This window comes from Brevibacterium permense, from assembly GCF_025506275.1.
GTDB lineage: Bacteria > Actinomycetota > Actinomycetes > Actinomycetales > Brevibacteriaceae > Brevibacterium > Brevibacterium permense_A.
Window position 1 is genome coordinate 226704 of sequence record NZ_QYCP01000096.1, and the last position, 56007, is coordinate 282710.

At 63.3% G+C, this 56007-nt stretch carries 52 protein-coding genes and 2 pseudogenes (1 of these 54 cut by a window edge); 24 read left to right on the forward strand and 30 right to left on the reverse strand.

Annotated elements, in window-relative coordinates:
- Nucleotides 1-108 carry the 5' end (the start) of a GntR family transcriptional regulator gene (locus tag D3I60_RS18655; protein WP_262778409.1) on the reverse strand. The gene continues 603 nt to the left of window position 1, outside the view, so only the first 108 of its 711 coding nucleotides appear in the window; it begins with the start codon at nucleotides 106-108; its stop codon lies beyond the left edge, outside the window.
- 207 nt (nucleotides 109-315) lie between these two features.
- Here D3I60_RS18655 and D3I60_RS18660 point away from each other — a divergent pair, with 207 nt between their 5' ends.
- Entirely contained in the window at nucleotides 316-1866 is a 1551-nt protein-coding gene (locus D3I60_RS18660) for an SDR family oxidoreductase (RefSeq protein ID WP_262778411.1), read from the forward strand.
- 23 nt (nucleotides 1867-1889) lie between these two features.
- Here the strand turns inward: D3I60_RS18660 and D3I60_RS18665 are convergent, their stop codons facing one another.
- The 7 genes from D3I60_RS18665 to D3I60_RS18695 are packed head-to-tail and all read right to left on the reverse strand — an operon-like array spanning nucleotide 1890 to nucleotide 8351.
- On the reverse strand, nucleotides 1890-2756 hold the full coding sequence (locus D3I60_RS18665) for an NAD-dependent dehydratase (RefSeq protein WP_262778413.1): 867 nt from the start codon (nucleotides 2754-2756) through the stop codon (nucleotides 1890-1892).
- Nucleotides 2753-4213, reverse strand: a complete 1461-nt coding sequence (locus D3I60_RS18670; RefSeq protein ID WP_262778415.1) for a cryptochrome/photolyase family protein — start codon at nucleotides 4211-4213, stop codon at nucleotides 2753-2755. The genes D3I60_RS18665 and D3I60_RS18670 overlap by 4 nt, the downstream gene beginning before the upstream one ends.
- Nucleotides 4213-5793, reverse strand: a complete 1581-nt coding sequence (locus D3I60_RS18675; protein WP_262778417.1) for an FAD-dependent oxidoreductase — start codon at nucleotides 5791-5793, stop codon at nucleotides 4213-4215. Before D3I60_RS18675 ends, D3I60_RS18670 begins: the two co-directional genes overlap by 1 nt.
- Entirely contained in the window at nucleotides 5790-6113 is a 324-nt protein-coding gene (locus D3I60_RS18680; RefSeq protein WP_262778418.1) for a lycopene cyclase domain-containing protein, read from the reverse strand. The genes D3I60_RS18675 and D3I60_RS18680 overlap by 4 nt, the downstream gene beginning before the upstream one ends.
- A complete protein-coding gene (locus tag D3I60_RS18685) occupies nucleotides 6110-6505 on the reverse strand; it encodes a lycopene cyclase domain-containing protein (protein ID WP_276584733.1) in 396 nt (131 codons plus the stop codon). Before D3I60_RS18685 ends, D3I60_RS18680 begins: the two co-directional genes overlap by 4 nt.
- Nucleotides 6502-7776 carry a cytochrome P450 gene (locus tag D3I60_RS18690; protein ID WP_262778419.1) on the reverse strand — a complete coding sequence of 425 codons (1275 nt, stop codon included), beginning with the start codon at nucleotides 7774-7776 and terminating at the stop codon, nucleotides 6502-6504. Before D3I60_RS18690 ends, D3I60_RS18685 begins: the two co-directional genes overlap by 4 nt.
- On the reverse strand, nucleotides 7773-8351 hold the full coding sequence (locus D3I60_RS18695; protein WP_262778421.1) for a MarR family winged helix-turn-helix transcriptional regulator: 579 nt from the start codon (nucleotides 8349-8351) through the stop codon (nucleotides 7773-7775). Before D3I60_RS18695 ends, D3I60_RS18690 begins: the two co-directional genes overlap by 4 nt.
- A gap of 115 nt (nucleotides 8352-8466) precedes the next feature.
- On the opposite strand from D3I60_RS18695, the gene D3I60_RS18700 reads away from it, so the two are divergent.
- The 3 genes from D3I60_RS18700 to crtI are packed head-to-tail and all read left to right on the forward strand — an operon-like array spanning nucleotide 8467 to nucleotide 12115.
- Nucleotides 8467-9630, forward strand: coding sequence for a polyprenyl synthetase family protein (locus D3I60_RS18700; RefSeq protein ID WP_262778423.1), 1164 nt, complete (start codon nucleotides 8467-8469; stop codon nucleotides 9628-9630).
- On the forward strand, nucleotides 9627-10553 hold the full coding sequence (locus D3I60_RS18705) for a phytoene/squalene synthase family protein (RefSeq protein WP_262778425.1): 927 nt from the start codon (nucleotides 9627-9629) through the stop codon (nucleotides 10551-10553). The genes D3I60_RS18700 and D3I60_RS18705 overlap by 4 nt, the downstream gene beginning before the upstream one ends.
- Entirely contained in the window at nucleotides 10550-12115 is a 1566-nt protein-coding gene (gene crtI / locus D3I60_RS18710) for a phytoene desaturase family protein (protein WP_262778427.1), read from the forward strand. Before D3I60_RS18705 ends, crtI begins: the two co-directional genes overlap by 4 nt.
- Nucleotides 12116-12138: 23 nt before the next feature.
- Here the strand turns inward: crtI and D3I60_RS18715 are convergent, their stop codons facing one another.
- Both D3I60_RS18715 and D3I60_RS18720 read right to left on the reverse strand, forming a co-directional pair.
- On the reverse strand, nucleotides 12139-13947 hold the full coding sequence (locus tag D3I60_RS18715) for a DEAD/DEAH box helicase (RefSeq protein ID WP_262778429.1): 1809 nt from the start codon (nucleotides 13945-13947) through the stop codon (nucleotides 12139-12141).
- 195 nt (nucleotides 13948-14142) lie between these two features.
- A complete protein-coding gene (locus D3I60_RS18720; protein ID WP_262778431.1) occupies nucleotides 14143-15333 on the reverse strand; it encodes a phosphatase PAP2 family protein in 1191 nt (396 codons plus the stop codon).
- A gap of 142 nt (nucleotides 15334-15475) precedes the next feature.
- On the opposite strand from D3I60_RS18720, the gene D3I60_RS18725 reads away from it, so the two are divergent.
- The 3 genes from D3I60_RS18725 to D3I60_RS18735 are packed head-to-tail and all read left to right on the forward strand — an operon-like array spanning nucleotide 15476 to nucleotide 17529.
- Entirely contained in the window at nucleotides 15476-16561 is a 1086-nt protein-coding gene (locus D3I60_RS18725) for an AI-2E family transporter (protein WP_262778433.1), read from the forward strand.
- Between the two features lie 26 nt (nucleotides 16562-16587).
- Nucleotides 16588-16782 (forward strand): hypothetical protein, encoded by a 195-nt coding sequence (locus D3I60_RS18730; protein ID WP_262778435.1) that lies wholly within the window; start codon nucleotides 16588-16590, stop codon nucleotides 16780-16782.
- A 9-nt stretch (nucleotides 16783-16791) separates the two neighbouring features.
- The gene (locus tag D3I60_RS18735) at nucleotides 16792-17529 is read left to right on the forward strand and encodes a YihY/virulence factor BrkB family protein (protein WP_262778436.1); all 738 of its coding nucleotides are present in this window, start codon (nucleotides 16792-16794) and stop codon (nucleotides 17527-17529) included.
- 15 nt (nucleotides 17530-17544) lie between these two features.
- On the opposite strand, the pseudogene D3I60_RS19545 reads toward D3I60_RS18735, so the two are convergent.
- Together D3I60_RS19545 and D3I60_RS18740 are read right to left on the reverse strand one after the other, a co-directional pair.
- Nucleotides 17545-18069 (reverse strand): annotated as a pseudogene (locus tag D3I60_RS19545) (cache domain-containing protein); the annotation flags it as partial.
- Nucleotides 18035-18796, reverse strand: a complete 762-nt coding sequence (locus D3I60_RS18740) for a FadR/GntR family transcriptional regulator (protein ID WP_262778438.1) — start codon at nucleotides 18794-18796, stop codon at nucleotides 18035-18037. The pseudogene D3I60_RS19545 and the gene D3I60_RS18740, both read right to left, overlap by 35 nt.
- A gap of 97 nt (nucleotides 18797-18893) precedes the next feature.
- Between D3I60_RS18740 and D3I60_RS18745 the strand changes: the two genes are divergently transcribed.
- Genes D3I60_RS18745 through D3I60_RS18760 form a run of 4 tightly spaced genes read left to right on the forward strand, consistent with a single transcriptional unit; the run spans nucleotide 18894 to nucleotide 22853 of the window.
- Nucleotides 18894-19922 (forward strand): ABC transporter ATP-binding protein, encoded by a 1029-nt coding sequence (locus D3I60_RS18745; protein ID WP_262778440.1) that lies wholly within the window; start codon nucleotides 18894-18896, stop codon nucleotides 19920-19922.
- Between the two features lie 28 nt (nucleotides 19923-19950).
- The gene (locus D3I60_RS18750; protein ID WP_262778497.1) at nucleotides 19951-21135 is read left to right on the forward strand and encodes an ABC transporter substrate-binding protein; all 1185 of its coding nucleotides are present in this window, start codon (nucleotides 19951-19953) and stop codon (nucleotides 21133-21135) included.
- 51 nt (nucleotides 21136-21186) lie between these two features.
- Nucleotides 21187-22041: an ABC transporter permease gene (locus D3I60_RS18755; RefSeq protein ID WP_262778442.1), complete on the forward strand. Its 855-nt coding sequence runs from the start codon at nucleotides 21187-21189 to the stop codon at nucleotides 22039-22041.
- Between the two features lie 8 nt (nucleotides 22042-22049).
- Nucleotides 22050-22853, forward strand: a complete 804-nt coding sequence (locus D3I60_RS18760) for an ABC transporter permease (RefSeq protein ID WP_262778444.1) — start codon at nucleotides 22050-22052, stop codon at nucleotides 22851-22853.
- 18 nt (nucleotides 22854-22871) lie between these two features.
- Here the strand turns inward: D3I60_RS18760 and D3I60_RS18765 are convergent, their stop codons facing one another.
- Nucleotides 22872-23933 carry an alpha/beta hydrolase fold domain-containing protein gene (locus D3I60_RS18765; RefSeq protein ID WP_262778445.1) on the reverse strand — a complete coding sequence of 354 codons (1062 nt, stop codon included), beginning with the start codon at nucleotides 23931-23933 and terminating at the stop codon, nucleotides 22872-22874.
- 242 nt (nucleotides 23934-24175) lie between these two features.
- Here D3I60_RS18765 and D3I60_RS18770 point away from each other — a divergent pair, with 242 nt between their 5' ends.
- On the forward strand, nucleotides 24176-24925 hold the full coding sequence (locus D3I60_RS18770) for a peptidyl-tRNA hydrolase (RefSeq protein WP_346659581.1): 750 nt from the start codon (nucleotides 24176-24178) through the stop codon (nucleotides 24923-24925).
- A gap of 9 nt (nucleotides 24926-24934) precedes the next feature.
- Here the strand turns inward: D3I60_RS18770 and D3I60_RS18775 are convergent, their stop codons facing one another.
- Nucleotides 24935-25114, reverse strand: a complete 180-nt coding sequence (locus D3I60_RS18775; RefSeq protein ID WP_262778447.1) for a hypothetical protein — start codon at nucleotides 25112-25114, stop codon at nucleotides 24935-24937.
- A gap of 165 nt (nucleotides 25115-25279) precedes the next feature.
- Between D3I60_RS18775 and D3I60_RS18780 the strand changes: the two genes are divergently transcribed.
- Nucleotides 25280-26809: a deoxyguanosinetriphosphate triphosphohydrolase family protein gene (locus D3I60_RS18780; RefSeq protein WP_262778449.1), complete on the forward strand. Its 1530-nt coding sequence runs from the start codon at nucleotides 25280-25282 to the stop codon at nucleotides 26807-26809.
- Nucleotides 26810-26932: 123 nt separating this feature from the next.
- Here D3I60_RS18780 and D3I60_RS18785 read toward each other — a convergent pair whose 3' ends face one another.
- Together D3I60_RS18785 and D3I60_RS18790 are read right to left on the reverse strand one after the other, a co-directional pair.
- Nucleotides 26933-29149 carry a choice-of-anchor G family protein gene (locus tag D3I60_RS18785; RefSeq protein ID WP_262778451.1) on the reverse strand — a complete coding sequence of 739 codons (2217 nt, stop codon included), beginning with the start codon at nucleotides 29147-29149 and terminating at the stop codon, nucleotides 26933-26935.
- 566 nt (nucleotides 29150-29715) lie between these two features.
- Nucleotides 29716-32856 carry a choice-of-anchor G family protein gene (locus D3I60_RS18790; RefSeq protein WP_262778453.1) on the reverse strand — a complete coding sequence of 1047 codons (3141 nt, stop codon included), beginning with the start codon at nucleotides 32854-32856 and terminating at the stop codon, nucleotides 29716-29718.
- Nucleotides 32857-33354: 498 nt separating this feature from the next.
- On the opposite strand from D3I60_RS18790, the pseudogene lhgO reads away from it, so the two are divergent.
- Nucleotides 33355-34437 (forward strand): annotated as a pseudogene (gene lhgO / locus D3I60_RS18795) (L-2-hydroxyglutarate oxidase); the annotation flags it as partial.
- Between the two features lie 96 nt (nucleotides 34438-34533).
- On the opposite strand, the gene D3I60_RS18800 reads toward lhgO, so the two are convergent.
- Nucleotides 34534-35058: a Dps family protein gene (locus D3I60_RS18800; RefSeq protein WP_262778454.1), complete on the reverse strand. Its 525-nt coding sequence runs from the start codon at nucleotides 35056-35058 to the stop codon at nucleotides 34534-34536.
- A gap of 86 nt (nucleotides 35059-35144) precedes the next feature.
- Nucleotides 35145-36200, reverse strand: a complete 1056-nt coding sequence (locus tag D3I60_RS18805; RefSeq protein WP_262778456.1) for a hypothetical protein — start codon at nucleotides 36198-36200, stop codon at nucleotides 35145-35147.
- Nucleotides 36201-36352: 152 nt separating this feature from the next.
- Between D3I60_RS18805 and galE the strand changes: the two genes are divergently transcribed.
- Nucleotides 36353-37345 (forward strand): UDP-glucose 4-epimerase GalE, encoded by a 993-nt coding sequence (gene galE / locus D3I60_RS18810; RefSeq protein ID WP_262778458.1) that lies wholly within the window; start codon nucleotides 36353-36355, stop codon nucleotides 37343-37345.
- Between the two features lie 6 nt (nucleotides 37346-37351).
- Here the strand turns inward: galE and D3I60_RS18815 are convergent, their stop codons facing one another.
- On the reverse strand, nucleotides 37352-37993 hold the full coding sequence (locus tag D3I60_RS18815) for a YdhK family protein (protein WP_262778460.1): 642 nt from the start codon (nucleotides 37991-37993) through the stop codon (nucleotides 37352-37354).
- Nucleotides 37994-38297: 304 nt separating this feature from the next.
- Here D3I60_RS18815 and D3I60_RS18820 point away from each other — a divergent pair, with 304 nt between their 5' ends.
- On the forward strand, nucleotides 38298-39443 hold the full coding sequence (locus tag D3I60_RS18820; protein WP_262778462.1) for an FAD-dependent oxidoreductase: 1146 nt from the start codon (nucleotides 38298-38300) through the stop codon (nucleotides 39441-39443).
- Nucleotides 39444-39459: 16 nt separating this feature from the next.
- Here D3I60_RS18820 and D3I60_RS18825 read toward each other — a convergent pair whose 3' ends face one another.
- Both D3I60_RS18825 and D3I60_RS18830 read right to left on the reverse strand, forming a co-directional pair.
- A complete protein-coding gene (locus D3I60_RS18825; RefSeq protein WP_262778464.1) occupies nucleotides 39460-40209 on the reverse strand; it encodes a class I SAM-dependent methyltransferase in 750 nt (249 codons plus the stop codon).
- Nucleotides 40210-40234: 25 nt separating this feature from the next.
- On the reverse strand, nucleotides 40235-40648 hold the full coding sequence (locus tag D3I60_RS18830) for an alpha/beta fold hydrolase (protein WP_262778466.1): 414 nt from the start codon (nucleotides 40646-40648) through the stop codon (nucleotides 40235-40237).
- 54 nt (nucleotides 40649-40702) lie between these two features.
- Here D3I60_RS18830 and D3I60_RS19430 point away from each other — a divergent pair, with 54 nt between their 5' ends.
- Both D3I60_RS19430 and D3I60_RS18835 read left to right on the forward strand, forming a co-directional pair.
- Nucleotides 40703-41065 carry a helix-turn-helix domain-containing protein gene (locus tag D3I60_RS19430; protein ID WP_369415588.1) on the forward strand — a complete coding sequence of 121 codons (363 nt, stop codon included), beginning with the start codon at nucleotides 40703-40705 and terminating at the stop codon, nucleotides 41063-41065.
- Nucleotides 41066-41676: 611 nt separating this feature from the next.
- The gene (locus D3I60_RS18835) at nucleotides 41677-42177 is read left to right on the forward strand and encodes a TetR/AcrR family transcriptional regulator (protein WP_262778467.1); all 501 of its coding nucleotides are present in this window, start codon (nucleotides 41677-41679) and stop codon (nucleotides 42175-42177) included.
- 100 nt (nucleotides 42178-42277) lie between these two features.
- On the opposite strand, the gene D3I60_RS18840 is transcribed toward D3I60_RS18835, so the two are convergent.
- Both D3I60_RS18840 and D3I60_RS18845 read right to left on the reverse strand, forming a co-directional pair.
- Nucleotides 42278-43531, reverse strand: a complete 1254-nt coding sequence (locus D3I60_RS18840) for a dicarboxylate/amino acid:cation symporter (protein WP_262778468.1) — start codon at nucleotides 43529-43531, stop codon at nucleotides 42278-42280.
- A gap of 43 nt (nucleotides 43532-43574) precedes the next feature.
- Nucleotides 43575-44219: an RraA family protein gene (locus D3I60_RS18845; protein WP_262778469.1), complete on the reverse strand. Its 645-nt coding sequence runs from the start codon at nucleotides 44217-44219 to the stop codon at nucleotides 43575-43577.
- Nucleotides 44220-44307: 88 nt separating this feature from the next.
- Between D3I60_RS18845 and D3I60_RS18850 the strand changes: the two genes are divergently transcribed.
- Both D3I60_RS18850 and D3I60_RS18855 read left to right on the forward strand, forming a co-directional pair.
- Nucleotides 44308-45498, forward strand: coding sequence for a pyridoxal phosphate-dependent aminotransferase (locus D3I60_RS18850; RefSeq protein ID WP_262778470.1), 1191 nt, complete (start codon nucleotides 44308-44310; stop codon nucleotides 45496-45498).
- Nucleotides 45499-45642: 144 nt separating this feature from the next.
- Nucleotides 45643-47445 (forward strand): formate--tetrahydrofolate ligase, encoded by a 1803-nt coding sequence (locus D3I60_RS18855; protein WP_262778471.1) that lies wholly within the window; start codon nucleotides 45643-45645, stop codon nucleotides 47443-47445.
- Nucleotides 47446-47534: 89 nt separating this feature from the next.
- Here the strand turns inward: D3I60_RS18855 and D3I60_RS18860 are convergent, their stop codons facing one another.
- The 3 genes from D3I60_RS18860 to D3I60_RS18870 form a co-directional block, all read right to left on the reverse strand.
- Nucleotides 47535-48095, reverse strand: coding sequence for an antibiotic biosynthesis monooxygenase (locus D3I60_RS18860; RefSeq protein ID WP_262778472.1), 561 nt, complete (start codon nucleotides 48093-48095; stop codon nucleotides 47535-47537).
- A 48-nt stretch (nucleotides 48096-48143) separates the two neighbouring features.
- Nucleotides 48144-48611, reverse strand: coding sequence for an SRPBCC family protein (locus D3I60_RS18865; protein WP_262778473.1), 468 nt, complete (start codon nucleotides 48609-48611; stop codon nucleotides 48144-48146).
- A 73-nt stretch (nucleotides 48612-48684) separates the two neighbouring features.
- The gene (locus tag D3I60_RS18870; RefSeq protein WP_262778474.1) at nucleotides 48685-49473 is read right to left on the reverse strand and encodes an NAD(P)-binding domain-containing protein; all 789 of its coding nucleotides are present in this window, start codon (nucleotides 49471-49473) and stop codon (nucleotides 48685-48687) included.
- Nucleotides 49474-49572: 99 nt separating this feature from the next.
- Between D3I60_RS18870 and D3I60_RS18875 the strand changes: the two genes are divergently transcribed.
- Both D3I60_RS18875 and D3I60_RS18880 read left to right on the forward strand, forming a co-directional pair.
- Nucleotides 49573-49848 carry an SDR family NAD(P)-dependent oxidoreductase gene (locus tag D3I60_RS18875; protein ID WP_262778475.1) on the forward strand — a complete coding sequence of 92 codons (276 nt, stop codon included), beginning with the start codon at nucleotides 49573-49575 and terminating at the stop codon, nucleotides 49846-49848.
- Between the two features lie 40 nt (nucleotides 49849-49888).
- On the forward strand, nucleotides 49889-50236 hold the full coding sequence (locus D3I60_RS18880; protein ID WP_262778476.1) for an SDR family oxidoreductase: 348 nt from the start codon (nucleotides 49889-49891) through the stop codon (nucleotides 50234-50236).
- Between the two features lie 21 nt (nucleotides 50237-50257).
- Here D3I60_RS18880 and bla read toward each other — a convergent pair whose 3' ends face one another.
- On the reverse strand, nucleotides 50258-51190 hold the full coding sequence (gene bla, locus D3I60_RS18885; RefSeq protein ID WP_262778477.1) for a class A beta-lactamase: 933 nt from the start codon (nucleotides 51188-51190) through the stop codon (nucleotides 50258-50260).
- A gap of 176 nt (nucleotides 51191-51366) precedes the next feature.
- Here bla and D3I60_RS18890 point away from each other — a divergent pair, with 176 nt between their 5' ends.
- Together D3I60_RS18890 and D3I60_RS18895 are read left to right on the forward strand one after the other, a co-directional pair.
- The gene (locus tag D3I60_RS18890) at nucleotides 51367-52362 is read left to right on the forward strand and encodes a LysR family transcriptional regulator (RefSeq protein WP_262778478.1); all 996 of its coding nucleotides are present in this window, start codon (nucleotides 51367-51369) and stop codon (nucleotides 52360-52362) included.
- Nucleotides 52359-53258 carry a serine hydrolase gene (locus tag D3I60_RS18895; protein ID WP_262778479.1) on the forward strand — a complete coding sequence of 300 codons (900 nt, stop codon included), beginning with the start codon at nucleotides 52359-52361 and terminating at the stop codon, nucleotides 53256-53258. The genes D3I60_RS18890 and D3I60_RS18895 overlap by 4 nt, the downstream gene beginning before the upstream one ends.
- A 103-nt stretch (nucleotides 53259-53361) precedes the next feature.
- On the opposite strand, the gene D3I60_RS18900 is transcribed toward D3I60_RS18895, so the two are convergent.
- From D3I60_RS18900 to D3I60_RS18910, 3 genes are all read right to left on the reverse strand, one after another.
- Nucleotides 53362-54198, reverse strand: coding sequence for a MetQ/NlpA family ABC transporter substrate-binding protein (locus tag D3I60_RS18900; RefSeq protein WP_262778480.1), 837 nt, complete (start codon nucleotides 54196-54198; stop codon nucleotides 53362-53364).
- Nucleotides 54199-54263: 65 nt separating this feature from the next.
- The gene (locus tag D3I60_RS18905) at nucleotides 54264-54938 is read right to left on the reverse strand and encodes a methionine ABC transporter permease (RefSeq protein ID WP_262778481.1); all 675 of its coding nucleotides are present in this window, start codon (nucleotides 54936-54938) and stop codon (nucleotides 54264-54266) included.
- A complete protein-coding gene (locus D3I60_RS18910; RefSeq protein ID WP_262778482.1) occupies nucleotides 54938-55906 on the reverse strand; it encodes a methionine ABC transporter ATP-binding protein in 969 nt (322 codons plus the stop codon). Before D3I60_RS18910 ends, D3I60_RS18905 begins: the two co-directional genes overlap by 1 nt.
- Nucleotides 55907-56007 lie beyond the last annotated feature (101 nt).

Consider the following 56007-nt stretch of genomic DNA (forward strand, 5'->3'; position numbering starts at 1 on the left):
GGTGGCCGAGTGGAGGCTTCCGGGAGGCAATTCGCCGTCGATTATGGCCTGACGCAGCCGTTCCGTGGTCTGTTGGGTCAGGGTCGGCCCCCGGTTGACAATCGACATGCTTCGATTCTGCCACGTCGGCCCCGCGGGGTTGACCGGTCGGGGGCGAAAGGAATTTCGCAGCAGTCGGGTGGACTGGAGCGCGCGTCAGGGTACCCGTTTGGTTCGTCGAGCGATTATCTCAAAGTAGATAATATCTAATTGGTTAATAAAATGTGTAGGGTTGGTTCGTGACAGCCGATCTCGGCAGGCCGGAAGGATCCTCTGATGAACCGCCCGATGAAATGCTCGACCCCGCCCGACTCGAAGTCGCCCGACGACGAAGTCATCCGACAGACCCGGACCCCGCGCCGCGTCCTCGTGCTCGGGGCGACCGGCTACATCGGTGGTCGCCTTGTGCCGCGACTGCTGCAGGCCGGCCACGAGGTCCGTGTCGGGGTGCGCCGACCGGAGAAGCTCAAACAGGTTCCGTGGGCGGCCGACGTCGACGTGAGAACCCTCGACCTCGACACCGGTCACGGCCTCGAGGGCAGCCTCAGCGGCATCGATACGGTCTACTACCTGGTGCATTCCATGGGGAGTGATGGAGACTTCGAGGCGGCCGAGGCCCGCGCCGCCAAGCGCTTCGTTCGCGCGGCGGCAACTGCGGGCATTCGCCGCATCGTCTACCTCGGGGGGCTCCATCCGGAGGGACGCGAGCTGTCGAAGCACATGCGTTCACGGGCGAACGTCGGACGGATTCTGCTCGACTCCGAGGTCGACGCGATCGTCTTCAACGCCGGCATCATCATCGGCTCCGGCTCGGCTTCGTTCGAGATGATTCGCCATCTCGCCCTGACGTTGAGGTGGATGCCGGCACCGGACTGGGTGGCCAACAGAGTTGAGCCGCTGTCGGTTCGCGACGCTCTCTACTATCTTCTCTCCGCGGTCGATGTGGAGGAAGCGGTCAATTGCTCGTTCGACATCGGTTCGCGTCAGATCCTCACCTATGCCGATGTGATGCGCACCTTCGCTGCCGTCGCTGGGCTCAAGCCCCGCCACGTCATCGCGTTACCTCTTCCCGCCCCGACCCTGTCCGGCATCTGGGTCGGACTGGTCACTCCGCTGCCGTTCAGTCTCACTCTCCCGCTCGTCCAGTCTCTGCAGGAAGACGCGGTGGCCTCATCGCATGAGGTCGATGAGGTCATTCAGCCGCCCGAATCCGGGCTCATCGGGTTCGCCGACGCTGTCCGACTCGCCCTGCGACGCGAAGTAGAAGGCGCTGTGGATACGAATTGGGATGCGGATGCAGGTGGACTCGACGAGGCTGCCCAGCCGTTGCCCACCGATCCACAGTGGTCGGGCAGACGCATCTTCACCGATGAGCAGTCGGCGACGATCGGCGGCCTCTCGCCCGCGGACGTGTGGCCTGTGCTCGAGGGCATCGGTGGAACCAACGGGTGGTACTCCTGGCCGCTGGCGTGGAAGGCGCGGGGGATCTGGGACAAGGCCGTCGGAGGTGCCGGCCTCAACCGGGGTCGCCGCCTGCCGGATACGCTGCGCATCGGCGATCCCGTCGACTGGTGGAGGGTCGAACAACTCAAACGCAACTCCCGCCTCATGCTCCACGCCGAGATGAAGGTCTCCGGCCACGCGTGGCTCGAGTTCACACTGGCCGACTCAGACGAGGGCTGCGAGTACCAGCAGACAGCGACCTTCATCCCCACCGGCCTGCGCGGTCGCGTCTACTGGGCCCTCGTCGCACCCTTCCACCGTTTCATCTTCCCCGCCATGGCGAAGAACATCGCCGCCGAGGCGCGCCGCCGGGTGCGATCGTGACCGCTCCCCGGTCTCTTTCATGATCAGGAGCGGTCTGTCAGCATCGCTGCGAAGCCGTCCCGGTAGGTGGGGAACGTCAAGTCACCCACGAGCGAGCCGAAGCGAGCCCCATCGATCCGTTTGCCGCCCGGCATCTCGCCGTCGATATGGCCGGGAACGGACACGCCGAGGCGGTCGGCGATGAAGGCGGCGACGACGCCCATCTGAGCAGGCAGGGAATCGACAGCGTGGACGAGGTCCGGCGGTTCCGGGTCAAGGGCCAAACGTTCGAGGCCGTGAACGAGGTCGTCTCGGTGAACGCGGTTCGTCCACCGCTGATGATTGAGCGGCCGTCCCCGCCTGACAGCATTGATCAGCCGGTTTCGGCCGGGACCGTAGATCCCTGCCGGGCGTACGATCGTGAGACAGTCGAAGAGCTCGGCCGCCTCGGACTCGGCGGCAGCGAGGACCTCACCCGGCCCGGACTCCGGGGCGATCGGAGAATCTTCGGCGATCACTCGCGTCGGGTCCTCAGCAAGGACACGCGTGGAGGACACAAGGACGACTCGGCCAGGCTGCGACTCGAGAACACTGGCAAGCCCCCGCAGTCCGTCGAGGTAGGACCGTTCGTATCCGGCCCGACTCGGCTCGTCAGGAGTGAGGGTGATGATGACGGCGTCGAGATCGGCCAATCGCGAATCGCTGCGGGCGGGATGGTCCGCACGACTGCGGGCGGGAGCACCGAAACGGGTGAGATCCATGCCGATGGTCTCGAAGGCATCGGGCAGTTCGGCGACGCGGCGGCGCAGTCCGATCACCTCGTGCCCCTGGTCGACCAGCCGCAGGCCCAGCCGCGTGCCCAGGTCGCCGCACCCGGCCAGGAGAACCCTTCGTGCCGTCATCGTGCTCATTCCGCCTCGCTCTTCATCCGGTCATAGGCCGCCAATGCCGCCTGGCGCGATGCCTTGAGGTCGACGATCGGCTCGCGATCGCCGTGCGAACGCTCCGCCTTGGTGAGAACGCCCGGTCCGTGGCCCAGCCACTTGCCGACGTACTCGTTGTTCGGGTCGAAGCGCTCGCGTTGGCGTTCGGGATTGAAGATCCGAAAATACGGCGCCGCATCGGCTCCGCATCCGGCCACCCATTGCCACGACACCGGGTTGTTGGCTTCATCGGCGTCGACGAGCGTGTCCCAGAACCACTGTTCGCCGTGCCACCAGTGAATGAGCAGATTCTTCGTGAGAAGGCTCGCCGTGGCCATCCGGACCCGGTTATGCATCCACCCGGTCTGCCACAGTTGGGCCATGCCGGCGTCGACAAGGGGGATCCCGGTCGTCCCGTTCTGCCAATGGTCGAGCGCCTCGGGGTCGTCCTCGTATGGAAAGCGCGCGAACTCCGGCCGCATCGGCTCGGACTCGACGTTCGGCAGATGGTAGGTCAGGTGCCAGGAGAACTCGCGCCAGTAGAGCTGGCGGATCCATGCGTGCCGATCATCGTCGCTGACCTCCGGCAGATCCAGGGCCGCAGCCAGCAGCTGCCGCGGGGAGAGTTCGCCGAAGCGCAGTCGCGGTGACAGGCCTGACGTGCTGTCGGGGTCAGCCGGGACATCATGCGAATCAGTGTAGTCCTCGACTCCGTCGCTGAGGTCCGCCAGCTGTCGGGCTGCCTCTCGGCATCCGGGGCTCCAGTGCTCGGCCACAGTCGTCTTCCACCATCGAGGGGTCCTCGCCGAGGCGAAGGCGCCCGAACCCGTGCCGGTTCCGTCGAGGAGACCGAGGCCGTCAAGATCGCGCACCCAGGAGTGCCCGTCGACGGTCTGTCGGTCGACCTTGCTCAGAGAGTTCTGTTTCTGCGGTGCCGGGAGGACGTCGCCGACGGTGCGATCGCGTACGGCGTTGAAGTACGGAGTGAACACCTTGTAGAAGTCTCCGCTCTGCGGGCTGACCGTCCAGGGTTCGACGAGCAGCGCGCCGGTGTGGGAGTGCACTGCACGCCCGGCATCAGCCAGGTCCGTCTTGATCTGCTCGTCGAGGCGACGTGCGGCCGGGGCATAGCGGCGCGACCAGCGAACGGCATCGACCTTCAGGTCGGCCGCCGCCTGCGGGACGATGTCGGCAGCGGAGCCTGCTGCGAAGAGCAGCGGGATACCGAGCCGTGCGAGTTCGGTCTCCAGGACGCGCAGCGACTCGTGCGCCCACCAGCGGGCCGCCCCGCCCAGCGGGCGTGGGCCGCGACCATCATCGTCTCGGCACTCCCTGATCCAGAGGCCGATCACCTGACCGTCGGCGCGGGCCGCAGCCAGGGCCTCGTGGTCATCGACGCGCAGGTCGTCACGGAACCAGACGAGGGTGAGATGCTCGTTGCTCATCAGTTCGTCCCCTTCTTCGCTTGGCGCAGCCGACCGAGTAGGCCGCGCCGCAGCAGCCCCTGTGGCGGCGGAGACCAGATCGGGGTGCCTGCGACCCGCCAGGTGCCCAACAGTTCATTGGCGGCGAGATACCCGGTGGTCGCCGCACGCTCCATCAGAGCCACCGGCAGCTCGCACCGAACATGGTCGCCTGCTAAGACCAGGCCGGGCAGCGGAGTGGAGACGCCCGGCCGACCGGCCCACGCTCGGGTGTCGGTCAGTCCGCAATCGGATTCGGTGAGGAGTTCGCGGTGGAGGATCTCGATGTTTCTGGTCTCCGGATACACCTCGTGCAGATCTGCCAGGAGTCTCTCCTCCACGTCGTTCTCGGCGAGGTGGTCGGCAAGGGCATAGGCGTGGAGTTCGACGACGGATCCTGAGTGCGCCTCGGCCCACCGGGTGGCGCCTGCTTCGAAGCGTTCGAGCACGGAGATGTTGTCGAGCAGCTCAAAACCGCTGGTGCCCAGGAACGCGGGCCGGTCCGGCGAGACCGCCTCGGCGAACCAGAGCCGGAGCACCGCAAACGGCGGAGCATTGCGTTGTGCGGCGATTCGGGCGAACCAGTCATGCAGCTCCTGCCGACCGGTCGATGCTCCTCGGTCGGGCCGATGGGCCTCCGAAGACCCGGTTACGGTGTGCTTTTCGACGGAGGCGATCAGCTGTCGAGTGCTCTCCGGATCGGCAGCGATGACGAGGGAATCCGAGCCGAATGTTCCGGCCGTGGTCTCGACGCTCCAGCCACCAGGGGTTCGGTTGATCGTGTGGGCTGCAGTGATGGTCTCGATGCGCACTCCGAGGTCCTCCAAGTACCGTCCCAGCGGTGACCACAGGGCGGTGTCGTAGTCGTCATCGGGGACGTCGAAGAGCAGCCCCTCAGCCGAACCTGCGAAGTAGGTGTGGAACATGGCGACGAGTTCCCCGGCGGAGAAGTCACTCGGGTGCGCGAAGAATGAGCGGGCGAAGACCTCGAGGGCGAGGTGACGTGCCTCGGTGGGGAAGCGGAGGCGATCGAGAAACGCTGCCGCCGACTCCCCGTCATAGTGGGAGAACGAGTCCGGGAAGTCGACATCGATGAGTTCCAGAGCGGTGCGGAGGTCGACACGCGTCAGGCCCAGCAGCGGGAAGGTCGGGCTGCTCAGCACGAAACCGAGGAGATTGAAAGGGGGAGTCCGCGGGATCGAGGCGAAGGAATCGGTGGGACCGCCTCGGCGGGTGAGCGGATAATCGGGAATCGGTCGGAGACGATCGAGATCGGGGTCGGTGCGGCTGAGCAGATCGCGCAGATTGTAGTACTGCCGGAAGAATGCGTGGAATCCCCGGCTCATCGTCCGTCCGTCTGCTACCGGCCAGGAGCTGACCCGCCCACCGAGGCGGGGACTCGATTCGACGATGGTGACGTCGACTCCCCGTTCGGCCAGAATCGTCGCGGCCGATAGGCCCGCGATTCCGGCGCCGATGACCGTGACGGTCTTCGGGCGCAGCAGGCTGCGTCGCCCGGGGGCGGCCGGCAGTCGTCGAGCATGTGGATCGTGCGGGGTCATTCCGCCTCCTCGGGGTTTCGATTGAGGTTCCACTGCCAGAGCATGAGCACTGCGGTGATCATGGCGAAGCCGAACCCGAAGTCCTCAATGGGGATGTCGAACGGGAAGCGGATGCCGAGGAACATGTCCGGGTTATAGATGACGATCGGGTCGGACAGTTTCGTCAGCCAGCCGTCGACGAGGCATTGGAATCCCAGGCAGATGGCCAGCGCCGCCCAGTACTTCGCGCGGCGGAAGATGCCGCTGCGGAAGACGAGGAGTTCGAGTCCCACGACCACGATCATGCCGAGGGCGGTCATCACGGAGTACTCGGGGATCATCGGATCTCGCCGTCGATCGGTGGGCGGCGATCGGGCTCTCTGGGGTGGGCGACGTTCGTCCGGCTGCCTGTGCGTCGTCGGGTCCACCCGATCACGGTGCCGACCGCCTCATAGCTCAGCAGCGCGCAGACGGGGATGACGAGGAAGAACACGAGTTCTTCGAGCGGGAGGATCCCGAGGTCGATGCCCGTGACGAAACGCGGATCGTAGGACCAGTGGTCGCGGGCGATGGCGATGATGTCCCAGACGGCGAAGACGACGACCACCGGGACCAGGGCCTTAAGCAGAACCTGCCAGCGACGGTAGACGCGGGCGGCGAACACGAGCTCGAGCGGCAGAGTGATGAGCAGGCAGGCGGCCATGAGGCCGAGGTAGTCCCAGTGTCCGATCATGGATGACTCCGCCGTGCGGGATCGCTGCTGCCAGGTATGCGCGCGGGGCGGGCGGGTACGTGGAGGCCGAGATCGAGGTTGCGGATCCGATAGCCCTCGATGAGGTCGTCCCAGCCGACGGTGGGCTCCGTGAGCAGCCGCGGACCGCAGGAGAGAAGCCGGTGGACGAGCGCATCGGTTTCGTACAGGGCCAGGAACTGTCCCGGGCAGCTGTGGGCGCCGTCGCTGAAACTCAGCCCCGCGGCCGGAGCGGCACCCTGCCGAGCTGGGCAGAGAGCCTCGGCGTCGTGACCGTAGTGATCGGTGTCGATGTTGGTCTCACGGACGCAGACATCGATGAGGTCGCCGGTGGCAATGGTCGTCGTTGTGTGATCGTCGCTGATGTCGATAGGGGAGGTGGCGCGACGGTAGAGGTGGCCGACGACGGGTTCGAGACGGATGATCTCCTCGAGGATGGACAGCCGCCGAGGCTGCTCGGCTGCGAGGTATTCACCTCGCAGCTCCTCGTGATCGAGCAGATGCCAGCAGGCCATCGAGATGAACTCGCGGGTCGTGACCATCCCTGCGGTGCCGTAGGTGAGGCACTCGACGAGGATGTCACCGGTGCTGTGCCCGGAATCGAGGAGGTGGGAGATGACGTCGCCGCGGTGTCGACGCCGGTGGGCGCGGACGGCGGGGAGGACATCGTGGATGAAGAAGGTGATGAGCGGCATGATGCCGTTGACCGCCGCCTGCGCCCATTGGCGGTTCGTGCGTCCCCAATCCTCTGCAGCGAGGTCGACCGGGGGCTGACGGAAGAACGCGGTCAGCCGCGTGGCCATGCTGTCGGTGTCGGATTCGGTGAGCCCAACCACCCGCGACGTCACGTCGACCGTGAAGTGCAGCGCCGCCTCGTCGAGTCGACAGCGGCCCGAGACGGCCGCCTCGTCGACGATCGCCTGCGCGGAGGCGGCGATGTGCTCACCGTAGCGGTCGGCGATGACCGCCGGTGCGAAGAATCGGGCGACCTCGCGGCGCTGTCGGTCGTGTGCCGGTCCGTCGGAGATGAGGATCGGATGGGAGCGGAAGAGGCCGCGGGGGATCTTCTCCGCAGTGAAGCCTGCTTGAGCCGTCGACGAGCGGGCGCGCAGCACCTGCCGGGCCGCGGTGATCGAGCGGATCCTCCACATCCCCCGGTGCGTCTCGACGGCGGGGGAGGTGGTCTCATCCGCGCGACGGGCCTTACGCAAACCTGCCCCGGAGAGTCGGCCCATCGGGGCGGTCGCGGTCACGGCTGTTGCGTCCAGTCGGCATTGTTCAGGGACAATTCTTCGGTCATCCCGTTGAGAAAGCGGATGACGGCATCGCGTTCGCGGCTGGAGAGGTCGGCTGCGGCGTGGATTCGTCGGGCCTGCGTGCGCCCGACGGTCTCGCGGGCCGAGCGGGTTGTCTCTGCCGTGACTTCAAGGGCGTATGCCCGGCGATCACTGGGATGGAGCTTCCTGATCACGTGCCCTTCGCGTTCCAGGCGATTGATGAGCTTAGTCACCGAGGCCGCCGACATGGACATATGGACTGACAGCATCTTCGGGGTCACGACCGCGTTCTGCCGCTTCGCGGCGATGAGGTAGTGCAGCGCACGCATGTCCTGCTCGCTGAGCTTCATGAACCTGCGTGAGGCTTCGGAGAGGGCGCGTTCGGCCTCGCGCAGTCGGGCGAGCGCGTTCATGACGGCTGCGATCTGCTCGCGGTCGGCAGCGGAGAAGTCGGAGGAGTCGATGAGGTCACCAGGAAAGCCGGACTGCGATCCGGTGTACATGTTCTCTGTGATCGGGTCGTGAACGCCCGCGGCCTCCGATGACTCCATAGCGGCATCTTACTGACTTTCGACCCTTGAACGCATAAGAATAACTCCATGCATATAGTAACCTGAAGTGTAGTATATCGTTCAGGTTACTACAGATCGACCGAAGGACTCAGCTATGACCACTGCCGAGGGTGTCGGGTTCGGGTCCCCCGTCACAGCCGACATCGAGTCAGAGGTTCGGCGTGTGCTTGATGCCCGGGCAGACCGAGTAGCGGCCCTGGGGCCCTCGATCGTCGAGGTGTGGGACCGTCTCTCCAGCTGTCTGCTCGGGGGAAAGCTGCTGCGCCCGCGACTGCTCGTAGGAGCCTTCGACGCGCTCGCCCCCGATCCCTTCTCGGATTTCGTCACCGAGGCGGGCCCGCTTCGATCGGGCACGGCCGTCGACGGCTCGCCTGCGGGGAGAGGGCGGGCCCTGCGCATTGCGGCGGCTGTAGAGCTGCTGCACTTCGCTTTTCTTCTTCACGACGACGTCATCGACGGTGACCTCATGCGCCGTGGGCGCCCGAACTTCATCGGCCTCCTGCTCGAGGAGTGGCAGGCTGCCGATGGTCCCGCCGCCGAGTCGACGTCGGGCCCCTCGCAGCTGCAGGCTGCACGCAGCACGGCGATGCTGGTCGGAGACCTGCTGCTCTCTTCTGCCCAACAGATCGTCTTCAGCCAGGTGCCTCCCGGGGACGTGGGTGCGCGACTTCTCGAACAGTTCGACCGAGCCGTGATCGAATCGGTGGCCGGTGAGCTGACCGATGTGGCGCTCAGCGCCGGACTCATCGGCGCGGACCTCGCCGGCGTGGTGGAGATGAGTCGTCAGAAGACCGCGACCTACTCCTTCGAACTGCCGCTGCGTTCGGCTGCGATCCTCGCCGGTCACAGCCCGGAAGTCGAGGACGTCCTCGGCCGGGTCGGTGCCATGATCGGGTTGTCCTACCAGCTCCAGGATGATCTGCTCTCGACCTTCGGACACCCTGCCGACCACGGCAAGGACGCCTATTCCGATCTGCGGGAGGGCAAGGAGACAGCTCTCATCGCCGTCGCCAGGCGGACGGCCGACTGGCCGCTCATCGAACCGCACTTCGGCACCGGGGATCTCAGTGAAGGCGACGGAGCGAAGGTGAGGTCGCTGCTGTCCGAGTGCGGGGCCGAACGTGAGATTCGCGTGCTCATCGACGAGCTCGCCGATAATGCGCGGGAACTCATGGCGACCGCACCGTCCGGCTTGGGGCCGGACATGATCGTGCTCATCGACGACCTCATCGCGACGCTTGACGGGAGACGATCATGAAACGCAACGTGGACCGCTTAGGCCCCCTCGGGCGCTATTCCTTCGTGTCGACCCGGATCTCGCGGTCGGTCATCGGCGCCTACTCGACGTCCTTCGGCCTGGCGGCACGACTGCTCGGGCACCGCCACCGCGATCACGTGCGCAATATCTACGCCCTGGTCAGGGTCGCAGACGAACTCGTCGACGGGGTCGCTGCCGAAGCGGGCATCGACATCGACGAACAGCATCGGATGCTCGACCGGCTCGAGGCCGAGACCGAAAGCGGGATGAGCCTCGGCTACAGCAGCAACCCCATCATTCATGCCTTCTCCCGCACCGCCCGTACGGCCGGATTCGGAGACGAGCTGACCCGGCCGTTCTTCGCCTCCATGCGGACAGACCTGCAGACAACGTCATCGGGCGATTCGACCGCTGCCGCCCAGGGGCGGGTCGGCTTCGGTCGGAGGGAGCATGCCGATTATGTCTACGGGTCTGCCGAGGTCGTGGGGCTGATGTGCCTGAGGGTCTTCGCCCGCGACGAGGCGTACTCGAACGAGGAAGAACGACTTCTGGACCACGGTGCCCGCAGCTTGGGTGCGGCCTTCCAGAACGTCAACTTCCTTCGCGACCTCGGCGATGACACGCAGCGCCTGGGGCGAAGCTACCTCACCGAAGAAGCCACGGTCGATGGCCGAACGCAGGAGCGATGGATCATTGCCATCCGCGAACAGATCGCTGCCGCCGCGCAGACGATTCCGCTTCTGCCCGGTGACGCCCGCCTGGCAGTCCTGTCCGCATTGCGTCTGTTCTCCGCGCTGACCGACCGATTGGCCGAAGTGCCGGCCGCAGAGCTTCCACGTCGACGGGTCCGAGTGACGGGCCCGGACAAGGCGGCGCTCGTCCTCCGGGCGATGTACGAGGTGCGGACGGGGGCGAAGCGATGAGTCGGGTGATCGTCATCGGTGGGGGAATCGCCGGACTCGCCACCTCGGCGCTTCTGGCCCGCGACGGACACGAGGTCACCCTTCTCGAACGCAACAGCCGCCTCGGCGGGCGTGCGGGCAGCGTTGAGGATCAGGGCTTCAGGTTTGACACCGGGCCCTCGTGGTTCCTCATGCGGGAGGTCTACGACCACTTCTTCGAACTGCTGGGCACGAGCACGGATGAGCAGCTGGATCTGCGGCTCCTCGACCCCGGGTATCGGGTCTTCTCGGAGCCTGATGACGTCACCGGTCTGCGCGGCGTGGAAGTGCCGCACGGTATCGAAGCGGTGGCCGACCTGTTCGAGTGCATCGAACCGGGAGGGGGTGCCGCGGTGCGGAAGTACGTGAGGTCCGCGGGGCTGACGGCCGAAGTCGCCCGCAATCGGTTCCTCTACAACCCCTTCACGAAGCTGAGACCAGCCATCGGCCGAGATGTTCTCAGGTCCTTGCCGCAGCTGACCCGACTGCTGCTGCGGCCGCTCGCGACATTCGTGGAGCGGCGGTTCGAGGCATCGATCCTGCGCCGGATTCTGACGTATCCGGCAGTATTCCTCGGCACCGACCCCAATCGTGCTCCCGCGATCTATCACCTATTGAGCGCATTCGACCTGGATCAGGGTGTCTTCTATCCGATGGGTGGGTTCTGGGCTGTCGTCGAACGTCTGGAAGCGCTGGCTCGCCGAGCCGGGGTCACGGTGACCACCTCGGCGGAGGCGACGGAAGTGATGACGCAGGACAGAGGTGGTCGAACAGTCGTCAGCGGAGTCCGCTGGACCGATTCCGACGGTCGATCGCATGTCGAACCGGCCGAACTCATCGTGTCTGCCGCCGACCTGCACCATACGGAGACCGAGCTGCTTCCGCCACGGCTGCGCAGCTACCCCGAGTCGGTCTGGTCAAAGGTGGAGAGTGGTCCGGGAGCGATCATCGCAATGCTCGGCGTCGACGGAACCCTGCCCGAACTCGATCATCACTCGCTGTTCTTCACCGATGAGTGGGAGGAGAACCTGCAGGCGATCTTCGGTGCCGAGCAGAAGATACCCGAGCCGGCATCGCTCTATGTGTGCAGACCCAGTGCTACGGATCCCACGGTGGCACCGGCTGGGTATGAGAATCTCTTCGTTCTCATTCCGATTCCGGCGGACGTGGAGATCGGCAGTGGGGGTTCGGACGGGAAAGGAAGTCCCGTCCTCGAAGCGGCAGTCGATGCCGCGCTCGAGCGCATCGGACTGTGGGCAGGAATCGAGGACCTGCGCAGTCGGATCAGACTGCGCAGGACCCTCGGCCCGGCCGATTTCGCCCGGGACTTCCACTCGTGGAAGGGAGGAATGCTCGGGCCATCGCACATCCTCCGACAGAGCGCATTCCTGCGGATGCAGAATCAGTCACGACGCGTGGACGGACTCTTCTACGCCGGAGCAACGACCGCGCCGGGGATCGGTGTGCCGATGTGCCTCATCAGCGCCGAAGTCGTCGCCAAACGCATCCGCGGAGATCACTCGGCAGGGCCGACTCCCGTGTGACGTGCGCCGGTGCTCTGCTGGACTCAGCTGGTGGTCGAATAGACCTGCTCGGAGCCTCCGGTGCGCACCCGATTGCGGCGGCGGGTCTCCGGGCTCGTGCCGCGCGAACCCGATGATCGGCGGTTGGTCGGCTGACCGGATCGCGATGCCGAACCCTGACCGCCGGAACGGCTACCACGAGCCGACACGCGACGGCCGCTGCCTTCGCCGCTGCGACCGGAACCATCGTTTCGACCGGCCTGGCCGGACCCGGTGCCACGGTTGTTCTGGCGGGAGGCGTTGCCGTTGCGCTCTCCGCCGTTGCCACGTGAGTTCTCACGGTTGCGACCCGACTCATTGGCGGTGCCATCGCGACCCACGCTTCCACCGCGTCCGCCACGGCCGCCTCGGCGACGGGACGACCGGCCACCGGACTTCGCCGGTTCGGTCTTCTTGCGCGGCTGGACGGGTTCCTTCGGCTGCGGGGCGACGAACTCGGCGATCTCGCCGACGAGCTCGGTCACCTCGGGGGACTCTGCGGTGACCTTCTGCGGGGTCGCCTTGATGGCGGCCTTGCGCAGGAGGATCTGGGTGTCCTTGCGCTCTTCGGCGGTCATCACCGTGACGACGTCACCGGCGCTGCCGGCACGTGCGGTGCGGCCGGAACGGTGCAGGTATGCCTTGTGCTCGGTTGGAGGATCGACATGGACGACGAGCTCGACGGAGTCGACGTGGACGCCGCGGGCGGCGATGTCTGTGGCCACGAGTACCTTCGCCTCACCACTGGTGAACGCGGCGAGGTTGCGATCGCGGGCACCCTGAGACAGGTTTCCGTGCAGGTCGACGGCGGGGACGCCCGCTGCCGTGAGCTGGCGGGCGAAGCGCTTGGCCCGGTGCTTCGTTCGGGTGAAGAGGATGCGGCGGCCCGTGCCGGAGGCGAGCTTGTGTACGAGTTCGTTCTTGTCGTCGACTGACACCTCGAACACGTGGTGGGTCATGGCCGACACGTGGGAGGTCGCCTCGTCGACGGAGTGGAGGACCTCGTTGTGGAGGAAGCGACGGACGAGTTTGTTGACGTCGTTGTCCAAGGTGGCGGAGAAGAACATCCGCTGTCCCTCGGTCGGGGTCTGGTTGAGGATGCGGGTAACTCCGGGCAGGAACCCGAGGTCAGCCATGTGGTCGGCTTCGTCGAGGATGGTGACCTCGATGTTCTCGAGCGTGAGGATGTCCTGCTGGAGCAGGTCCTTGAGGCGGCCCGGGCAGGCCACGACGATGTCGACGCCGGCCTTCAGCGCGACCTCCTGTCGACGCTGCTTGACGCCGCCGAAGATCGTCGTCGTCCGCAAGCCCACGGCCTTAGCCAACGGGTCGATGACCTCGGTGATCTGCGTGGCGAGCTCACGGGTGGGAGCAAGGACGAGCCCGCGTGGATGGCGGAACTTCTGCGAACCCTTGCCGGATTCGGCCAGGCGCGCGACGAGGGGAATGGAGAATGCCAGGGTCTTGCCGGACCCGGTCTTTCCGCGGCCGAGCACATCGCGGCCGGCCAGCGTGTCGGGCAGAGTGTCCTGCTGGATCGGGAAGGCCTGGGTCTTGCCCTCACGGTCGAGGGAGTCGACAAGTTTGGCGGGAACACCGAGTTCGGCGAACGAGGTGGGCGCTGGGGAGGCCTTCTTCGTGCGATTGCTGGTGGTGCTTGTGGTGGTTGTGGTGGTGTTTCTGTTGCTGCCTCCGCGGGTGCGGGTGCTGCGGGGATTGGTGTGAGTCTGTGACGTAGTGATGGGGTGGCCCTTCGACGTGCCGGAGGGCGTGCCGGTGCCGTGCATAGGTGGCAGGCAGCCGCTTCCGGTCATGGAATGAGCGCTGTCGGCGCTCTCGATCGCCGAGAGAAAACGGCTTCGGAAATGCGCGGGTGCTTTCACCCAGCTGCAGAGACGAGGCGTCCTGACGACGCAGGGAACCCGAAATCGGGTTCGCAAGTACCTTCAGTATACCGCCGGCAGAGCTGAGAGCAGAATCCGCCGGCGCGCAGCCTGGCTCCGACCGGTCTAAGCCGGGCGCCCGAGGCGCTCAGTTTCAGGCGACAGGTTGGGATCACTATCGGGCGCGACGCTGAGGGCCGGGGCCGGTTCGGGTTCGGCGGCCGATGCGGGCTCGGCGACAGGTTCGGGCCTCACGGTGGGTTCCGGACCGGCGACGTGGAGAGCGGAATCCATCTGTTCCAGGGCGGGCGCGACCGGCCGCGAGCGGTTTCCGCGATGTCCGGTCACACGTGCGGCGAGCACCACCGAAGCCCAGCCGATGCCGATTCCCGCGATGTCGTCGAGGATGTAATGCCATCCGAAGTAGAGAGTGGCCACGACCGTCACACCGAAGAAGATCCAGGTGAACACCTGGACGGCGCGATGTTGTTTGGTCAGCGTCATGAACAGAGCGGCTGCGAAGGTGACGGAGACGTGCAGAGATGCGAACGCGGCGACCCCCTGGATGGAGTCACTGCCGATCGGGTTGCTGAGGTAGTCGAGGCGAGTGTCGATGAGGGATTCCTGGAGCTCACTGACTCCGGTGTCGGGCAGCGCCCGGAAGACCTCCGGGTGGCTGAACACACGGCCGACCGCTGGCAGGAGATAGTAGCTGACGGTGCCGAGTACCCAATTGAGGCTCAACATCGTCGTATACCAAGCGCCGACGGCGAGTCTTCGATTGAGCACGAGGACCGCGCCGAGGCTGATCGGAATGAGCGGCAGGTAAGCGAGGTAGGCGATAGACAGCAGGTTCGCCGCGATGCCGGTGCCCAGGACTTCGTGCAGGAGCACGGCCGGAGTGTTTCCGCCCATGAGCCAATGGTCGAGGCGGAACAGCTGCTGATCGAAGAGGGTGCCCTCGCGGAACACCGGCAGCACGCTCTTGAGATTGCGGTAGGCGACGTAGCAGACGTAGAAACTCAGCAGCCCTGCACCGATGCACAGCAGACGGTGTGTGTTCCACTCCTTCTTCGCGACGTCCACGACAGACGCCGGCAGATTTCGCCACCCGCTTCGCCTCACCGTTTCCACGATCAGCCCGCCGCCGATGAATCCGAGAACCAGCAGTGGCAGCCGGATGTATGAGGGGCCGAGGAATCCGTCGGGGTCCCGCAGCGGGAGATCGAGGAAGAGGGAGGAGAACACGGCGGCCGCTCCGACGAGGAGAGCGAGCACCATGGCAAAGGTGTAGGGCCAACGTCGCAATCTGGTCATCGGGACACCGTAGTAATTCACTTTTAGTACATCTTCGGATTTCCCTCGGAGGCGGCTGACCGGAACCCCGTTCTCGCCCGCGCCGGCGGGGCAGAACAGAATGGTCCACCCACTGTGCGGCTCGCGGCATTAGTGTTGGTTCATGACAGAAGGTCCAATGAACGCGCCTCCGAATCGCGATGACCCGATACCCGAGGGGCTCAGACTCGGTGCCCGCTTCACCGGATACCTGCTGGTGATCATCGCGGGAATCACAGTCGCGATCTTCGTAGCACTGCAGGTCGCACAGATCGTCGTTCCATTCCTGGCCGGGCTCGTCCTCTCTGCCCTCCTGGTCCCCATGTCGACGTTCCTGCAGCGGCATCGGTGGCCGAAGTGGTTGGCAGTAGTCACAGTCTGGGTCGTCGTCCTCGGCCTGTTGGCCGGACTCGTCCTTCTCATCACCTTTCAGATCAGAAGTGAGATACCTGAGATCCAGAAGCAGGTGGCGACGACCCTGGACGAGGCGAAGCAGCTCTTGGCCACGCAGCCGTTCGGAATCACCGAAGCCAAACTCAACGACCTCGTCGATTCCTCGGGGAAGTGGCTGCAGGACAACGCCGCCGGTCTCGGCTCCGGTGCCGCCGAGGTGGGCACGACGGCGGCTCATGTCATCGAAGGCGTCATCATCATCCTGTTCGTCACCCTCTTCGCGCTCATCGACGGACGCGGCATCTGGACCTGGGTCGTCAACATCTGGCCGAAGAAGGCGCATGCGCGGATCTCCGCGGCCGGTGAGGCCGGTTGGAAGACGCTGACGAATTTCATTCGGATCCAGCTCGTCGTCGCGGCCAGCGATGCGATCGGAATCGGAGTGGGTGCACTGATCCTCGGCGTCCCCTTGGCGGTGCCGATCGCCATGGTGGTCTTCCTCGGTGCCTTCGTGCCGTTCGTCGGAGCGATCGTGGGCGGAGCGGCCGCGGTGGGCTTGGCGCTGCTCTTCAACGGCTGGGTGCACGGCCTGATCATGCTCGGGATCGTCATCGTCGTCCAGCAGCTCGAAAGCCACGTTCTGCAGCCGTGGCTGACAGGACCCACAGTGAAGATCCACCCCTTGGCGGTGATCCTCGGAGTGACAGCGGGAGCAGCGGTGGCGGGCATCGCCGGTGCCTTCTTCTCCGTGCCGGTCATCGCGACTCTCAATGCGATGATCCACGCGGCCAAAGACTACAGAGTGGGACAGCGTTGAGACGGGCCGGTTCACGGTTGAACCGAGTGCGGATCGTCAAGGGCGCTCTTCGGCGTCTGCTCGACGACGAGTTCCTCGACAGAGCAGCCGGGCTGAGCTTCTACGCTCTGCTCTCTGCTGCCCCGGCGATCCTCGCCATGGTGTCGCTGCTCGGTGTGGTCGGGGAAGCCGAGTCGACCACGACGGCGGTGCTCTCCCTGGTCCACGGAGTCTCGGCCTAGGCGGCCACGGTGATCCGTCCGTTCATCGTCGAACTCACCGAGTCGTCCTCGGCCGGAGCCACCCTCATTGGCAGCCTGCTGCTGGCGATCTGGTCGTCGTCGAAATACATCGGCGCATTCGGCCGTGCCCTGAACGCTGTCTACCGGGTCGAGGAGACTCGGCCGTACTGGAAGCTCAAGCCGCTCATGCTCCTGATGACCGTGGTCACATGGCCGGTCTTCGTCTTCTTCGTCATGCTGCTCATCGCCCTGCTCTACTACGTGATCCCGAACGTCAGGCAGCCGAAGTTCCGGTGGGTCAGCCTCGGTGCGTTCGTCGCGCTGCTCGTGCTGCTTGCCGTGTCGGCCTGCTTCGTTCTCTACATCAACAACTTCAGCAGCTACAACGTCACCTATGGGTCGATCGGGGGAGTGACCGTCGGGCTCGCCTGGGTGTGGATGGTCAACCTCTCGCTGCTCCTCGGTGCCGAGTTCGACGCTGAGATCGAACGCCGCGAACCCTGCAGCATTGTGCAGCACCGTCGCCCTGGCGTCGAGGAAGCGCCACCCGTCGTGCCGATGAAGTCAGTGTGGAAGTGCGACAGACAACGATGTACCCGCCATTTCGGTGATGACACATTGCTCCAGCTGGTGTGGTTTGAGCTTGCTTCCAGTCGCGTATTGAGGATCAAGACTGATAGCGACGAGGTCGCCATTTGCAAGGAGGATCGCGTTTTCATTGAGCTCTTCGAGAATCGATTCGACTGATCGCTCGAGGCTCTGGACGGTCATGTCGATACCAGCAACTCCGAAGAACTCTCCCGATACCACCAGGGGAGACGTGAAAGTGAACGCGAACTGATCGGTGCACATGTAGTCGACGAATGGTCCTGTCATGTGGCTGCGTCCTGTTGCGGACGGAACGCGGTACCACTCGATCTCTTCGAGTCCAGACTGATAGGTGCCGAGTTCTGTGAGATCGGCATCCAGCGGGGTGGGTTCGGAACGACCGTCATTCTCCCGGGACACCCACCACAATAGGGAGCGAGACCGCGCAACTACGCTGGGATGGACGCTTACGATCCCGGCACCCGCAAATCTGTCTGCCAAAGTCAGCACTTCGGTTGCTACGACCTCGATGCGTCGTTCAAGTGTTCGTGGCTCTGACGTGATTGCTTCGATCGCCGAGGCGGCCAGCCGATCAATGGTTTCGGGGACATCCTTCTGCCAAGCGGAGATGGACGCCGCCAACCTCGTCAGTGCAGAATTCTCATCAATTGTTCTCACGTTCTTGCCTCTGTGCTTCATTGCGTCGGGACAGCAACCACCTCAGAGAGATGTTAACAGCAGCCTCGCGGGCTTCAATCGCGGAGCGTGTGCCGCCGGAAATCATCTCGTCCAGCATAGTTTCGTGATGATCGAAGACCGATCTGCGCAGATCAGGATCATCGAGGCCCATCCATAGCAGTGCACCGAACTCATTCTGTATTCGGATCTGCTCATGGACCAGGCGGACGGATTGGGCTTCACCTGCCAGGCGTAAGTCCAACCCGCCCTGGACCGAACGGGCCGCCGCTCCGTCTTCGGGAACAGCACGCATAAATGCGTCCCGGATGCCTGTGAGGTTTTGTTCGAGGCCCATCTGGGCGATGGTGTTGAGAACTGCGTCCGTGATGGCGCGGTAGTACACGGCGAAGTCATTGATCTCTGAACGGGAGAGTGATCGAATCCTGTTGTCGAGCAATGACTGAATGTGGCGACTGTCGGCAGCGACGAAGCTTCCTCCGCCTCGACCTTGACGGGTGTGGAGCAGGTCAGTCGCACGGAGCTGTTGGAGCGCCTCTCTGACCGTGACCAGGGATACTCGAAACCGTGAAGCGAGTATCGATTCGCCAGGGAGGCGGTCGCCGGGGGCCAAGACACCGGTGGCGATGGCGTCTTCAAGTCTTTGCCGTATCCGCGGAACAAGGGCCTTGTCGCCGATCGGGGCATAGATGGCTGCGGTGACTGACGAATCCGTGCGGCGGTCATCCATATTGTCCATTGTCCGAAAGCAGGCTGAGAAAACATTGAAACATATGGTTTCATGTGTTTATATGATCTGCAACACATTCATCAACAAGGAGTGCGTGATGTCAGAGTCATCTGGAGCCGCAATTTCGCTCCGTGGAGTCGAGCGGATGTTCGGCGAAGTCGCAGCGGTCGCCGGCGTCGATCTGGAAATTGCTGAAGGGGAGTTCTTTTCCATGCTCGGTCCTTCAGGGTCGGGAAAGACGACAGTGCTTCGACTGATCGCCGGATTCGACGAGCCGACTGCGGGCGCCATTGAACTGGCCGGCAAACCGGTTCAACACCTGGCGTCGTACGACCGTGACGTCAACACTGTGTTTCAGGACTACGCATTGTTCCCCCATCTCAATGTGATTGAGAACGTCGAGTTCGGGTTGCGGGTTCGTCGTATACCCAAGGCTCGTCGTCGCCAGTTGGCGCGTGAGGCATTGGAGCGAATGCGTCTGGCTTCATTTGAGAATCGGCGGCCTGGTGAGCTTTCGGGCGGCCAGCGTCAGCGGGTGGCATTGGCCCGTGCGATTGTTGTCGACCCTAAAGTTCTGCTGCTCGATGAGCCTCTGGGTGCATTGGACAAGAAGCTGCGAGAACAGATGCAGATTGAACTGAAGGACCTGCAGAGGAATCTGGGAATCACATTTGTCTTCGTCACGCACGACCAGGAAGAAGCACTGACGCTCTCGGACCGAATTGCGGTATTCAGCGACGGACAGATTCAGCAGGTCGATACACCTGAGAATCTCTACAGTGCCCCGGCAACGGAGTTTGTTGCTTCATTTGTGGGTACTTCCAACCTCTTCGATGAACAAGCGGCTCTACGGCACCTTGGCCTAACTGGCAGATATACCATCCGGCCTGAAAATCTGCGTTTCGTTGCTACAGATTCTGCTGAACCCGGACGGCTGTCTGGCACTGTCCGGAACCGAATGTTCATCGGGGCGAGCCACCGAACGATCGTCGAGGTTGATGATCTCGAGATTTCTGTGCTCGAACCGGCAGGATCGCCCAACCGCGAAATCGGTGAGGCGGTTGCGATCGATTTCAATGACTCGGATGTTCGGAAGCTTCGGACAACCGAATCGATTGCGGCTTGAGCCGCAGGCAAAAAGGAGAACGGTGAAAATGAAACTGAGAACACGGCCCAGGGTGGGCGCTGCCGTTGCTGCGGCCTTGGCATTGGCGCTGGGGCTGAGCGCATGTGGGACGGCCTCGGGAGGAGGCTCGGACGCGGAGACCGAAGAACTCAAGGAGCTAGGGGACCCAGAAGGTGAAGTCTCACTGCTGGCGTGGCCGGGATATGTCGAAGACGGCTCAAACGACCCTGAAGCAGACTGGGTGACACCCTTCGAAAAGGAGACGGGCTGTAAGGTCAACGCGCAGACCTACGGCACCAGCGATGAGGCCTTCAACCTGATGAAGCAGGGCGGCATTGACGTCGTTGCGGCTTCTGGTGATCTTTCACTGCGCCTTATCGCTGCCGGCGATGTCCAGCCGATCAACAATGATCTCGTTCCGAACTACGAAAACGTCTATGACTTCCTTAAGAACAGGGATTGGAACTCCAAGGACGGCAAGAACTACGGCGTACCTCACGGCTATGGCGCAAACCTGTTGATGTACAACAAGAAGGAGTTCGACAAAGCTCCGACCTCATGGGACGTCGTCTTCGACAAATCTGATGAGCACAAAGGTAAGATCACGGCCTACGACTCGCCGATCTATATCGCAGATGCAGCGGTCTACCTTATGAAGCACCAACCCGACCTTGGCATCAAGAATCCCTACTCTCTTGACGAGAAGCAGCTGGATGCCGCGGTTGAACTTCTCAAGAAGCAGAAGCCGAACGTCGCGGAGTACTGGTCAGATTACCTGAAGTCCTTGCAGGGATTTGAAAACGGTTCGGTCGTCGCTGGCACCGGTTGGCAAGTGACGATGAATGAGCTCGATCCGAAGAAGTTCGGCGCGGTTGTCCCTGATGAGGGTACGACTGGATGGAGCGACACGTGGATGGTGTCATCGGATTCAGAACACCCGACCTGTTCGTACAAGTGGCTTGACTACATGGCCAGTCCCAAGGGTTCGGCTGCCGCCACGGAGTACTTCGGTGAGGCTCCGAACAACCCGGGTGCGTGCGAAGAGGCAAAGGACCCCAAGTTCTGCGACACCTACCATGCGGGAGACGAGAAGTACGCCGAGGGCATCTGGTATTGGACCACACCGGTGACTGAATGCCTGGACGGTCGATCCGACGTCAAATGCACCGACTATTCCGCCTGGACTAAAGCCTGGCAGCAGATCAAGGGATGACTGAAGATGAGTCATGCCAGCAGAACTAAAGTTCGCCTGCCAGCTCCGCCTGTGACAGCTTCGCGTCGTCTGTCGAGTTTCTTCGGAAAACATCGGCGACTGTCGCTGACCGCTCTATTGGCAGCACCGCTGGCTTGGCTCGTCCTCATCTACATCATTTCGCTCCTGCTGTTGCTCGTGACCGCGTTCTGGTCGACAGACAGCTTCACAGGGCAAGTGGTTCAGGAATGGACGCTGGGCAATTTCGGCGCGGTGTTCACCGAAGCGCTGTATCGAGCGGTGACTGTGAGGACACTCATCATCGCAGTCTCTGTGACTGTCATCGACGTGGTCATAGCACTGCCAGTCGGCTATTTCATGTCAAAGGTAGCCGGTCCACGGCTGCGCGGGGCTCTTGTCGTGGCGTTCCTGATGCCGTTGTGGGCCGCCTATCTGGTCAAGGCCTATGCATGGCGGACCATCGTATCTCCCCACGGACTCCTTGACTCCCTGGGAATCTCGCCGGGGTTGGGGCTGGTCGCGACGATCATTACGATGTCGTACATTTGGCTGCCATACGTTGTGATGCCCGTCTACACGGGTTTTGAGCGGATCCCCGACAACCTCATTGAGGCCGCAGGAGATCTCGGTGCAAAAGGTTGGAAAACCTTCACCGCCGTAATCATCCCGCTGGTTTGGCCCTCGGTCATCGCCGGCTCGATCTTTTCCTTCTCTCTGACCTTGGGCGACTATATTGCCGTGCAGATCGTCGGTGGATCTCAGCAGCTTCTCGGCACTCTGATCTATGCCAATGTCGGCACGGGAGGAAATATGCCGTTGGCAGCCGCTACGGCATTCATACCGATTGCTGTCATCGTCATCTACCTCACTGCAGTCCGCCGAACAGGCGCGCTGAAGAACCTTTAGGACTACTCATGCGAATCCCTACTCCGGTCAAGGCCGTGCTCAGTGTGATCGTCTGTGCCGTCCTGGCGTTCGTATATATTCCATTGATCATCGTCGTGATCAGTTCGTTCAATGCCAGTCAGTCGCTCGGGTGGCCGCCTCAATCCTTTACCTTCGAATGGTGGGTCAGAGCTTTCAGTGACAAAGGGGCGTTATCCGCGCTCGGGACCAGTTTGATAGTGGCGGCATGTGCGACGCTCATCGCTTTGGTGCTCGGCACGCTTGCTTCGCTTGCTTTGGATCGGTTCGAGTTCTTTGGCAAAGAGGCAGTCAACCTCCTGATCGTCCTGCCGATCGCCTTGCCTGGAATCATCACCGGTATTGCTTTGAACAATGCGTTCACGACGATGCTTGGTTGGCGGCTGGGCCTGCTGACTGTAATCACCGCGCACGCCACGTTCTGCATCGTCACGATCTACAACAATGTGTTTGCTCGCATGCGTCGAATGTCGGGCAATCTCAGGGATGCAGCAATGGATTTGGGGGCAGACTCCTTCACCACCTTCAGGCTGGTGACGTTCCCTCAGTTGCGGAGCGCCCTGCTGGCGGGTGGCCTTCTCGCCTTCGGGCTGTCTTTCGACGAAATCATCGTTACGCAGTTCACCGCTGGCACCGGGGTCCAAACTCTGCCGATTTGGATCTTTGACAATATGTTCAGACCGAATCAAGCTCCGATCGTCAACGTCATTGCGACATTCCTCGTAATCGTCTCGATCATTCCGATAACTTTGGCAAACCGTATTGGCGGCAAAGCAGCGACCGGTGTGGCGTAGAAACCGTGCCGTGACTCCTCAGTTCAGCCGGGCTGCCGCGAACTCCGCGGCGTTGTGCAGCACCGTCTTCGTGTCGTCGAGGATGCGCCCGAAGTGGAGGAACGAATGGAGCACATGCGGATACTCCTCGAAGCGGACGTCATTGCCTGCCCGCTGCAGGGTACTGGCCAGCGCTCGGCTGTCATCGCGCAGCGGGTCGAGGCCGGCGGCCGCGACGAACACGGGTGGCAGACCGGAGAGGTCGGCGGTCAGATGCGCGACCAGAGGTGAGCGTTCGTCCTCTGGGTTCGGCAGATAGTCGCCGAGGAGGTTGCTGAGGTCGTGTATTCCCATGCCGTCCCAGTCACCGCCGTAGAGTCTGCGACTGGCCGAGTCGACGAGACCATGGCTGCCGTAGATCGGCAGGAGGGCACGCAGAACCGAGAAGCTTGAGGCGTTCGCACCGATGGACTCGGGCTCATCGCGCAGCAGCAGACCGGCACCGACGGTCAGGACCGCCCCGGCGGAATCTCCGGCAATGGCCAGGCGTGCTCCGTCGATGCCGACCTCGTCACCGTGACTGGCGAGGTGGTCGACGATTCCGGCGCATTCGTGCAGTGCCTGCGGGAACTTCACTTCCGGAGACAGCGAATAGTCGACGCCGATCACGGCGAAGCCGCCGGCAGCGGCGAGCACGCGCATGATCCGGTCGTGTGTATCGAGGTCGCCGAGGCTGAACCCACCGCCGTGGAGGAACACGAGGCCGGGCAGGACCGCCTCGGTGGTGGGGCGATGGATGCGGATCGGAACGTCGACCCCGGCGGTGCGGATGTGGTGATCATCCGTGCGGGCCATGGTCGGGCCGCCTTCGTTCCACAGCGCGCGTTCGGCGCGATATTCGGCGCGTTTCGCGGCCCAGGATCGAGCGGCAGGGGAGAGGCCGTGGACAGAAGCGGCGAGATCCTCGCCGGCTTGGCGGCACTCGTCGGCACGGGTGGCCTGAATGGCCATGACCTCGCGCATCTGGGGCGACATCGACGCCACGATGTCGGCAGGAATGGTGGCCAAAAGCGCATCGGTGAGCGCGGGATCGACGGTCACGCCGGAAATCATTGTCCTCATTCTCAGTCGGCGGCAATGCTTCCAAGCTTAGCGAGGCGACCTGGTCAGCGTGCTTGGGGACCGGATCTGTTTTCGGGCACAACTATGAGAATGCACGGTATTCGTCGCCTGTGTCGCGGAATATCCGTCGGTCACGACTGTTATGTCTGTGGGGTGGCCATCGACGCCCCGCACTCCGAGGGATGACCCCTCACAGACACTGACATCGCAGGAGCGAAACCTTGACCGACAGCACGGAACCCGGGCCGTCGCAGCCCGACGATGCGCCGACTGAGAATCCGCGCACCGAACACATGCGCCGACACGAGACTGATCACGATATTCCGTGGTCGCTGCCGATCGTCGTGCGTCGGTCCAAGACCGCCATCGCCCGCCATATCGACGTCCTCGAGGCTACTGCTCGCGCCGTTGTGACCTTCCTCGACGATCCGCGCTCGAAGCCGGGCGGGGAATGGAACGAGGCCGTCGAGTACTGGCGTGACGGAGCCATCCGCAAGGTCGTGCGCCGCGGTGACGGAAAGAAGCTCGAGGACGCACGCGCCCTCGGGAGCGTGAGCGTGACCTTCGGTGGCACGGATGATTTCGCCCCTGCAGAGGCGCTGGTGTTCGAGCCTGGTCCGGTCGAGCCCCTCCCGTCTGAGCTGAAGAAGCTCCAGGTCGGAGGCACCGAGTTCCCGGATGAGGGGGAGAGTTCGGTCCCCGCTGCCGAGGCGGTCGTGACGATCGAACTCTCACCTGAACTCACGCTCACGACTGGGAAGGCCGCCGCACAATGCGGTCATGCCGCGCAGCTGGCGTTCGAGCAGGTGCCCGATGACGTGCGGGACCGTTGGCGGGAATCCGGTTTCAGCTTGCGCGTGACTACCGCGAGCCGGGAATCCTGGGCCGCGAACAACCAGCAGATCAGCGTCGTCGACGCGGGTTTCACCGAAGTCGACGGGCCCACCGAAACCGTCCGAGCCCGTTGGTGACCGGGGCGCTCAGGCCTCGTCGAGGTCTTTGAGTTCTTCTTCGGTCAGCGGCCGCGTCTTCGTGCCGTTGCCGAACTCATCGAGGTAGATCATGTGCTTGACCATCTCACCGGTCTCTTCGTCCTCGACTTCGATGATGTCACCAGGTTGGGTCGCTGGCTGGTAGAAATCCTCATTGACTCCGGTCATCGTGACCACCTCCTACAGGTATCTTCACCATACGATGCTGTGATCTGAGTCTCAAGGGATCCCCTTACTACCTGACGGGGGCCCAGCAACCTGGCGCCAGGTTGCTGGGCCCCCGTCAGGTAGCAATTGGGGATCTGCGGGGTTCGGTATCGGTAGTCTGAGTTCATGGAACGACAGAGATTTCACACCACCGGAGGTCGCGATCGCAATGTCGCCGAGGAGGCCCGCCCCGGAGAGGACGAGTTCCGCGTCGATATCGAACGGATCCGGTTCTCCCCGTTCTTCTCCCGCCTGGCCTCGGTCACCCAGGTCATTCCGCAAGCCGGGTCCGGCACCGTCATCCACAACCGGCTGACGCATTCGCTCAAGGTCTCCGCGGTGGCCCGGTCGATCGCGATCACGTTGAACAACGCGGACTATGGGACCCGGGAAACGGTCAACCGTCTCGGGGGATGTGATCCTGTCGTTGTGCAGGCGGCCGCCGCCGCGCACGATCTGGGGCACCCGCCGTTCGGCCACCTCGGCGAGAAGGAACTCGACCGGGTGTCGCGGCAGGCGCTGCGCCTCGACGACGGGTTCGAGGGGAATGCGCAGACCTTTCGGATTCTCACCGCCCTCGACAGCTGCGAGGCCACGGCGCGGGGTCTCAACCTCACCCGGGCGATTCGGGCCGCGGTGCTCAAGTATCCGTGGGAGCGCGGGGAGTGGACGGGCGATCGGGCGTCGTCGGCGGCGCGGATGCCGCGTGGGGTCGGTGATGATGTCAGCGAGGGAGCGATGAAGTTCTCCGCCTACGCCACCGAGGTCGAAGAGATGGCGGACGTCCTCTCGGCGTTCCCGGCGATTGGAAAATACCAGCAGACGCTTGAGTGCGCGGTCATGGACGTCGCCGACGATATTGCGTACGCGGTGCACGACCTGGACGATTTCTACCGGTCGAACGTGCTGCAGTACACGGCAGTGTCCGCCGAGCTCGGGCGGTGGCTGCGCGATCATCGGGAGTTGGCAGCGCTCGATTCGTCCGAGCTGGATCGGCGGCGGCCGGGCCATGCGCTCGAGGCGATCCGGCGGCACACGCGGGAGAAAGATCCGTGGATCGCCTCGGAGGACGCGTTCCGGGAGTCGGTGGAGCGGGTCAACCGGGATCTCGTCGAGGGACTGCTCGGGGTTCCCTACGACGGGGGACTGGAAGCCGACCGGGCGGTCACGGGGTTCACCCGGCGGTGGATCGACCGGTTGCAGGCCTCGATCGTCGTCGACCCGGACCCCCATATCCGCAGCGGTCATGTGCGACTGAGCCAGGAGGCGTGGCACGACGTCGTGGTGCTCAAATTCGTGCATTCGCGTTTCGTGCTCGAACGCTCTGACCTGGCCGTGTATCAGCGTGGGCAGACGCGGATCATCGCGTCTCTCGTCGAAGGGTTCCACGAGTGGCTGCTCGATCCGGATGAGGCGACGCGGATTCCCCGGCGTCTGGTCGATTCCGTCGAGGCGGCCACGCAGGAGTATTCGGACCTGTACGCGCGTAACCCCGCAGCTTTGGGGGAGGAAGGCGCGGCCGGGATCGTAAGGCGTGGTCGGGCACGTGCAGTGGTCGATTACGTCGCCTCGTTCACCGATGCGCAGGCCATGTCGGTCAACGCCCTGATCACCGGAGCCTCCGACGAACCGTGGGAGGCCGGGCGCGGGTTGTAGGGCGCGAACGTCTTTGGCCACCTTCGACGCGAAGTCGACGGTAATGCCAACGGCAGGCATGCAAACGGCGGGGCCGGAGTTCTCACTCCGACCCCGCCGTTTCGGCGTTCACACGGTCAGGTCTCAGAGACCTGCACGGTGACGTCGCGTCAGGTAGATCGCAACTGCGCCACCGGCGATGAGGAGCGCGGCAAGCCCTCCGATCGCCAAGGTGCCGTTGGCACCGGTGCGAGGCAGGTCGCCGCCCGCGTCAGCGGCAGCTCCGGCATCGGCTGTGCTGTCAGCCTGTGCATTGTTGCTGGCATTCGCGCTCGTGCTGGCATTCGCCGAGGCGGATGCCTCGTCGTTGCTGGCAGCGGAGGCGTCGGCGTCGTTCGTCGCAGATGCCGAGTCGTCGGCATCAGCGGTCACCGAAGCGGAATCGTCGGCGTCGGCGGTCGCGTTGGCCGCGTCGTTGGCCGAAGCCGAGTCATCAGCATCGGCCGTTGCGGACGCGGCATCTTCGGCATCGGCGGTTGCGGACGCCGCGTCGTTGGCATCAGCCGTCGTCGAGGCGGAATCGTTCGCGTCTGCGGTGGCTGATGCCGAATCGTCGGCATCGGCGGTAGCCGTGGCCGAGTCGTCAGCGTCGGCCGTTGCGGAAGCGGAGTCGTCAGCATCAGCGGACGCTGAGTCGTCGCCGGGAGCTTCGTCCGCGGCAGTCGCCCGGACGGAGGAAGAGGCCAGGTTGATATCGGCAACGCCATTCGAGGCCTGTGCCTGCGCACCACCGGCATTCGGGAGGAGCTCGAGGCTGACCGCGTTGACGGTGAAGCCGTCGGCGTCGGTTCCCTTGACATTGCCGTCCTCAGCGGGGTCCTTCTTCGTCGGCTGCTCATTGATTGTCAGATCGACAACCTGGTTGAGTCCGGCGAAGACCGGGTCAAGGTTGGACAGCAGGGGATCGACGATCTTGGTGACGCTGCCGGAGACCTCGTCCGCCGTGGCGTCGAGGATCGGGCCGATCAGGGGCTTGGTCACTCCTGTGAGCTGCTCGAGCAGGGGCCCGGTGATGGAGTTCAGGAGATCTCCGACGTCGATTCCAGCGAGTTTGAGGTCGGTGCTGACCTTCGGGTCGCCCTCGCCGGTGCCGGCGAGCTGACCCAGGGTGGCGTCGATGTTGACCTTGCCGTCAGCTGCGGGAACTCCGACCGCGGTGGCCTTGGCCGGCAGCGAGACCTCGACGCGGACATCGTTCAGCGCATCCTTTAGCGTCTCGTTGAGCTTGCCGGAGAGGCTGCCGAGAGCGTCGGCAACTGCGTCAGTGATCTTTCCGATGGTCTCGGAGGTCAGTACCTGGGTGTTGGGATCGAGGCTGTTGAGGTCTTCGCCGTTCTCGCCCTTGACGACCTTGGCGAGATCAATCTTGATGTCACCGTTCTTGAGGTCGATCGAGACGAGGCCCGACTCGTCTTCGAGCTTCTCATTGACGATATTCTCGACAACGCTGTTGAGAGCGTCCTGACCTTCGACATTGACGGTGGTGTTCTCGCCGCCGAGTTCGATGTCGGCGAGGCCGGTCTTGACGTTGATGCCGGCCTTACCCAACTTGTCGGCCAGGCCTTCCTTGGCGATGACGTCTTCGAGCGTTCCGCCGGTGCCGTCGACAACTTCGTTGAGGGAGTCGGAGAGGTCACCAACTGCAGGACTGGAAACGGTCAGAATGCCGTCAGCCACGGCGTATTCGGACGTCGGTTCGTCGGAGCCCTTGGCTTCTGCGGTTGAGGCGACAGCGCCGAGCTCGAGCGAGAGCTCGTCTACGATCTTATCGGTGGCGCCGTCGATTCCGGCCTGCGAGAGGACCTGAGTGAGGTCGACGTTGGCATTGCCGTAAGCACCGTTGTTGATGTCATCGAGGTTGAGAGCGCCATCCTCTCCGACGGCACCCGCGCTGGCCTTTGCGCTGTCCGCGGATGGGGCATAGCCGTACGAGTTGAGGGCGCCTGCTTCGCCGAGCTCCAAGAGACCTTCGCCGCCTGGCTGGCTGACGACAGGCAGCGATACGCCATTGCCGAGGTCGAGGTCGATAGCGTTGAGGGCCTCGGCGTTGAGCGGAGTCTTCGCCTCTTCAGGATTGCTGGGGAAGCTGCTGTATGCTCCCGCTGCATCGACCAGCTGTTCGTCGAGGAGATCAGACTGGACGAGCTGGCCCAATGCCTCGGCATCTTCATTCGGGTCGGGGTTGACTGCTGCGGCACCGGGCGCTGTTGCCATGACGGTCAGTCCCAGCGCGGTTACTGCTGCGGCGGTGCCGGCAGCGGCTCTGCGCACGGGAACGTGCCCTTTGCGGAGCTTATTCATACTTCTCAACTTTCGTTCGTGAATGTCGACTGTTCGATTCGCACAGCAAGTACCCATGCTGTTTTGGCCGAACGTCACACACCCTACAAAGTCATGAACGAATAATGCGAGAGTAATCAGAAAGATAACGGAAAGGTAACGACGTCTCTTTTGCTGGTGGAGGGTGAACTGTGAGTGAACTGCGGTTCATGCGAACGACGGGAAGCGGATCGCTAGTTTCCGCTTGCCGTAGCGGAAGTTCCGTGATCTGGGAGTTCGTGTCGAATGGCCGTGGTCTCAGCATGCGGAAGACTGTGCGTGGCCGTTCCGGAGGCTTCAGCAAAATGTGAGACTCGTCACATCGATAAATATGACAAAAATGTAACAAGGTAGCTTTGATTCATTACCGATAGGTAACGAATGTCTGAGGAGCACATTCGATAGCGGGCAGTGCTGTCGGTAGCGAGAGCGTCCGATGGCCTTCAGCGCACTGTCGTAGGCTGAGTGAATGACGAATGGCGGGGCCGGAGTTCTCACTCCGACCCCGCCATTCGTGGTTTCAGCTCACTGACTGAGCTGGGTCACCTTCAGTGCTTGCCGGCGCGGTAGCGGCGGGTTGCCCACACCGCTGCGGCACCTCCGGCGAGGAGCAGCGCGGCGAATCCGACCATGGCCGGGAGGCCATCGGTACCCGTCCGCGGCAGGTCTCCACCGGCATTGCCCGAGGCATTCGTGTTCGAACCGGCCGAGGCGTTGGCCGTGGATCCGGCGTTGGCTGATGCGGCCTGATCCGAATCAGCTGATGCCTCGTTCGCATCGTCTGCCGACGAAGCGTCAGCCTCAGCGCCGTCGGCTGCTGCTGCAGCGGAAGCCTCGGAGGAGGAGTCCGCCGTCGACGCTGCAGAAGCGGCGGCACCGGCGTTGGCGTTGGCTGCGGCAGATGCCTGTGCATTGCTGTCATCCGAGTTGTCGGCGTTCGCGGCTGCGTTGGCTGCCTTTTGTGCCGAGGCGTTCGGATCCGATGTAGCGTCAGCCGAGGTCTCCGAGGAGGCCTCTTCGTTGGCTGCCGATTCGGCGGCTGCTTCGGCGTTCTCGTCAGCTGCTGCCGATGCCGTGTTGTTGGCATCGTTGTCGGCTGCTGCTACTGCTGCTGCCTCGGCGACTGCGTTGCTGTTGTCATCGGCGTTGGCCGAAGCCGAGGCCGATGCGGCAGCGTTCACATTGGCATTCGCATCGGAATCGTCCGAAGCGGTGGCCGCGGCTCCGTCATCAGCACCGTCGGCGTCAGCAGCTGCGTTGGCAGAAGCCTCCGAGGAGGAATCAGCGGTAGAAGCTGCGGACGCAGCAGCTGCCGGATTCGCATCAGCGGCGGCTGAAGCATCGGCGTTCGTCGAGTCCGAGTTGTCGGCGTTCGCGGCTGCGTTGGCTGCCTGCTGTGCCGAAGCATTCGGATCCGATGTAGCGTCAGCCGAGGTCTCCGAGGAGGCCTCTTCGTTGGCTGCCGATTCGGCGGCTGCTTCGGCGTTCTCGTCAGCTGCTGCCGATGCCGTGTTGTTGGCATCGTTGTCGGCTGCTGCTACTGCTGCTGCCTCGGCTGCCGCGTTGTTGTCGTCATCGGCGTTGGCCGAGGCCGACGCCGAAGCGGCTGCGTTGACGTTGGCGTTCGCGTCTGCCTCATTGGCGGCATCAGGATCTGCTGCTGCGCTGGCGTCAGACTCGGCTGCTGCCTCTGCGGATGCCTCGTTCGAGGAGTCAGCGGTGGAAGCAGCCTCAGAAGCGGCTGCGGAGTTGGCATCCGAAGCAGTCGATGCTTCGGCGTTCGTGTCATCGGAGTTGTCAGCCTGTGCGGCGGCCTGCGAAGCTGCCGTCGAAGAAGCGTTCTCATCCGTCGTCGAATCGGCTGAAGCCTCGGACGAAGCGTCCTCGGTCGCTGCCGATTCCGCGGCTGCTTCGGCGTTCTCGTCAGCTGCTGCCGATGCCGTGTTGTTGGCATCGTTGTCAGCGGCGGCTTCCGAGGCTGCCTGGGCGGCGGGGTTGTTATCGCCGTCGGCGTCGGCCGAAGCCGATGCCGAGGCCGCTGCGTTCGCGTTTGCGTCCGGATCCGCTTCGTCTGGCTCGGCGATTGCACGGACCGAAGACGAGGCCAGGTTGATGTCGATGGCATCGGCGGCCGGGAGCAGTTCCAGGCTCACCGCGCTGACGGTGAAGCCGGGTCCGTTGTTGCCCTTGACCTGGCTCTCCTCTGCCGGATCCTTCGCGGTCGGCTGCTCATTGATCGTGAGATCGACGACCTGGTTGAGCGCTTCGAAGACGGGATCCAGAGTATCGAGTACCGGATCGACGATACCGGTCACAGCGCCAGCGACTTCATCGGCCGTGGAATCAAGGATTCCGCCGATGAGAGGTTCGGTGATGCCAAGCAGTTCGCTGACCAGCGGATTAGTGAGGTCGGAGATGAGATCCCCGACTGGGAGCCCAGCGATATCTAGATCAGTGGTGATTGTCGGATCGGAGGAGTCCGTGCCGGCGAGCTGGCCCAGCGTTGCGTCGACGTTCACCGACCCACGGGCGACGGTTACTGGGCCCAAGGTTGCCACTGCAGGCAGGTCAATGACGAGGTGCACGTCGTTGAGCGCATCGGACAAAGTCTCGTTGACCTTGCCGGAGAGTGCGCCGAGGGCATCGGCCACGGCATCGGTGATCTTCGAGATCGTGTCCGAGGTGAGTACCTGGGTGTTCGGGTCGAGACCGTTGAGGTCAGAGGCGTCCCCGCCCTTGACGATCTTCGCGAGGTCGATCTTGATGTCGCCATTGGCGAGATCGATCGAGACAATCCCAGCTTCATCTTCGAGCGCCTCATTGACGACGTTTTCGACGACGCTGTTCAGCGCATCTCGGACTTCCACCGACACGGTGGCATCGTCACCTGCGACGGCTACGCGTGCGATTCCGGGAATGTTGACATCGACGCCGAGGCCGGCAAGTTCATTGACCAGGCCCTCTTTGCCGATGACCTCTTCGAGAGTGCCACCGGCACCATCTACGACTTCGTTGAGGTCGTCGGACAGGCCGCCGACAGCAGGGCTGGAGACCGTGAGGATGCCATCGGCGACGGCGTACTCGGAGTCATCGGCTTCGCCGTTGCTGTTGGCAGTCGAGGCGATCGCGCCGAGTTCGAGGCTGAGCTCATCGACGATCTGATCGGTGACGCCGTCGAGGTCGAGCTGGCCGAGCACCGAGGTCAGGTCGACCTTGGCGTTGCCGTACTCACCATTGTTGATGTCATCGAGGTTGAGACCGCCGTCCGTCCCGACTGCGCCGGCACTGGCCGTGGCATCATTGTAGGCAGGAGCGTGCCCATAGGCATTGAGCGCTCCTGCTTCGCCGAGTTCGAGCAGACCGTCGCCGCCCTCGTTGCTGATGAGCGGGATGCCGATTCCGGGGAGTTCGACTCCGATGGCTTGGAGCACCTCAGCGTTGATCGGAGTGCTGTCCGCGTCCGTACTGGACGGAGAACTGCTGTACGCCGAGAGAGCGTCGACAGCGTCTGCGGTCAAAATGTCGGCATCGATCAGTTGCCCGAAGGCTTCTGAGTCTTCGTTCGGATTCTGTTCATCGGCGGCACCGGGCGAGGTCGTCAGCAGGGTCAGACCCACTGCTGTCGCCGCGGCGACAGACCCCACCGCGATTTTCCGACCGGCTCCGGGCCGGCCTCTCAGTATTCTCATGGTTCTCCACATCGTTCAGACCCTGATCAGGTCCAGGCGACGCCTGGACGGAAACAGGCAGTTTCCTGACAGGACGCTCACAACGTTACGGAGTAATCAAAAAGTAATCAGCAAATCACAGGAAAAGTTACCTCGTCGTTATAGTTACGCCAAGGTAGGCCCTGATGGCTGCTGCTGATGTCTGCGGCGGCAAGTCCCGTTTCTGCGCGATTCTATGAATCTGCAGGTGAAACGCTTGCTACGAAGAGTGCAGTCTGACGAACTGAAATTTGCCACAGTCATAGTCAAGTCACTGGGTACTACCTTTTATGTCATGGTTTGAGACACGGACGGTCGGCTGCGAAATCCGTCTGTGACCGTATGGTGACCGACAAGGTCACGACTCCCGCGGTGTGGACGGGACGCGCAAGACACCCCGCCGTCGCCTAACGTCGGCTCAACCGCCACGACTCCGCCGATGTCACTCTCTTCGAAAAAGAAGACCACCCTGCCGCCCACCAGACCGGTCACAACTCCGGAGTCGTCCTCGCCGGCCTCTACTACGAACCCGGCAGCCTCAAAGCCACCCTCTGCCGCAGAGGCGTCTCCCTCCTGACCGACTTCGCCGCCGAACACAACGTCCCCTTCGACGAATGCGGCAAGGTCGTCGTCGCCACCGACGAAATCGAAGTGGAACGCCTCCACGCCATCCACGATCGTGCCCTCGCCAACGGAGTCCCCGACATCGCCTTGGTCGACTGCGACGGCCTGCGCGAGATCGAACAGAACGCCGAGGGCCTCGCAGCCCTCCACTCACCCCACACCGCGATCATCGACTACCCCGGCCTCACCGACGCTCTCGTCGCCGACTTCCGCGCCCACGGCGGCCGCGTCCGCTTCTCGACCCCGATCAAAAGCATCGATCACCGAGGCGGCCCCACCTCCCGCGGTTCCGCCATCGTCCACACCCCGGTCGACGCTCAGGAAATCGACCACGTCATCGTCTGTGCCGGCCTCCAGCCCGACCGCCTCGCCGCCCGCTCCGGACAGAAGCGCACCCCCACCGTGGTGCCCTTCTTCGGGCAGTACTTCATCCTCGACGAGGTGCACAGCAATACGGTCAACGGACTCATCTATCCCGTCCCGGACCCGAAGTATCCCTCCCTCGGCGTCCACGTCACCCGACGCATCGACGGCGGACTGATGATCGGGCCCAACGCCGTCCTCTCCTTCTCCCGCGAAGGCTACCGAGGGCTAGGCCTCAACATCCCCGATTCCCTGGCCGTGGCCGCCGACCCTGGATTCTGGCGCTTCGCCGCAGGCAATATGGCCACCGCTGCGCGTGAGCTGCCCGGGGTGCTCTCGATCGAGAGATTCGTCGCCGAGGCGGCCCGCTATGTCCCCTCCCTTGCGGGACCCGGCGGCCACCGCGCCACCCGCGGAATCCGCGCCCAGGCCATGAAACGGGACGGAACACTCGTCGATGATTTCGTCATCGATCGGGCGGGAGCCACGATGTTCGTCAGGAATGCGCCGTCCCCGGGAGCCACCTCGGCGCTGGCCATTGCCGAACACCTCATCGGCATCATCGACGGGCGATGATGCCGGTGCCCGGCGTCGACGACGAAGGGCCGCCTGCCCGACCGTGAGGACGGGGAGGCGGCCCGACGATCAGAGTGGCTGCTCAGTCGCACCGACTCACTTGGGTGTGCGGGTCTCTGCGCTGATGAACCAGGCCTGCTGCTCGAGTTGGGCGATGTAGCCGTGGAAGATATCGGCGGTCGTCGGATCCGCCGAGTCGACCTCGTCATGGGTGCTGCGCATCGACGCCACGGTTGCCTCGATCGACGCGACCATGTGGTCGATGGCGTCGTGGGTGCTGATCTCTCCGTTCGGGAACTCCGGCAACCCTGTCTGTTCGGCGATCACCGCGGGGCGACCGTCCGGGGAGGCGTGGAGGGCACGCATGCGTTCAGCGATCTCATCGCTGCCTGCACGAGCGATGTCCGTGACTTCGTCGAGATTGAGGTGGAGGTCGCGGAAGTTCGTGCCCACGATATTCCAATGCGCTTGCTTGGCAGTCAGGCTCAGAGCGATGAAGTCGACCAGAACCGTTTGGAGGTTCTTGGTCAGGGCGTCGGAGGCGACGAAGCCGCGTTCGGCGTTCTCGCGAGTGGTCTTCTCTGAGCCATGGGGGTCGGGAACTGTCACTGACTGTGTCATGATTCTTGCTCCTATTCTCTCCGGTTTCGCGTTGACCCGGAGTCTGTGGCCACCATAACGCTGCCGCAGACGGCACGTAACCCCCGTCAGGATCTGCCGGTCTCGTCGTCCTGGGCGACGTAGACGCGGGAACGCAGCCGCTGGGCGTGAGTGAGATTCTTCAGGTCGATGTCGCTGTCGAAACTTGAGCCGAGTGCGCCGGCGACGACGCCCATCGCTGCGCTCAACCACGCGATGTCGAGGTAGTTCGTCAGCCGGACTTCGGGCCGGTGGATCGTCTGGGCCATGAACTCGGGGTCGATGACGAGGAGCCCTCCGGCGAGGATGCCGATGACCAGCAAAGCGTAGAGGCCCGTCACGCAGATGATGAGTGTGAGTACAGTGGACAGGTTGTAGTAGAAGACGACCTGAGCCAGGCGTTCATTGACCGGGCGATCCCAGAGGCGATTGATCGTGATCAGCCAGCCGACCATGACTGCGATGGCGATGGCGCCGATCGAGATGAGGCGGGCGGTAGACAGATGTTGGGACATCTGCCAGATGGAGCTGTAGAAGATGCCGTATGCTCCTGTGGCAGCGGCTGCGGCCATGGCTCGTGAGAGCCTGCGGACCATCCGCAGCGGCTCATTGGCCATGGTCATGCCCAGGACGAGGCGGGGCCCGCCGGTGAACGTATGAGCGTGAAGGGTGCGGCGGCCCGACTTGGAGCGGCTCGACCATCGGCCCCAGCGCGGCAGGCGATGCGTCTTCGCCGGCAGATGACCGTCGGGCAGGAGCTGATTGACGCAGCTCATATAGATCTTCAGCAGACGACGCTTCGTCGTCAGTGCGCCGAGGGTAGGGCAGGAGATCACGGCGATGTTGCGTGCCGGCAGCACCTCGGCGATCAGTGGTTTGCCCTGGGTGTGGCGCGGAATGTCCGTGAGCATGATGACGAGGTCCGCTGCGGCATAGCGGTCGACGATCGCGTCGAGAGTCGACAGCTCCAGTCGGTGGTCGGCCTGGACCCGGAGCGCCTCTGTGCACACATCGACAGTCACATCCGACTCGAAATCCTGCCGGGGGAGTTCGACAAACTCGTCCTTGAACGAGGCCAAACGGCGGCTCGGAGGCCCGGGATCGCAGATAAGGAGGATGTGCATTTTCCCACTGTGGCAGGGCCGTCTGCTCCCGGCCAGGGCGACGGCGAATTCCGAAGCTTTCCTCACGGGGCTTTCAGACCGAATCTGAACTCGGACACCTGAACGCGTATTCTGATACCGACGTGTCGAAGAGACGAAGGAGGACGCGGTCAATGGCAGTTCTGGTGACCGGAGGGGCAGGCTACATCGGTTCGCACGTGGTGCGACTGCTCACCGAGCGCGGCGACGACGTGCTCGTCGTCGATGACTTCTCCACCGGCATCGACGCTCGCGTCGAAGGCCTGCCCGTGGTCAACCTCGACCTCGCCGCCGCCGACGCCGAGGAACGCCTGGTGTCCGCGATCAGGGAACACGGTGTGGACTCGATTATCCACTTCGCTGCGAAGAAGCAGGTCGGAGAGTCCGTCGAAGAACCGGTCATGTACTACCGGCAGAATATCGGCGCACTGACGAACATCCTCGCTGCCGTCGAAGCGACCGGTATCGAGTCGCTCGTCTTCTCCTCCTCAGCGGCGACCTACGGTATGCCCGATGTCGACATGGTGCCCGAGGATCTCGACTGCCGTCCCATCAATCCCTACGGTCAGACCAAGCTCATCGGCGAGTGGATGATCGACAACCAGATCACCGCCTCGCAGATGCGGGGAACGACGTTCAACGCCGTGAAGCTGCGCTACTTCAACGTCGCCGGTGCCGGCTGGAACGAACTCGCCGACACTGCCGTCATGAACCTCATCCCGATCGTGCTCGGACGGCTGAGGGACGGCAAGGCGCCGATCATCTTCGGCGACGACTACGACACCCCCGACGGCACGTGCATCCGCGACTACGTCCACGTCAAGGACCTCGCAGAGGCACATATCGCCGCCCTCGACTACATGAAGGCCGGTGGCACCACGGAGACCGTGTTCAACGTCGGGACAGGAACCGGCGCCTCGGTGAAGGAGGTCATCGACACCATCGCCGAGGTGACCGGCCGTGACATCGTCCCCGAAATGGGAGAGCGTCGTGCCGGTGACCCGCCGGCGCTGGTCGCCGACGTCACCCGGATCTCGGCCCTGCTGAGCTGGAAGGCCGAGTTCGGTCTCGAAGAGATCGTCCGCAGCGCCGTCGAAGCCGCGGGGATGCTGCCCGAGCAGAACTAGGGCGCGTCACTCCGCAGCCTTCAACTCGCTTTCGGTCATCCACTTGTGGTTCTTCATCTTCATGTCGCCGGATTCGACGTCGACCATGTAGACGGTCTCGTCCGTCGATGAGTCGATAGTCGCCTCGGCGCCCTTCATCCCGGGCATGTGCTCGGCTTCGACGGTCGCCTCGGCGCCGTTCTTCAACGGGGCCTTGCCAGGGTCCTTGAGTTCTTCATGGACGACCCACTTGTGATTCGTCACGGGGTCGCCGCCGTCGGTGGGGGTGTAGCTGATTGCATAGGCGGTGGTGTCGAAGGCGCCGACCACCGTGGCCTCGGCATTCTTCATTCCCGGCATGTGCCCGGCGGTGAGCACGACGTCGTCGCCGACGGCGAACTTCGGGTCAGCGGCCCTCTCGATGCCCGCAGGCGGGGCGCCACCATCCATCGAGTGGCCTTCATGACCGCCGGACTCCATTCCCGAACCGCTGTCGCTGTGCTCCATATCGTTGTGGCCGCCGTCTTCATGAGATGACGACTCGAGGCTGCTGTGAGTGTCTCCGCCGTCGGACCCCTGGGCGTCATTCGTGGTCGAACAGCCTGCCAGCGCCAGTCCGAGTGCCGCAGTGACCGCAACGAGGCGGGCGGATGGATTGAGCTTCTTCATGAGTGGTCTCCTGACTCTGTGAGACGGTCGCGTCGGATTCGTTGGGCGGCTGATGGGCGCATCTCAGGGCACCCCATCCCTTGGGTCCGCCACGCACACCCTATACCCCTCATGGGTATGAATGCCAAGACGTCATACGTGCTCTGCACCCGTAGTGACGTGGGGATATAGTGAAATCGGCGCGTTTCGACCGACGTCGCGCCGAAGAGCGACGAACCTACCTGCGTGATCGACCTCCATAGGCGATAGATACGCGCGAGAATGGGAGGCGGGCCCTCGTCGCCATCTCTTGAGGAGAACAGCAGTGACTCACCACATCGTCATCGGAGCAGGGTTGGCCGGTGCCGCGGCCGCGTATTCGCTGACCGCGCGCGGCGAGGACGTCACCGTGCTCGAACGGCATACCCCGGCCAACGACCGTGGCAGCTCCCATGGTTCGGCCCGTATCTTCCGCTACGCCTACCCCGACCGTCTCTACACCGAACTCGTTGTGCGGGCTCGTGAGCTGTGGGATGACCTCGAGTCGAAGTCGGGGATCGAGCTGATCACTCGCACCGGGGCCGTCGACTTCGGCGACGCTCGGCATACTGATCTGCTCGCGGAGATCTTCGATGAGGTCGGCGTTGAGTACGAGGTCCTCGATCCCGAGAGTGCTGCGGAACGGTGGCCGCAGTTCGTCTTCGACACCGACGTCCTGTGGCACCCGGACGCCGGCGTCATCGACGCCGAGACGACGGTGACCACCATGCTTGAGCGTGCGGTGGACACAGGGCGGGCTCGGGTCCTCAATGATTGGACGGTCGCCGAGGTGGCCCGACGATCCGCGGGCGGCTTCAGTGTCACCTCGGCGAAGGGGGACGTTGTCGAAGGTAGCCGCGTCATCGTCGCGGCGGGCGGGTGGCTGCCCGACCTCCTCAGCGATCTAGGTCTTCCGAAGGCGTTCCTCGAGGCGCTGCCGACATTCGAAGTGCGGCAGGAGCAGGCGTTCCACATGCCCTACCGCGATGCCGGTGCGGACGGTCGGCCGAGCACCCCCTGGCCGACGTTCATCCACAAATCCGGGGAGATGTTCACCTACGGACTGCCCGGCGGGCGGGATGCCGATTTCGCAGGGCAGAAGTTCGCGCAGTTCAACGGCGGGAAGGTGATCGGTTCGGCTCTTGACCAGGACGGACAGATCACCGAGGAGATGCGGGCTCGGATGATCGACTATGCGAAGCGGAACCTGCCGGGACTCATTCCGGAACCGTATGCGGAGACGACGTGTCTGTTCACGAACACACCGAACGAGGATTTCGTCATCGACGAGGTCGACGGTCTCGTCATCGTCTCGGCCTGTTCGGGGCACGGGGCGAAATTCGCGCCGCTGCTCGGCGAGTTCGCGGCCGACCTCGCCACGGGTGCCGGCGACGTTCCGGAACGGTTCCGAGTGTCACAGACGAGTTCGTGAGGGGCGACGAGGACGCTCAGCGCTTGGAGTCGATGATGAGGTGCCGCGTCGAATGGGCGACGAACGGTTCGCCATTGCGCATTGCAGCGTCGAGCTCACGCAGCTGCGGAAGGTAGTCGGCGACCGCGAAATCGGGCACCCACCACGGGCATTTGCGCAGGATCCACACGATCGCGCCGATATCGAAGAACTCCATGCGGCAGCGCGCGGTGCGCAGCGTCTCGACCGTGAGTCCGGCCGCCTCGGCGGAGTCCGATTCGGTTCGCGGGTGCCGTGAGCGGCGATTTTCCGGCAGCGGTCCGAGGAAGAACTCGATGAGTTCGAATGCCGAGGCCGGTCCGACGTGCTGGGCGAGATAGGTGCCGCCCGGGACAAGCACGCGGCTGATCTCCGACCAGGCGGGGCTCACGGGATGCCGCGAGGTGACGAGATCGAAGCTGCCGTTGGCGAAGGGCAGTCGGCGCGGGTCGGCTTCGACGACGTCGACGCCTCGCGGACCGAGCCGGTGCCGAGCCACGGCGACGTTGGGGCGGTGCGATTCGGTCACCGCCATGCGCGGCGGCAGCACCGGCGCCTCATCGACGATCTCACCGCCGCCGGTGTCGATGTCGAGTGCCGCGGTCGCCGTCGACAGCCGCCCGGCGAGGAGTTTTGCGTAACCCCAGGGTGGTCGCTCTTCGGTGGCGCGTCCATCGAGCCAGTCGAATCCCCAACCGGTGACATCGGCGGATTGTGCTTCGGTGACGAGCTCGTCGAATGCGCGCATGTTCCCATCCTCGCGCACACGTCTCTCACCCGTCGAGCCACGCAGTCACATCGGTGAGGAGATCGTGCGGTGCTTCGACGGGGACAAGGTGCCCCGAGCGCGGGAACCGGGTCACGTGCGGACGACGGGGGAGCGCCTCGGCGAAGGGAATGTCCGTCGGCTGTGCCGACGTGTCGGAGAGGTCGGGGAAGGACTCGCCGTAGCCGGGCATGTCCCACAGGCGGATGCGAATATGCCGGGCGAGCTGACGGGCGAGCGGCAGCCACATCCGCGACGACCACGGGGTCCCGTGGCAGATGATGACCTCGCCGAGGCGGCCCTGGTCGTTGTCGTGGCAGGTCGTTTCGATGGTCGTGGTGGCCACCTCGGCACCGTCGCTCATGGTGATGCGGTCGGTGATGGTGCGGATGGCAGGATTACGGTCGGTTGGAGTCGTCATGGATGGACGGTAGAACTTCAGGTCGACCTGAAGTCAAGGTGTCATGATGGACGCATGAAGACCGGGGCAGCGGCTGCGCAACTGGGAGTGGCCGCGCATGTGCTCAGGCATTGGGAGGACGAAGGCGTCGTCGTGCCTGACCGGACGATAAGCGGGCATCGCGACTACTCGTCAGAACACCTGAGTCGGTGTCGGATCGTGTTGTCGTGTCAGAGCGTGGGTATGAGCCTCGCCGAGATCCGAGCGATCCTGCATCGCGGTGAGACCGGGCGTGCGGAGGTGATCGCTGCTCGGCTCTCGGCAATTCGGGCACAGCGGACGTCGCTCGACTCAGCGGAGAAGTTCCTCCTCCACGTTCGCAGCTGCCGGCACGACCTCATGACCCGGTGTCCGGAGTGCTCGGAATACGCGGGGTGAGGTGAGAGCGGTGAGATAGGACAGGATCGCGAAACGCTCAGCGGAGATATCGCGAACTGCTCAACTGAAATACCGCGAATTGCTCAATAGGAATATCGCGATCTGCTCAATAGGGTGGTAGATTCGGTCCGGGGCCGCGAAATGCACAGTGGGAATACTGCGATTTGCCCAATTGGTGGTAGTTTCGCGGCGGGAGAGTCCGCGATGAGACCTGGCGGATGGCAACTTCTACGATCGAAAGTAGGACGATCGAATCGTTCTGATTGTGTGAAATCAACGTCTTTACAGTCCAGGGTGAGGCAGGTTTGAGCTCTCTTGGATGTCAGCCATAGAGGGTTGAGAAACCTAGGCGCTGAGGATAGTAACCGCGATGACGACACTGTGGGCGTACTATCGGATTCGGTGCGAAGGTGACTGGCCAGTCACTCGAAACCGAGTGGAATTGGCTAGAGGAATTTTTCGGTAGGCTGAGTACGGCACTGAAAACTACCATTTCCGGGGGAGGCCGGTTGGGAAACCAACAAAATGGTCGCAGGATTGACGCTAGACGGAATCGAGCTCGGTTGCTTCGAGCCGCCGGCGAGGCCTTTCGTGATTCGAGAGAAGCGACCATGCCGGAAATTGCCGAGAAAGCAGAACTCTCGGTGGCCACTGCTTACCGATTCTTTCCCAGCCTGGACGACCTGCGCAGTGAGTATCTGAGATCAGTGATCGAACAGCTCGCTGATTACAGTGAACGTTCGCAAGAGCAGGGGCGCCCGCTCTTCGACCAGGTGCTCGCCGAGTGGCTCAGATTGCAGGCGAAGTTCGGAGATGCGATCATCTCACTGCGGTCCAGTGAGGGCTACCTTACGAGGCTTCGAAGAGGGGAAGCCGTCATTGCCACGACTCGCCGGGCGTGGGAAGAGCCCATTCGGCAGTTGCTTCGTGAGCTTGGAATTCAGCACATTCCGATTGACGAAGCACTCTATCTGCATAACCTGCTGTTTGACCCCCGCGATGTCAAAGATCTCCGAACTCAGCTTGGCTGGACTGAGCATGAGATTCGACGGCGACTTACCAATAACTATTGCGAACTGCTTCGGTCGTGGACAAACGAAGCGGATGGCTGAGATGGGAATTTTTATTGCTGTGACGGACCCATCCTGAACCCGTCACAGCAATCTCTTGCACAGTTTTCGGCTTCGAAGCGAGCCGAAGTAGATCATACTGTCATTCAGAGTCCATGGTCAGAGATTTGGATCGCTTCGAGAACACCTTGCGATCCATATTCTTAGTTTGTGCCGCTACGGTGGCTGTGCCTGTGAGGTCGCCAGTGATGTTCAAGCCGGTATGAGCGACGTCGATGAGCGGCCATATGGCGGCAAGTAGAGGAATCAGGTCAAGAGGCATCCCCAGCGCTTGAAACAGCACGGCAGACATTACGATGCCTGCGCCGCGTACTCCGGCAGCCCCAATTGACAAGGCCAAGCCCAGCAAGACGATTTGCGCTATGAGTCCGGCCGTGATTTCGATTCCAAACGCGTCCGCGGCGAAGATGGAGATGACTCCGAGCGCAACCGCGAAGCCATCCATATTCGCAGTGGCGCCGAATGGAATTGTGAAGCCATATATCTTGCGTGGTACGCCCATGTTTTCCTGGGCGACTTTCATTGACACGGGAATAGTGGCCGCACTACTCGATGTCGTCATGGCGAATACGGTCGACGGCCAAGCGTTGCGATAGAACCTCACTGGGTTCAGGCGAGCAGTAAAGAATAGGATCGTGGGATAGACCACCAGAGCGACTAGGACGATCCCGGCGAAGTCGGCAATTACGAATTTTGCCGCAGCGCCGAGCATTTCTGTTCCCGTTGTGCCAACGAGGACTGCTAGGAGGGCGAAAACACCGTATGGTGATGTCCATATGATCATGTTCGTCAGTCGAAGCATGATCTCGGTTCCTTCGCGTACAAGGGCGAAAGCCCTCGGCAGTTTCGTTTCTCCAATGAGCAGCATCGCGACTCCGAAGAGTACTGTCCCGATGATGATGGGGATCATATCCATGTTCGCCATCGCATTGAATAAGTTATCGGGAACCCAGCCCAGCAGTTGCTCGGCGACGTCATAGTCCTCCGGCGCAACATCTTCTTTCTGGATCTCATCGAGGCTCAGACCAACACCAGGTCTGATCAGCAGTGCCATTCCGACTCCCGCCGCCGAAGCGAGAATCGAAGTTCCTGTGAGGTATCCGAAGAATCGTGCTCCAACGCTTCCGAGCTCCTTGACCGAAGTCATCTGAAGCACTCCAGAAAGCAGAGTTGCGATAACCAACGGAACGACGAGGAACTTGAGCAGGCGAAGAAATATTTGTCCGATGGGATCGAGGTACGCCGCATAGTCTTGAAGTAGAATTCCGGCGACTATTCCGAGCGCGGCCCCGATCAATACCTGAACGTGCAACTTTCGGCTGAACCACCACTTCATTGGCTTCTCCTATTCTGTGAAGTCTTCATTGACTCTGACCGAATCAGTGCAGGCCCAGTAAGTCGGCAGTTGTAGCCCCGTCGGCTATCTGACGCACCCAGCCATCTTCGGTCTCTTCCTTCGTTTTAGCCGCTTCGAGCACACTGTCGACTGTCGATTGTGGAACCGCTACGACTCCATCGCGGTCGCCGACGATCATGTCGCCGGTTGCGATTTGGACTCCATCGATGGTGACTTCCGTTCCGATGACTCCTTTGTCAGCTTTCGCGGTTCCTTTGATCGATAGCGCTTTGGCGAACACAGGGAATCCGAGTCCGACGACCGTGTTGGAATCTCGGACCGCTCCGTTGATGACGACTCCTGCAAGCTCCCGATGCATCGCTGCCGCGGTGAGCACGTCTCCCCAGACTCCGGCCTCTTTCCAGCCGAATGCGTCAACCACAAGCACATCGCCTGGATTGGCTTCAAGCAGTGCGAGGTGAAGGGCTCGGTTGTCTCCCGGCCGTGTGAGAACGGTAAGAGCGCGTCCAGCTAGACGAGACGAAGCGTCGAGAGGTTTTACCTCGTGAGATAGTGCGCCAACCTTGCCCTGCGCTTCGTGCACTGTTGCGGCTCCCAGCCGCTTCAGGGTTTCAGCAATGGCTTCCTGCGAAGAATGTTGGCTGGTCTCGTGTTTTGTCGCGGTCATTGGTCCTCCAGCGAATAAGTCATCTGTTGTGCCCACACTTGATAAGTGAGAGTTGTGTCGCAAATGAGATGATACTCTACTTTACGTAATGCACAACACATTTTCGAGGAGTGACGTGAACTTCAGTTGTTCTACTGGCCTGGACCGTGTTCGGCGAACGTCGAAGCGGCCGGCCGGAACCGTACCCAGTGGCGATGCAGTCGACTTATCTATGGGTGAGCCTGACTTTTCAGCCCCCGTGGCTGTGGTTGACGCGATGCGCTCAGCAGTGCAGGACGGCTACAGCCACTATGGGGACCTAAATGGAGATCCGGAGTTGCGAAAGGAAATAGCTCGACAGTCCACATTGCGTTCGAACCAAAAAGTGGTGCCGGCGCAGGTATCGATCGGGCATGGGGCGACTGGAGTGCTCGCATCATTGGTGCTGGCTCTTGTCAGCCCCGGTGATCGCGTCGTCATACCGGAACCGACCTATTCGCTATACAGCGATCTAGTTGAGATGGTGGGCGGCCAAGTGATTTGGGTCCCCCTGCAAAGCGACCTCCAGCTCGATGTGCCTGCAATATTGTCTGCTGCGCGTGGGGCCAAGTTGCTCATTCTTTGTAACCCTGGGAACCCGACCGGCGCTGTATTTCCCCAGGAAGACCTAAGGGCTATAGGCAAGGGGTTGCAAGGATCGGAGACTGTCGTTGTCAGTGACGAGGCGTACTCTGCCTTTACTTATGGAGCAGATCTCACCTCGGCGATTTCCGTTCCTGAACTGACCGAACGTGTTGTAGTCGTTGACACTCTTTCGAAGTCCTTTGCTCTCACCGGGTTTCGGCTGGGATGGTCGATAGCGCCTCCTGCTATAGCCGCAGCGATATCTCAGGTCAGCCGGATGATCGCGGGCGCTCCTAACGCCGCTGTGCAGCGAGCTGCAATTGTCGCGCTCAGGCAAGGTCATAGCCTCTATTCAAATATGCAGGATGAGTACTCCCGACGACGCGAGTTTGTCGTTACACACCTGTCGAAGGTCCAGGGAGTGTCGTTCGAGGCTCCGCAGGGCGCGTTCTACGCGTTTTTCAAACACGGAGTTGGCGCGACCTCCGATGAAGTTCGTCTTCACTTGGCGAATGCAGGAGTTCTACTGCGTTCGGGCAGTGAGTATGGAGCGTCTGGAGAAGGCTACCTGCGTATGTCTTTTGCTGCTTCTTTGGGCGAAATTGCCAAGGGGATCGACCGGATCGCACTGGGCCTTGGTCAGATGGGTGTCGACGATCGCCCTCATTCGATCTAAGGCGTGATTTGCAGTGCTCGTGCAGGAAACCGGTCGACCGCCTCGGCGGGGTCGATGTTGCGGTGGGCGGAACTCAGTGCACATTGCGCGAATTCTCGGGTCGGTGATGGTCACAAAATCGCGCAGAACGGGCATGATGGCCTTATGACCACAGATATGGATATTGCGCTCAGCGCCGAGCTCGATCCCATCGTCGACATCGCCGCTGGGCTGGGTCTCGACGCGCAGGACATCATTCCCCACGGATGGACGAAGGCGAAGGTGCCCATCGACGTCCTCGATCGGGCGGCCGAGTCCGCCACCGACGGTCGACTCATCCTCGTCACTGCCATGAGCCCGACTCCTGCCGGCGAAGGGAAGACCACGACGAGCATCGGCTTGGTCGACGGACTCAACGAGCTCGCACGGGCGAAGCCCGAGGTCGGCAAGGCCGTGCTGGCGCTGCGGGAGCCGAGCATGGGCCCGGTCTTCGGAATGAAGGGCGGGGCGGCCGGAGGCGGATACGCGCAGGTCGTGCCGATGGAGGACATCAACCTCCACTTCACCGGCGACTTCGCGGCCATCGCGGCGGCGAACAACCTCGCCGCGACGATGCTCGACAACCACATCCACTTCGGCAACAGCCTCGATGTCGATCCGCGGCGCATCCACCTCCGCCGCGTCGTTGACCTCAACGACCGGGCGCTGCGCGGAGTCGTCGTCGGACTCGGCGGACTCAACGGGGGCGTGCCCCGCGAGGATGCCTTCGACATCGTCGTGGCCAGCGAGGTCATGGCGGTGTTCTGCCTGGCCACCTCGTTGGCCGACCTCAAGGACCGGCTGGGACGGATCGTGCTCGCCCACAGCCGATCGCGCGAACCCATCACCGTGGCCGACATCGGGGCAGCGGGCGCGATGACCGCGCTGCTGCGCAATGCTTTGGCGCCGAACCTCGTGCAGACCCTGGAGCATTCGCCGGCGTTCATCCACGGCGGGCCGTTCGCGAACATCGCCCACGGATGCAATAGCCTCCTTGCGACGAAGGCCGGGCTGGCGCTGGGCGACTGGGTCGTCACGGAGGCCGGCTTCGGTGCCGACCTCGGGGCCGAGAAGTTTCTCGACATCAAGTGCCGCACCGCCGGGATCTGGCCCTCTGCCGTGGTCGTCGTCGCGACGCTGCGAGCACTGAAGTACCACGGGGGAGTCGACGTTGCCGATGTGAACTCAACGAATGTGTCTGCCGTGATCGGCGGAATGAGCAACCTCGAGCTGCACTGTCGGAACCTGCGTGAGATCTACGGACTGACACCGGTCGTGTGCTTCAACCGGTTCCCCACGGACACTGACGAGGAGATGTCCGCGGCGATCTCGCATTTGGACGGGATCGGGGTTGCGGCCGTCGAGTCGAGGCACTGGGCCGATGGTGGCAAGGGTGCGCTTGCCCTGGCCGAGGCGGTCGTCGAGGCCGCGGGCGGACGCGCCGGCGACGGCGGTGGCGATGGCACGGCCGGACCTGCCGTCGACGACGGTTCGGTCTTCGTCGCCGGCACCGCCTCCGGGGATGCCGAGGCTCCTGTTGTCGATCCTGCGTCGCGGGCGCGTTACAGCTACGACCTCGACCTGCCGCTCGAAGACAAGATCCGAACCATCGCGCAGCGGATCTATCAGGCGAAAGATGTCGATCTGCCGGCGAAGGTCAAGCGGAAGCTGCGTCAGTTCACCGAAGAGGGCTACGGCGATGCTCCCGTGTGCATCGCGAAGACGCAGTATTCGCTGTCGACGGATGCGAGCCTGCGCGGGGCGCCTACCGACCACATCATCGAGGTCAGGGATGTGCGGCTCTCGGCCGGCGCCGGGTTCATCGTCGTCATCGCCGGCGACATCATGACGATGCCGGGCCTGCCGCGCGAACCCTCAGCGCTGAAGATCGACGTCACCGAGGACGGCAACATCACCGGCCTCTTCTGAGACCTTCCTTACTACCTGACGGCGGCCCAGCAACCTCGCGCGAGGTTGCTGGGCCGCCGTCAGGTAGTAATTGGGGCATTGGTGACGTGTCAGCGAGGTCTGTGCAACCAGGGGCGCAGCAGTCGAGTGCTCACCGGCAGGAAGATGTAGGTCATCAGCGGCGTGAGAATGCAGATGTTGAGGAGCACGGCGAGGACCTTCGGCCAGCTCTCCAGGTGAGGCATGAGGAGGAACGTCGAGAGCAGACTGAGCGGGAAGAACGGCAGGAAGATGCTCACTGCCTGCTTCCACCTCGGCGGGACGACCGTCTCCGGGATAGTGACGGACTCCTCCCCGTGCGGTTCGAACCAGCCCTCGATGCCGGTTCTGTGCTCGACCCGAGTGGTCTCGACGATTTCGGCTGCGCTTTCGATCCACCACCGACGGTCTTCGGATTCGTCCCATGCCCGCAGCGATTTCGCATCGGAGAACCGGTACAGCACGTGCCATTCGTTGGAGTCCGGTGAGGTTCGCACCCATCCCGATCCCAGGTAGCCGTCGCGTTCACGGGCCAGCTCCTGGCCAGCCTGCACCCAGGCGTTGAAACGCCGGTGGTTGTCTGGGCGGACCGTGCGGGCGATCGAGACGGTGACGGCAGAATGTTGAGGCATGGTGGAAATCTTATGTGACCGTCTGCCGCAGCAGATTCCGCGGATGCCCTAGCGCGCTTCGATGACCTGCTTGATCGCAGCGAGGGTCTGGGGAATGCCGGTGTGCGCAGAGGCCGTTCGTGCGGCAATCTCCTCGGACGCTCGTTCACCGTACTTCTCTGCGAAGAACTCCTGCCCCTCCGGCAGGAACTCCCACGATTCGGTGAGCAGCGTGCCTCCGTCTGCGTCCTGCACACTGTAGGTCCAGTTGACTCGGCCGGGTCCCACGCTCCATCCGAACCTCCGTCCTTCGTCGGCGAGGACGACGCGGCTGCGGGTCTGCCATTCTCGGTCAGGGGTGACGTTGCGCCCGGTGAACCAGGCACCTGCCCGTGGGCCGTCGCCGTCGTCCCACCAGCACTCTCGGCAGACCGGCGACCATTCTCCGGTTCTGGTCACGTCCGCAACGGTCCGGTAGACCGTCATCGGGTCGGCGTCGATGTGGATGGAATCTGCGAAGGTGAGAGACTCAGTCATGCCGGTCATCATAGTGATCATCGGGCCAGCGCGAGAGACCTCTCAAGCTGCGGTCGGGCCGGCATATGACCGGTCAGGGCCAGTCTCCGGTGGGACCGGTGACGCGGGCGAACACGTGGTCGAGGGACTCGGTCAGTGAGTTGCGGTTAGCCTCGTCCATCCACTCGTGATTGAGCATCTCGTTGAGACCGCCCGGGGTTTCATGGGCGGCGACGAGGTCGTGGATGGGATCATCCGTCTGGGCGAGTGTGGTGCCGAGGCCGACGAACTGGCCGCGGATGAAGTGATCGGCGTCCTCCTGATTCCAGCCACGGTCGACGAGCCACGCGGTGATCGTCTGCAGGAACGCGAAGTGCGCCGACATCGTCGCCGTCACCGCCGAGAGCGTGGAGAACATCGTCTCATCCTCAGCGGTCACCGATCCGCCGAGGTGGCTCAGCAGCTCTTCGACCGCGTCATCGGCTGGGAATACGGCGGTGACGCCCTTGCGCTCGCGGACGGCGGGCAGAGGAATGATCCGCACGATCGTCGGGGAGCGCGGAAGGTGATCGGCGAGTCGGTCCGTTGCGACGCCGGCGACCGCGCTGACCAGGGCTTTCTCGACGGGAATGTCGAGATCGTCCAGGACTGAATCCGTCTGCTGCGGCAGCACCGCGAGAACGATGAGGTCACTGCGGTCGACGACGTCCTGATTGCTCTGGCAGATCGTGGCGGACTCGAGGGAACCGGCGAGTCTCGATGCGCGTGCGGCATTGCGCGGGGAGAGGAAGATCTCGAGGTCGGTTTTCGCTTCGCTGGCGGCAAGGCCCTCGACCATCGCCGAGGCGATCTCTCCGACTCCGATGAAACCGATGCGTGTCATGTGCTCCTCCTCGAGCGGTGTGTATCTGTTCGTATTCTGTCATCGGCTGAGGAGTCCATCGGTGATGATGGTGAAAACAGACGACCGTGATGTCGCCTAATGCGGGCGCCAGCTGCCCTCGTCTCTGATCGCCGAGGTGATTCGGCCGCCTCGGCGAGGGGAATCGCGGCGGACTTCGGCGACGTCGGGCAGGTCGACGGACTGCTCGACTGCCTCGGCGAGGTGGACGTCCTCATCAACAATGTCGGCCTCTTCGATGTGGCGGAGTTCACCGAGATCGGCGACGCGGAGTGGACGCGATACTTGGAGATCAACCTCATGGGCACGGTTCGCTCGTCCCGGAGGCTGCTCCCGCCGATGCTCGAGAACGGGTGAGGGGCGAATCGTCTTCATCGGTACGGAGTCAGCCGTCGATGTGCCAGAGCGCACGATCCACTACGGCGTGACGAAGGCTGCGGCTCTGGCGTTGAGCAATGGCCTGGCGAAACTCACCCGCGGCACCGAGGTGACGGTGAATGCCGTGCTCGGTGGGCCGACCTACTCGGACGGCGTCGCGGCTGCCGTCGAGCAGATCGCCGCCGCGGAATCGATGCCCGCCGCGGACCTGCGGGACTCCCTCGTCCGCGATACCTCACTGCTGCAGCGTTTCATCGAGCCTGACGAGATTGCCAACCTCGTGGCCTATCTGGCCAGCCCGCTGTCCTCGGCGACGAACGGTGCAGCCTTGCGCGCGGATGGGGGAGTGCTGCCGACTGTCGTGTGAGGGAGGCGGGGTCGTTCGTCGTCATTGGAATCTGTCGAGCACAATCTCGGCGGCGGCGGCGACCAAGGCAGGTCCGTCCTCCGATTCGGGGTCATCGGTTTCTGTCATGACGGAGATGACGATGGGTTGGCGATCGGGAGGCGTGACCACGGCGATGTCGTTCTGAATCGCATCCGAATGCCCTGATTTGTCTCTGACTACCCAGCCTTCAGGCGCACCTGCGCGGATGAGCGGATCGCCGGTCTCGTTCGCCGACATCCAGTTGAGGAGCAGTTCGCGATCTTCGTCCGAGAGCTGCTGCGGGTCGAGGAGGCCCTGGAGCCCTGCAGTGAAAGCGGCCGGGGTGGTGGTGTTGTCCGTGCTGCCATCTTCGACGTCGTTGAGCGCCGGCTCTTCGTCTGTGACTTCGGTGGTCGTGTCTCCTGCCTCCTCCAGGGCATCGTCGAGGGCTTCGGGTCCGCCGAGCTCATTGAGCACGATGTTCATCGCCAGGTTGTCGCTGACCCTCAGTGCGCTTTCGGCGACGTCGTCGAGCGGCAGTCCGTCGTCGACGTGCTTCTCCGTCACGGGTGTCCAGCCGGCCTCGTCGACATCGGCCTGTGTCCACGTCACGTTCTTCTCGAGATCGTCCGGCTTCGTGCGGCCCAGGAGCTCGGCGACGGCGAACACTTTGAGCGTGGAGGCGAAGCCGAAGCGCTCGTCGGCACGATGGTCGACCGCTTCATCGGTCTCGGTATCGAGTGCGCTGACTCCGACCCGCGCGTCGTAGCGATCTTCGAGGTTCGTCAGCTGTTCGTCGAGTCGCTGGTGGTCGTTGTCGCCAGCCGGGCTGTTTGAGGTTTCGGTCTGTGTGTTGGACTGGTCCGGCGACTGAGCCTCACTCTGAGTGCAGCCGACCAATGCCATGGCTGCCAGTGTCGATGCAGCGACACGCTCCAGGATACGAGCGTTCATCGATTCGTTCCGTTCTCTCCCCGACGGGAGTCGATTTGAGGTGGACCTGCGGGCCGAGCACTGTCTCGAAATCGATGTGCTTGCGATGCTCGCTGCTGAACATCTTTCCCCACTTCTGCCATGCGGTCGAAGACTGAAACACTCATTCTCATATCGATAACGCATACCATGAGGTCATGGACCTGGTAGACGCCTGTCGGACATTCACCGCTGTCAGCGAACTCGGCAGCATGACGCTCGGTGCTGCCGCAGACGGAATCCCGCAGCCGGTGGCCAGTCGGCGTATCGCCGGGCTTGAAAAGCAGCTCGGTGCGCGGCTCCTCGAACGGACCGGACGCGGAGTGAGTCTCACACCGTTCGGTCGCGACATGCTGGTCCCGGCAACGCGCCTGGTCGAACTGGCAGACGAGCTTCTGACCGGTGCCGACCGGGCAAAGTTGCGGCCAATCACTCTGGCAGTCCCGACTTCCTGCTCGACACGAAATCTTGCCGTGCTGGCGGCATCGATGAAGGACCGGGGGCTTCGGGTCGACTTCCACTCGAGTCCGCCGGGCAAGCGGTCCGACGATCTCGATGGGAGACGAGTGCGCGCTTCGGTGCAGACCGTTCCCGCAGACGAAGGCACATGGGCTGTCGCGTTGGGTTGTGCTCATCGCTCTCCGCTGACGGTTCCGGTGCGGATCGCCGACCTGCGGAGATCTCGGGCGCGGGTCCCCGGCGATGATCTCGAACTTGCAGGTCGACGCCTGCGAGTGACGAGCGAGGACAACGTTCCGCACATTCGCGACCGGGTCCGACGATCCGCCGAGACCGCGGGCCTGCTTCCCTACCAAGTCATTGTGGACACCTCAGATCCTGACGCGGTCGCGGCGGTGCTCAGTGACGGTGATCTGCTGCTGTGCAGCGAGGCCGAAGCCGCGGAATTGGATCTTTCCTGGGCGCCGCTCATCGACCCGACGATTTCTCGGGGCTATGAATTGGCGGCCGCCGCGGACGAGGACATAATGCTGCTTGCCGACTTCGCCGAGGAGGTCGCTGATTGCCTCGGCGGATCGGTCGCCTCCGAGGCGAACAGGCGGACTTCGAGGTCGGGAAGGCGACGATCGCCGTCCAGCGGTGCCGCCTCGGCGCCCGTTCCGCGGACCACGCGGTCGAGGGGTGAAGCGCCATGATCGAACGGAAGAGAGTCATCAGGGCGGCCGAAGCAGAGCTTGAACAGGCGGGTCTGAGCGCCCGAATCATCGCCCGTGATCTCGATACGAACGCCGAGGTTGTGCTCGCACCCGACGGAGCGGTGCCGCTGGCGTCGCTGGTCAAAGTGCCGATTGCACTGGCAGTGCTCAATCGAATTGTGGCGGGGGACCTTGCCGCCGACGAGCAGGTCCGAGTCGAACCGGCCGCTGCCGGATCTGCGAGTCCGACCAGTGCTGCACGCTTTCGGCACCCGGCGCGGATCGCGGTCGAGGACCTGCTCACCTTGGCCGTGTGCTTCAGCGACAACACCGCCGCCGATGCACTGCTTGACCTTGTTCCTGCAGCCGAGGTGCAGAGGGACCTCGATGCTCTCGGGCTGCGGACCATCGATATCCGTCACCGGCTCGATGCGCTGACGATGACACCGATGGAGAGCCTCGACAGAGCCGATGCGCACCTGGCCTACGACCTCGCACAGACTCGATCGCCCCAGGGCGACGGGCATCGGATCTGGCAGCTCGACGTCTCCCGCGCCAACTCCGCCACTGCTCGCGGACTGATGGGCCTCCTCGCCGAGGTCTGGCGCCCCGCGAGGCTCGACCACGGCGTCGCCGCCCGGCTGCGGGAGCTGATGTCCGGGAACGTCGTTCGCCACCGACTTGCGCCCGACCTGATGTCCGATTCGGCTCGGTGGTCATCGAAGACGGGCACCTTGCTCCATCTCAGACACGAGATCGGTGTCGTCGACCACGCCGACGGTCAGTCGATCGCCATCGTCGTGCTCAGCGAATCGAGCAATCCCGTTTCGGTTCAGCCCGCCGCGGAGGCTGCTCTCGGTGCTGCTGCCCGTGCCCTTCACGATCTGCTGAGGTGAGGGGAACGTCGGTCCGCAGACACTCTTTCCCTCCCGAACTACCCGACGGCGGCTCAGCAACCTCGCGCGAGGTTGCTGAGCCGCCGTCAGGTAGCAATTGGGGTCAGAAGCTGGGGAGGACGGAGCCGTCGGCCCACTTCTCCTCGATGAACTTCTTCACCTCGGGGGAGTGGAGCAGCTCGTCGAGCTTCTTGATGTTCTCGTCGTCCTTGTTCTCCGTGCGCACGGCGAGGAAGTTGCCGTACGGGTTGTCCTCGGCCTTCTCCAGCAGGATGCCGTCCTTGGCCGGGCTCAGACCGGCTTCCAGGGCGTTGTTGCCGTTGATGACCGAAGCATCCACGTCTTCGAGGGTGCGAGCCAGCTGTGCGGCGTCGGCCTCGACGAACTTCACGTTCTTCGGGTTGTCCTCGACATCGGAGAGCTTCGCATCGACCGCGTCCACGCCGTCCTTGAGGGTGATGAGCTTCGCTTCTTCGAGCATCTTCAGCGCGCGACCCTGGTTCGACGGATCGTTGTTGATGCCGATCTTGGCGTTCTTCGGGATGTCCTTGACGTCCTTGATGTCCTTCGAGAACAGCGCGAAGGGCTCGAGGTTGATCGGCTCGAAGCCGGTGATCTCGTAGCCCTGGCCTTCGACCTCGGAGTCGAGGTATGGCTTGTGCTGGAAGTAGTTCGCGTCGATGTCGCCGTCGTTGAGCGCCTTGTTCGGCAGCGTGTAGTCCGTGTACTCGGTGACCTCGATGTCGAGGCCGGCATCCTCGGCGAGGTTCTCATCCACATAGCGCAGGATGTCGCCCTGCGGCACCGGGGTCGCACCCACGGTGAGCTTCGTGATGTCGCCGTCCTTCTCACCGACGGAATCCGTGCCGCCGCCGACGAGTCCGCAGCCCGAGAGCAGCAGAGTCGCGCTGGCCGCGATCGCAATGAGCTTGGTCTTCATGGTTCTCCTTGATGTGTTCTGTGTGTTGTGAAGAGCGCAGATGAGGTGGTTGCCGCCGAGGCGGCTCACCGGTGGTCGACCGCGCGGGCCAGCCGATCGCCGATGAACTGGATGATCGTGACGATGAGGACGAGGACGATGATGCAGGCGATCATCGTGTCCGCCTGGTAGCGCTGATAGCCGTAGGAGATCGCCAGAGCACCCAGACCGCCGCCGCCCACGGCACCGGCCATCGCGGTATAGGACACCAACGTCACCGAGGTGACCGTGGCGGCTCCGATGAGACCGGGCAGAGCCTCGGGAACGTAGACCTGACGGATCACCTGGCCGTTCGAGGCGCCCATCATCAGTGCGGCTTCGATCTTGCCTTCGGAGACCTCGCGCAGCGAGTTCTCGACCAGGCGGGCATAGAAGGGGATCGCGCCGATTGTCAGTGACACCACGGTCGCCTGCCAGCCCAGCGCCGAGCCGACGACGAATCGGGCGAAGGGGATGAGGGCGATGATGAGGATGATGAAGGGGATCGAGCGCGTGATGTCGACGATGAAGGACAGCACCCGATAGACGACCGGGTTCGAGTTCAGCCCGCCCTTCGACGCGGTGAACAGCCAGATGCCCAAGGGCAGTCCGAAGAGGACGGCGAGCCCGGTCGACCAGGCCGTCATGAGCAGAGTCTCGATGGCGGCCGGCCACATCTGATCGGTGATCGCCGGGTTGTCGAACCATGTGGGATCGTTCATCAGGCTGCCTCCTCCGCATAGATTCCATCGGCTTTCAGGGCGCTGATCAGCTCTTTCGCCTGTTCGGCCGAGTCGACGGAGAAGCGCAGCCGACCGACCTGGCGGCCTTCGATCGTCTCCACGGCTCCGGCGAGGATCGCCTCGGCGCTCGCTCCGGCATTCCGTGCGGCGGTGAGTACGGTGGGCAGATCGGTGCCGGCCAGGGACACCTCGACGAGGCGGCTGGCCCCGTCGTCGAGGCTGACCGGAGGCAGGGGGACGAGATCCTTGGCCAGGATCGATCCGGGCTCGGCGATGACCTCGGCGAGTTTCCCGGTCTTAGCCACGCGGCCGTCGGCGAGCAGCGTCACGGAGTCGCAGATCTCGCGGATGACTGACATCTCGTGGGTGATGATGAGGACGGTGATGCCCAGACGGTCGCGCAGGGAGCGGATGAGGCCGAGGATCTGATCCGTCGTCGTCGAATCCAATGCCGAGGTGGGCTCATCGCACAGCAGCACCTTCGGCTCTGCTGCCAGTGCTCGGGCGATGCCGACGCGCTGCTTCTGCCCGCCCGAGAGCTGAGCTGGATAGTTGTCGACTCGGTCGCCGAGGCCGACGAATTCGAGGAGCTCACGGGCCTTGGCCAGGCGTTCGGCCTTCGGCACTCCTGCGATCTTGAGCGGGTGGGCCACGTTCTTCAGCGCGGTGCTCGAGTCGAGGAGGTTGACGTGCTGGAAGACCATGCCGATGCTGCGACGGGCCTCGCGCAGTCCGGCACCGGACTGGTTGGTGAGGTCGACGCCGTTGATCGACACCGTCCCGGAGGTGGGGGACTCGAGCCCCGTCAGGCAGCGGATGAGCGTGGACTTGCCGGCGCCGGAGCGGCCGACGATGCCGTGGATCTCTCCGGCGGGGACCGAGAGGTCGATCTCCTCCAGGGCGACGGTCTCTCCGAACACCTTCCGCAGTGCGCGCAGTTCGATCACAGGCGCCTCCTCGTGTGGTTGACGAATGCCGCGCACGGTGGTGGACGGCAGAGATTTGGAGATGGGTCGGTCTACGGTCCAGTAAGGCCGACGATTCAGGA

Bases quoted from the DNA above. Each gene is read 5' to 3' on its own strand.
- D3I60_RS18870 (WP_262778474.1), bottom strand. From the start codon at position 49,473: ATGACACGCATCGGTTTCATCGGAGTCGGAGAGATCGCCTCGGCGATG.
- D3I60_RS18890 (WP_262778478.1), top strand. From the start codon at position 51,367: ATGGACCTGGTAGACGCCTGTCGGACATTCACCGCTGTCAGCGAACTC.
- D3I60_RS18725 (WP_262778433.1), top strand. From the start codon at position 15,476: ATGACAGAAGGTCCAATGAACGCGCCTCCGAATCGCGATGACCCGATA.
- D3I60_RS18815 (WP_262778460.1), bottom strand. From the start codon at position 37,993: ATGAAGAAGCTCAATCCATCCGCCCGCCTCGTTGCGGTCACTGCGGCA.
- D3I60_RS18865 (WP_262778473.1), bottom strand. From the start codon at position 48,611: ATGACTGAGTCTCTCACCTTCGCAGATTCCATCCACATCGACGCCGAC.
- D3I60_RS18800 (WP_262778454.1), bottom strand. From the start codon at position 35,058: ATGACACAGTCAGTGACAGTTCCCGACCCCCATGGCTCAGAGAAGACC.
- bla (WP_262778477.1), bottom strand. From the start codon at position 51,190: ATGAACGCTCGTATCCTGGAGCGTGTCGCTGCATCGACACTGGCAGCC.
- crtI (WP_262778427.1), top strand. From the start codon at position 10,550: ATGAGTCGGGTGATCGTCATCGGTGGGGGAATCGCCGGACTCGCCACC.
- D3I60_RS18720 (WP_262778431.1), bottom strand. From the start codon at position 15,333: ATGACCAGATTGCGACGTTGGCCCTACACCTTTGCCATGGTGCTCGCT.
- D3I60_RS18660 (WP_262778411.1), top strand. From the start codon at position 316: ATGAACCGCCCGATGAAATGCTCGACCCCGCCCGACTCGAAGTCGCCC.
- D3I60_RS18825 (WP_262778464.1), bottom strand. From the start codon at position 40,209: ATGCGCGCATTCGACGAGCTCGTCACCGAAGCACAATCCGCCGATGTC.
- D3I60_RS18745 (WP_262778440.1), top strand. From the start codon at position 18,894: ATGTCAGAGTCATCTGGAGCCGCAATTTCGCTCCGTGGAGTCGAGCGG.
- D3I60_RS18675 (WP_262778417.1), bottom strand. From the start codon at position 5,793: ATGACCCCGCACGATCCACATGCTCGACGACTGCCGGCCGCCCCCGGG.
- D3I60_RS18845 (WP_262778469.1), bottom strand. From the start codon at position 44,219: ATGACCGCGACAAAACACGAGACCAGCCAACATTCTTCGCAGGAAGCC.
- D3I60_RS18835 (WP_262778467.1), top strand. From the start codon at position 41,677: ATGCCGGAAATTGCCGAGAAAGCAGAACTCTCGGTGGCCACTGCTTAC.
- galE (WP_262778458.1), top strand. From the start codon at position 36,353: ATGGCAGTTCTGGTGACCGGAGGGGCAGGCTACATCGGTTCGCACGTG.
- D3I60_RS18695 (WP_262778421.1), bottom strand. From the start codon at position 8,351: ATGGAGTCATCGGAGGCCGCGGGCGTTCACGACCCGATCACAGAGAAC.
- D3I60_RS18705 (WP_262778425.1), top strand. From the start codon at position 9,627: ATGAAACGCAACGTGGACCGCTTAGGCCCCCTCGGGCGCTATTCCTTC.
- D3I60_RS18785 (WP_262778451.1), bottom strand. From the start codon at position 29,149: ATGAATAAGCTCCGCAAAGGGCACGTTCCCGTGCGCAGAGCCGCTGCC.
- D3I60_RS18805 (WP_262778456.1), bottom strand. From the start codon at position 36,200: ATGCACATCCTCCTTATCTGCGATCCCGGGCCTCCGAGCCGCCGTTTG.
- D3I60_RS18775 (WP_262778447.1), bottom strand. From the start codon at position 25,114: ATGACCGGAGTCAATGAGGATTTCTACCAGCCAGCGACCCAACCTGGT.
- D3I60_RS18860 (WP_262778472.1), bottom strand. From the start codon at position 48,095: ATGCCTCAACATTCTGCCGTCACCGTCTCGATCGCCCGCACGGTCCGC.
- D3I60_RS18790 (WP_262778453.1), bottom strand. From the start codon at position 32,856: ATGAGAATACTGAGAGGCCGGCCCGGAGCCGGTCGGAAAATCGCGGTG.
- D3I60_RS18670 (WP_262778415.1), bottom strand. From the start codon at position 4,213: ATGAGCAACGAGCATCTCACCCTCGTCTGGTTCCGTGACGACCTGCGC.
- D3I60_RS18905 (WP_262778481.1), bottom strand. From the start codon at position 54,938: ATGAACGATCCCACATGGTTCGACAACCCGGCGATCACCGATCAGATG.
- D3I60_RS18665 (WP_262778413.1), bottom strand. From the start codon at position 2,756: ATGAGCACGATGACGGCACGAAGGGTTCTCCTGGCCGGGTGCGGCGAC.
- D3I60_RS18685 (WP_276584733.1), bottom strand. From the start codon at position 6,505: ATGATCGGACACTGGGACTACCTCGGCCTCATGGCCGCCTGCCTGCTC.
- D3I60_RS18760 (WP_262778444.1), top strand. From the start codon at position 22,050: ATGCGAATCCCTACTCCGGTCAAGGCCGTGCTCAGTGTGATCGTCTGT.
- D3I60_RS18700 (WP_262778423.1), top strand. From the start codon at position 8,467: ATGACCACTGCCGAGGGTGTCGGGTTCGGGTCCCCCGTCACAGCCGAC.
- D3I60_RS18840 (WP_262778468.1), bottom strand. From the start codon at position 43,531: ATGAAGTGGTGGTTCAGCCGAAAGTTGCACGTTCAGGTATTGATCGGG.
- D3I60_RS18855 (WP_262778471.1), top strand. From the start codon at position 45,643: ATGACCACAGATATGGATATTGCGCTCAGCGCCGAGCTCGATCCCATC.
- D3I60_RS18830 (WP_262778466.1), bottom strand. From the start codon at position 40,648: ATGACGACTCCAACCGACCGTAATCCTGCCATCCGCACCATCACCGAC.
- D3I60_RS18750 (WP_262778497.1), top strand. From the start codon at position 19,951: ATGAAACTGAGAACACGGCCCAGGGTGGGCGCTGCCGTTGCTGCGGCC.
- D3I60_RS18780 (WP_262778449.1), top strand. From the start codon at position 25,280: ATGGAACGACAGAGATTTCACACCACCGGAGGTCGCGATCGCAATGTC.
- D3I60_RS18715 (WP_262778429.1), bottom strand. From the start codon at position 13,947: ATGACCGGAAGCGGCTGCCTGCCACCTATGCACGGCACCGGCACGCCC.
- D3I60_RS18875 (WP_262778475.1), top strand. From the start codon at position 49,573: ATGCGGGCGCCAGCTGCCCTCGTCTCTGATCGCCGAGGTGATTCGGCC.
- D3I60_RS18740 (WP_262778438.1), bottom strand. From the start codon at position 18,796: ATGGATGACCGCCGCACGGATTCGTCAGTCACCGCAGCCATCTATGCC.
- D3I60_RS18895 (WP_262778479.1), top strand. From the start codon at position 52,359: ATGATCGAACGGAAGAGAGTCATCAGGGCGGCCGAAGCAGAGCTTGAA.
- D3I60_RS18680 (WP_262778418.1), bottom strand. From the start codon at position 6,113: ATGATCCCCGAGTACTCCGTGATGACCGCCCTCGGCATGATCGTGGTC.
- D3I60_RS19430 (WP_369415588.1), top strand. From the start codon at position 40,703: ATGAAGACCGGGGCAGCGGCTGCGCAACTGGGAGTGGCCGCGCATGTG.
- D3I60_RS18850 (WP_262778470.1), top strand. From the start codon at position 44,308: ATGCACAACACATTTTCGAGGAGTGACGTGAACTTCAGTTGTTCTACT.
- D3I60_RS18900 (WP_262778480.1), bottom strand. From the start codon at position 54,198: ATGAAGACCAAGCTCATTGCGATCGCGGCCAGCGCGACTCTGCTGCTC.